Raw genomic sequence first — 57,671 nt, 5'->3', positions numbered from 1 at the left:
ATCGACTCACGAGCGAGCAATCGGTATGAAAATTATAATCTTAGGTGCAGGGCAGGTTGGCGGTACATTAGCTGAAAACTTAGTGGGCGAAAACAACGATATTACCGTTGTAGATAAAAGCTCAGAGCGATTACGTGAGCTGCAAGATAAGTATGACTTACGCGTTGTTCAAGGGTTTGCTAGCCATCCTGATACATTAAGAGAAGCGGGAGCGCAAGATGCGGATATGTTGGTTGCTGTAACCAACTCTGATGAAACCAATATGATTGCTTGTCAGATCGCATTTACCCTTTTCAACACCCCCAACCGTATTGCTCGTATTCGTTCACCTGAATACCTAAAAGAAAAAGAACGCTTATTTCAATCAGATGCCATTCCGGTTGACCACCTGATTGCTCCTGAAGAATTAGTTACTGGTTATATCGAGCGTTTAATCGAATATCCGGGCGCTCTCCAAGTAGCAAGCTTTGCTGAAAAGAAAGTCAGTCTTGTTGCTGTAAAAGCCTACTATGGTGGCCCATTGGTTGGGAATGCATTATCAGCGCTTCGCGACCACATGCCTCACATTGATACACGTGTTGCAGCTATTTTCCGTCAAGGTCGTCCTATTAGACCTCAAGGCACGACAGTTATTGAAGCCGATGATGAAGTTTTCTTTGTTGCGGCAAGCAATCACATTCGTTCTGTAATGAGTGAATTGCAGCGTCTAGAGCGCCCATACAAACGGATCATGATTGTTGGTGGCGGTAATATCGGTGCAGGACTTGCGAGACGTTTAGAGAAAAACTACAGCGTTAAACTAATTGAACGTAACATGAAACGCGCAGAGCAGTTATCAGAACTGCTCGAAGACAGCATTGTTTTCTGTGGTGATGCTGCCGATCAAGAATTACTCAGTGAAGAGCATATCGACCAAGTCGATGTCTTTATTGCAGTAACCAACGAAGATGAAGCAAACATCATGTCAGCCATGCTTGCAAAACGCATGGGCGCAAAGAAAGTAATGGTACTAATCCAACGTAGCGCTTATGTTGATTTAGTTCAAGGCGGCGTAATTGATGTAGCTATTTCTCCACAGCAAGCGACCATTTCGGCGCTATTAACCCATGTTCGTCGTGCTGATATCGTAAACGTCTCTTCTCTTCGTCGTGGTGCAGCAGAAGCCATTGAAGCGATTGCTCATGGTGATGAAACCACCTCTAAAGTGGTTGGTAAAGAAATACAAAATATCAAACTTCCACCAGGTACGACTATTGGTGCGATTGTTCGTGGTGAAGAAGTTCTCATCGCACACGATAAAACCGTGATCGAACAGGATGATCATGTTGTTATGTTCCTAGTGGATAAGAAATACGTTCAGGATGTCGAACGCTTATTCCAACCGAGCCCGTTCTTCTTGTAATTATGGTTAACTACAAACCGATCTTATTTGTTATAGGGCTTGTGCTGTCTAAGCTCGCCCTATTCATGTATATCCCAACTCTCGTCGCCTTATTTACTGGTACTGCTGGATTTATCGAATTTGCACAAGCGGTTGCTATTACTCACGTAGTGGCATTTGCTTGTTTAACTTTGGGCCGCAGTAAACAGTTTAAAATGAACGTGAGGGATATGTTCCTTATCACAACCCTTGTATGGACAATTGCCAGTGCTTTCGCGGCCCTGCCTTTTGTGTTCATTAACCACATTAGTTTTACCGATGCTTACTTTGAAACCATGTCAGGGATCACCACAACTGGCTCAACCGTTTTAAGCGGTCTTGACGAGATGGCTCCGAGCATTTTGTTATGGCGTTCAACATTACAGTGGCTTGGCGGTGTCGGCTTTATCGTAATGGCAGTGGCTATCCTACCGATGCTTAATGTCGGTGGTATGCGATTGTTCCAAACTGAATCTTCCGATTGGTCAGATAAAAGTGCTCCAAGAACCAAATACGTTGCCAAATACATCGTAAGTGTCTATTTAAGTTTAACGCTCTTATGTTTTTTAAGTTACTTGGTTACTGGGATGACACCTTTTGAGGCAATAAACCATGCCTTTACTACCTTATCTACTGGGGGGTACTCTACCTCTGATAGCTCAATGAATCGTTTCTCGAATAGCACTCACTGGGTTGCCTCTTTCTTTATGTTTGCTGGTGGGTTGCCTTTTTTACTATTCATTCAAGTACTTAAAAAGCGCGATCCTAAAGTACTATTTAAAGATGCCCAAGTGGTTGGCTATCTTAAATTAATCTTAATCACCAGTTTATTAATTGCAGCGTGGCTGGTGGTTCATAATGATTATGAAGTAATGGATGCGTTACGAGTTTCTGTATTTAACATCATTTCGGTAGTGACAACGACAGGCTTTGGTTTAGATGATTTCACCGCGTGGGGGGCCTTTCCTGCCATCATTTTTGCTTTTGTAATGTTAACAGGTGCGTGTTCTGGCTCAACTGCGGGCGGAATTAAAATTTTCCGTTTTCAAATTGCCTCAACCATGCTCAACAAACAAATGATGAAGCTCATCCATCCATCAGGGATCTTTGTTCAACGTTATAACGGACGTCCAGTGACAGATGACATTACACGTTCAGTGGTTGCTTTAGTCTTTACTTTCATTCTAACCATCATTGTTATCTCTGCACTATTAGGCAGTTTGGGACTTGATCCCGTCACCAGCATAACCAGTGCTGTTACCGCAGTAGCTAACGTTGGCCCCGGTATGGGACACATTGTTGGTCCGACAGGAAACTTTGCTACACTGCCTGATGCGGCAAAGTGGATATTAAGTATTGGTATGCTAATGGGAAGGTTGGAGATTTTAACAGTATTAGTTTTATTCTTCCCTGCGTTCTGGAAAGGATAATTAAGCTTTTCAATAGATACAATAATGGCGCTAGAGTTTCTTGAAAAAGTATCTCTAGCGCCATTTTTTATATGAAAAATACACTTACTTATACAGGTTTCACGTAATAATAAATCGATAAAAATTGAGTAATACAGCCACCTAATACAAATAGGTGCCAAATGGCATGATTATATGGGATTTTCTTCGCTACATAAAAAATAACCCCAAGAGAATAAATCACACCACCAAGGCCTAATAAAATAACGCCATTAATATCGATATGAATCACTAATTGGTAAACCGCAATAACAGACAACCAACCCATAACAAGGTAAGTAATGAGTGACAGTTTTTTAAATCGATAGACAAAAACGATCTTGCCTATAATTCCGAACAAAGCAATAGCCCAAATAACCGCCATTAGCCAATAGGCTAGGGGAGTACGTAAACTCACTAAAAGGTATGGGGTGTAACTACCTGCGATAAGCAAAAATATTGCGCAGTGATCAAGGGTTTTTAATAAGCGTTTTGCTTTAGGCGCAGCAATAGAATGGTATAGCGTTGAAGCCAAAAACAGCAAAATAATACTGAGGCCGTAAACAGACATACTCGCCATTGTTAGCCAATCAGCATCAACAGCATGTGCTTTTACAAGCAATAATATTAATGCAACAACACCAAAAATAAGTCCTAAACCATGGGTTAGGCTATTGGCTAATTCTTCTTTTTTTGAATAAGGAGCAGGAGTAGACATTAATTATCCCATAGAGTGATTACTCGATAAGATAAGTATGACACATTTAAGCGTACAGTTGTAAGCTTAAACATGTCAGTTTCTCATCAAAATAATAAATCATGTTGTTTGATTTAAAAAATCAATAACTTGTTGACCAGCATCTTCTGGAGATAGTTGTGTTGGAATCACTAACTTACGCTTTAAATCTCCATTGCTTAACACTGAAGATAATAAACCCAACACTCCTCCTTGATGCCTTCTATCGACCTCAAACCACAGTTCTAATTCGTCATTCTTCCTATGAGTAATTAATTCAAGCTCACGCCAGCGGCCATGATATGGACCATCAAAAGGAACAAATTCAAATTCTTGTACAAAAGGAAGATCAAAGCCTTTTACATATTCACACTCAACCTGACGAATTCGCAACCCTTCAGTTTCTAACGCGGTTAACACACCATCAAGCAGTGGTTCTGGGCGTACCGTAACTGGGTCTTTATCTGTTGGATCCAGTCCTAAAGAAATATCCAGCCCTGTTTGCACCCACACTTTTGCTTCACCAATTGTCACTGGGGTATTGAGTGGTAAATCTAATTCAATCTCAAATTTTCGCTCTTGTTTTGGCTCTATCATAAACGCATAAGGTAAGCTCCAATCTGCCAACACATGAGTTTGTTTTATAATTTGTGTTTGAGAACTATTATCACGATTACGTTTAACTTCTTTTTTATATTGGCAGCATAACTTCAAATCAATATTATCAATTTGTTGAGCTGTCGCTCCACCAGTCACTTCAATCGTTACCAACACTTTTTGCCCTGGGATCAAAACTTCTTGATGAATGATCGTGTCTACATTCGCAGAACCAATGCCTAACGACGCCAACGTTTTCTTAAAAAAAGACATTTTTATCTCCTAACTCATCCATGTTTTTATGCTGTTATTATCGCCTAGATCGTAAAATTACGTTGAGATGCACCTCGACTAATTGACAGTTTATGGTACCCTTAATGAGTGTTTTTTAAACACATAATCCTGACTATTTATTTGGATTGCGAAAGCTAGAAGAGAGTTTCATCTTGATGTAACTCATAAATAGTTAGGTCATTAATTTGGCCAAGGAAGTGCCTGGCTATAGAGATCAACAATGCGTCCTATGACTGTCAGGTTCTCACGCTCTGCTTCAACGCACAGTGTGGATCGTCGTCGCAGCCACTTTGTAAAAGTTGCGGTAACAAAAAAGAACGTCCCTGAAATGACTTTAATAGTTTCAGAAAAAACAGAAACACCTAAAGAAGTTTCATTCGCGGCATAAGTAAAAAGCGTGGCCTACTGGTTGCGCTTTTTTTTTCTTAAAACAACCGTTATATCGTACTTAACATCCTTTATAACTTAGATATACTAACCCTAATAATTATAGGGAGAATGCTCAATGAAATGTCACCGCGTTAATGAATTAATCGAATTAATCCACCCAGAATGGAAAAAAGAACCTGAACTTAATCTTATGCAGTTCATTGTAAAACTAGCAGAGGAAACTAAGTACGAAGGAAAACTAGAAGACTTAACCGATGACGTTCTTATTTATCATCTAAAAATGCGTAACAGCGAGAAAACAGAAATGATCCCAGGTCTTGCAAAAGATCAAGAAGATGATTTTAAAACCGCTATTTTAAGAGCTCGTGGGCTACTATAAGTAACCAACAACGCCAACCTCTACTCTATACCCAAGTAATTCTGAAACCGTTTCAATAACCTTTACTTGGGTAGTTCAATAAAAACGATCGTTTACTCCCCAAATAAAACACACTTTTTTAACTAAATTTGAACCTTCTTACGAACTCTACCTATTCATCAGGCTATAATTCAGCCGCAATGTCCTAATATCTCAAACAAATAAGTAGTTATGCTCAATAAATTACGTTGGGATACCCATAAAAAATAATAGGAAGAATAATGAGTCAGGATAAGATCGACATCAAAGATGTGACTCCAAAACAATTTAATCCAAAAACACATAAATCTAGCAGTGATCGCTTTAACCCCAATTCAGGTATTTATGTTCGACAAAGTAAGGGGACCTTTCAAAAGTTACGTCGCTATGGCGGTTGGTTTTTACTTGCTCTCTTTGTTTTAACGCCTTGGATTTCATTTGGTGATCGCCAAGCCATTTTATTAGATATTGGCAGCCAACAATTTAACTTTTTTGGTACGACTTTATTTCCTCAAGATCTCACATTACTCGCTCTTTTATTTGTTATAGCGGCTTTCGGTCTCTTCTTTATTACCACCTTTTTAGGCCGAGTGTGGTGTGGTTATCTCTGTCCTCAAACCGTTTGGACATTTATGTATATTTGGTTTGAAGAAAAATTAGAAGGGCCCGCCAATAAGCGACGTAAACAAGATCAGCTATCAATGACCTCTAATTTACTGATCAGAAAAACCTTAAAACACATCGCTTGGATTGCAATAGCTATTGCTACAGGATTAACTTTCGTTGGCTATTTCGTTCCAGTAAAAGAATTAGTGGTCGATTTCTTCACTTTTAATAGTGATTTCTTACCTGCGTTCTGGATATTATTTTTTGCCGCCTGTACTTATGGTAATGCTGGGTGGATGCGATCGATTGTTTGCTTACACATGTGTCCTTATGCTCGCTTCCAATCTGCAATGTTTGATAAAGATACTTATATTGTTGGTTATGATCCTAAACGAGGTGAAGCTAGAGGCCCAAGATCCCGCAAGAAAGATCATAAAGAATTAGGATTAGGCGACTGTATTGATTGTAATTTGTGTGTTCAAGTTTGCCCAACAGGTATTGATATTCGAGATGGCCTACAATATGAATGCATTAACTGTGGTGCTTGTATTGATGCATGTAACGAAACCATGGATAAAATGGGTTATGAAAAAGACCTAATCAGCTATACCACTGAGCATAAATTAGCAGGACACAAAACTCATATTATGCGACCAAAACTGATTGGTTATGGCATTGTCATGATTTTAATGATGGGTTTGTTCTTTGCTCAAATAGCGACGGTAGAGCCTATGGGGCTTGATGTATTACGCGATAGAAACCAACTATCACGGATCAATAGCACCGGTTTAGTAGAAAATACTTATACTTTAAAAATTATTAATAAGACGCAACAAAAACAAAACTACCATCTGTCTGTTATTGGTTTGAAAGGGGTGACTTGGTATGGTTCTGACAGTGTTAATGTCGACCCTGGTGAAGTATTTAGTTTACCTATCAGTTTAGGTATCAGTGCTGATAATTTAACAGCCCCTATTACTACCATTATTTTTGAAATTAAAAATGATGACCAACAAGTGATAAAAGCAGAAAGCCGTTTCTTTAAACCGCTATAATCACTCTATTATTGACTCAAAGGGCTCATAAAGAGCCCTTTTTATTTGAGAAAACACTATGTCTGAATACGCCTTTAACTTCAGTACGCTTACCCCTGACTTATTGTGGCACGCCCTTGCAGAAATAGGCGTAAGAGCAGAATCTGGTTTTCTAGCGCTAAACAGTTATGAAAACCGTGTTTATCAATTCAGCGATGAAGAAAAACGTCGTTATGTTGTAAAATTTTACCGCCCTCAACGTTGGTCAGAAGTTCAAATTTTAGAAGAGCACTTATTTTCTAAACAACTTGTACAACAAGATATCCCAGTAGCCGAACCAATAGAAATAAATGGCAAAACGCTTCACTTTGCTAAAGGCTATTGGTTTGCTCTATTTGATAGTTTAGGTGGTCGCACATTTGAAGTGGATAATTTTGATCAGCTTGAATCGGTAGGACGATACTTAGGCAGAATACATAAGGTTGGAGAGTCTGAACTATTTACTCATCGCCCAACTGTTGGATTAGATGAATACTTATATCAACCAAGAAAGTTATTGGAAAACAGTTCATTTATTCCTTCTTATTTAGAAAATAGCTTTTTCTCTGATTTAGACATGCTAATCGGCAAGATAGAGCAACATTGGCAACCAAGTAAAACCATTCGCTTACATGGTGATTGCCATCCAAGTAATATTTTATGGCGTGATGGCCCACTATTCGTCGATTTAGATGACGCAAGAAACGGTCCTGCTGCACAAGATATATGGATGCTGTTAAATGGAGATCGCCAAGATAAGTTAGTTCAGTTAGATATTCTCGTTGAAGCTTATTCTGAATATTGCGATTTTGACCACAGCCAACTGAAACTAATTGAGCCATTGCGTGGTCTACGAATGGTACACTACATGGCATGGCTAGCAAAACGCTGGCAAGATCCGGCGTTTCCCATTGCATTCCCATGGTTTGCCGATGCAAAATACTGGGAAAGCCAAGTACTCGGATTTAAAGAACAAATAGCGGCCTTAAATGAGGCCCCTTTAGAACTGATGCCACAGTGGTGATACAACCCTGAATAAGCAATTATGCAGATAAACATTAATAGGCATAACAAGCTAAAATAATAAAACAAACACAAATGGATTGGAGAAAATTACACATGATAAAGAAAATAATGGCACTGTTTGGTGCTTTAGCGCTAAGTTTTTCAGTTAATGCAGCAAACTTTACAGAAGGTGACTACTATAAAGTGTTAGACCTTCCTGAATCAAAAACACCAACAGTAAACGAGTTCTTCTCTTTCTATTGCCCACACTGTAGTAGCTTTGAACCACTAATTCAGGGTTTGAAAAAAACACTGCCAGAGAATGCTACCTTTAAGAAAACACACGTTTCATTCATGGGTGGAAACATGGGTCTATCAATGAGCAAAGCCTACGCCACTATGATTTCTCTTGGTGTTGACGATAAAATGGTTCCAGTTTTCTTCAATCGTATCCACACAATGAATAAGCCCCCACGTAATGAACAAGAAATTCGTCAAATCTTCCTAGATGAAGGTGTGAACGCTGACGAGTTTGATGGTACTTACAATAGCTTTGCAATTAACTCTATGGTTAATCGTTTTGATAAAGCATTCCAAGACAGCGGTCTAACAGGCGTTCCTGCTCTTATCGTTAACAACAAATACCTTGTCGAACCAGGTAAAATTCAAAGTGCTGAAGAATATTACGAGTTAGTAAACTGGTTACTTAAAAAGTAATACAACGGTATTATCTTAAAAACAATAAATACTAAAATGGAGCGATGATTCGCTCCCTTTTTTATATATCTGAATTCATTTATTTAACACACCTTGCAGGTACTCATCCTTTTCTTTCCATAAGTCATTTATCTACAAGATTATACCGCTTGAGCAGTTAGCTGCTTTAATAGCCGATCCATCGCCCGATAACCTACCGCTTCAGCCAAGTGAATTCGTTGAATATTATCTTCTCCCGCCAAATCAGCAATGGTTCTCGATACTTTAATGATTCGATGATAGGCACGAATAGAAAGTCCAAGCTGATGAAGTGTATTCTCTAAAAATGCCGCATCTTCCTTGGCTAATGGGCAATACTTCTCGACCTCTCGACTGCCTAATAAGGCGTTCACTTTATTACTACGTTCAAGCATTCTGGCGCGCGCAACACGTACTCTTTCTTTTATTTTTTGAGTTGATTCACCTCTATCGCCACCCTCTGTTAATGTCCCTTTAGGTAAGAGCGGGATCTCTAACGACATATCAAAACGATCAAGTAACGGCCCTGAAATTCGATTAAGATAACGAAGTATCAATTGAGGGTTAGTTCTTGTTTGATTCCCCTCGTAATAGCCGGTTGGGCTCGGGTTCAACGCTCCAACCAATTGAAAGCGGGCTGGAAACCTCGTTTTACTGGCAGCACGAGAAATAACAATTTCCCCAGACTCTAATGGCTCTCGCAATGAGTCGAGCACCTTCCTTTCAAACTCCGGCATTTCATCTAAAAACAGAATACCATTATGCGCCAATGAAATTTCTCCCGGCCTAGGAATAGAACCACCACCAACCAAAGCAGCCATAGAGCTCGAATGATGTGGCGAACGAAATGGGCGAACACGCCAATTAGACTCATTAATATGCTGATGAGTTAATGATGCCACCGCCGCTGTTTCAAGCGCTTCATCATTGGTCATTTCAGGTAACAAATCACTCATACGAGAAGCAAGCATGGTTTTTCCTGTGCCGGGAGGGCCGAGATACAATAGATTGTGTCCACCAGCCGCTGCAATTTCTAAAGCACGCTTTCCCTGTTGTTGGCCAATAATATCTTGTAGATCTCGCTCTAGAGAATCAACTTGCTCTTCTACTTTCGGGGATACAAATAAACCGAGTTGCTGTTGACCACATAGAAATCCACACACCGACAGTAAGTGAGAGGCTGATTTATGAATATCCCGACCAACCAATGCAGCTTGATCACCATTATCGTCAGGGACGACCAAACAACGATTCGCTTTTAATGACGCTAATGCAGCAGGTAGTACTCCTTTAACTTTACGTAACTCTCCCGAGAGAGCCAATTCTCCCACAAACTCATGGCCCTCTAATTTCACTTCAGGGATCTGATCCGACGCAGCCAAAATACCCAAAGCGATAGGGAGATCAAATCGACCACCCTCTTTAGGCAAATCAGCAGGCGCTAAATTGACCGTAATTCGTTTTGATGGAAACTCAAAGTTCGCATTAATTATCGCACTTCTCACTCTATCTTTTGCTTCTTTAACGGTGGTCTCCGGTAATCCCACCAAGCTAAATCCTGGCATTCCATTACTGATATGTACTTCAACGGTCACCTCTGGCGCTTCAACACCAACGCACGCTCTACTGTGTATAATTGCTAATCCCATTTCCCTGCCCAATGATTTATAAAGCGAGTATTTCTACGCTTTTTATTGAATTGTTATATATAAGCGCTAAATGAACAAGAATTGTGAATAAAATGAGAGTTTTTTCTTGTCATGAGAGCCATGTCTGTGTTACCACTAAGTTAATGTAACGAATTATCAAAAAAACACGCTTACGGACAGATTAAATGACCTTTTTTGCTCAACTGAATATTCTTATTATTAACATTCTCGTGGTGATTCAGGTCACCGCGCGGGGATAAGTGAGCAAAAAGTCGTAACAACACGCACACTTAAAACCCCCAAGCTCACAAGCGAGGGGGTTTTTTTATAGATTCAGGAAGAAATGGGGGCACATGATGTGCAAGAATGGAAAAACAATCACTCACGCAGGGAGCGACAGTGTATGAATGGCTCACAATTAGTAGTTAAAGCCTTAAGAGATGAAGGGATCACCACGGTTTTTGGTTATCCAGGTGGGGCAATCATGCCTATCTACGATGCCTTATATGACGGGGGAGTTGAACACATTCTCTGCCGCCACGAACAAGGTGCAGCTATGGCCGCTATTGGTATGGCTCGTTCGACTAAAGATGTGGCGGTTTGTCTAGCAACATCTGGCCCCGGTGCTACAAATTTAATTACTGGCCTTGCTGATGCGATGCTTGATTCTATCCCTCTTGTTGCAATCACAGGTCAAGTGGCAAGTCACTTAATCGGTACCGATGCATTTCAAGAAATGGATGTTATTGGCATGTCCCTCTCTTGCACCAAACACAGCTACCTTGTCACCGACATCAATGAACTCGCCCCTGTTATCGCAGAAGCGTTTGAAGTTGCTAAATCGGGACGTCCTGGCCCTGTATTAATCGATATTGCCAAGGATGTTCAGGTTGCAGAAGCCCCAGTTACTGTACTCCCTCATTTTGAACCACCTGCAATACCTGTTGTTTCACCAGAAAGTATTGAAGCGGCTAAATCGATTCTAAAAGCCAGTCATAAACCCGTTCTTTATGTTGGTGGTGGTGTTCAACTTGCTCATGCCACTGACTCTGTTCGTGAATTTTTACTTCAGAATCCAATGCCTTCTGTAAGCACATTAAAAGGGTTAGGATCAATTGAGCGTCACGATCCTCATTATCTCGGTATGATAGGGATGCATGGTACTAAAGCGGCAAACCTAACAGTCCAAGAGTCTGACTTGCTAGTGGTCGTTGGTGCTCGTTTTGATGACCGCGTGACTGGCAAACTAGAAAGTTTTGCTCCACACGCTAAGGTTATTCATATCGATATTGATGCTGCCGAATTCAACAAACTTCGTCATGCGCATTCAACATTACGTGGCGACATCAATGTCATCTTACCTCAACTAAGTACTCCTCAAGATTTAAGTCCTTGGTTAGCTCATATTTCCGCATTACGAACAGAGTTTAAGTGGTCTTATAACCATCCTGGTGATCTAATTTATGCACCACTGTTACTTAAACAACTATCAGATATGATGCCAGACAGTTCTATTGTTGCTACCGACGTAGGTCAACACCAAATGTGGTCAGCACAACATATTCAACCACGAGCACCAGAGAACTATTTAACGTCTGCGGGTCTTGGGACGATGGGTTTCGGTTTACCTGCTGCAATGGGCGCAAAAGTCGCTCGCCCTAATGATGAATCTATCCTAATCACCGGTGATGGCTCTTTCATGATGAACGTTCAGGAATTAGGTACGTTAAAGCGTAAACAAATCCCTGTAAAAATGGTGCTATTAAACAACCAACGTTTAGGCATGGTTCGCCAATGGCAATCTCTGTTCTTCAATGGTCGCCACAGTGAAACCATTCTCGATGACAACCCTGACTTTGTTGCACTAGCAGCCGCATTTAACATCCCAGGAAAGACAATTACACGCAAAGAAGAAGTTGAACCTGCGTTAAAAGAAATGCTAGAAAGCAAAACCGCTTACATGCTACATGTGCTGATCTCTGAAGAAGAAAATGTATGGCCGCTTGTACCACCAGGCGCCGCAAACCAAGACATGGTGGAGGGTGAATAATGCAACGTTATATTTTAGAAATTGAAGCCACAGATAAACCAGTATTATTAGAACGCGTATTGCGTGTTATCCGTCACCGTGGTTTTGCTATCAAACAAGTACTTGCTACTCAAAATCAATCAAGTGGTATTGCTGCTATAGAAATTATCGTAGAAAGCGATCGTCCAATCAGCCTTCTTACTAATCAGATTGAAAAACTTTGGGATATTACCGCTGTTCATGTTTCTACATTGAACCGTGCATAAGATAAAAAATTTAAAGGATTAATCATAATGTCTACGACTCCTAAAAACAGATACCGTTCAGCGACCACAACTCATGGCCGTAACATGGCTGGCGCACGTGCATTATGGCGTGCTACTGGTGTAAAAGAAGAAGATTTTGGTAAGCCAATCATTGCGGTTGTAAACTCATTTACTCAATTTGTACCTGGTCACGTTCATCTAAAAGACATGGGCCAATTGGTCGCTGGTGAAATTGAAAAAGCAGGCGGCATAGCCAAAGAATTCAATACCATCGCTGTCGATGATGGCATCGCAATGGGTCATGGCGGTATGTTGTATTCACTGCCGTCACGAGAGCTGATTGCCGATTCAGTTGAGTACATGGTGAATGCACACTGTGCCGATGCAATGGTGTGTATCTCAAACTGTGACAAAATCACTCCGGGAATGATGATGGCAGCAATGCGTCTTAACATTCCGGTGATCTTTGTGTCTGGTGGCCCAATGGAAGCAGGTAAGACTAAGCTTTCAGATCAAATCATCAAGCTGGATCTTGTCGACGCAATGATCCAAGGCGCCGATCCAACGGTTTCTGATGCACAAAGCGAGCAAATAGAACGCTCTGCATGTCCAACTTGTGGTTCATGTTCTGGTATGTTTACCGCCAACTCAATGAACTGTTTAACTGAAGCATTAGGGTTATCTCAACCGGGTAATGGGTCAATGCTTGCTACTCATGCCGATCGTGAAGAATTGTTTATCAATGCAGGTAAACGCATAGTTACTCTAACTAAGCGTTATTACGAGCAAGGCGATGATTCCGCTCTGCCACGTAATATTGCCAACAAAGCGGCGTTCGAAAATGCAATGGCGCTAGATATTGCGATGGGTGGTTCAAGTAATACAGTACTTCACCTAATAGCATCCGCTCAAGAAGGCGAAATCGATTTTGATATGGATGATATAGATGAGATGTCTCGTCGAGTACCTCATTTATGTAAAGTAGCACCTTCAACACCTAAATATCACATGGAAGACGTTCACCGTGCAGGTGGCGTTATGGCTATCCTTGGTGAGTTAGATCGTGCTGGCTTACTTAATAACGATACCAATACTGTGCTTGGTTTAACCATGAAAGAACAATTAGCACAATACGACATCATGCAAACAGACGATGAAGCAGTACTTAAATTCTTCCGTGCTGGCCCAGCAGGAATCCGTACTACAAAAGCATTCTCGCAAGATTGTCGTTGGGATCGCCTTGATGATGACCGTGAAAATGGCTGTATTCGTACTAAAGAAAATGCCTTTAGCCAAGAAGGCGGCCTAGCGGTTCTTTCTGGTAATATCGCGGTTGACGGCTGTATTGTAAAAACAGCCGGTGTTGATGAAGATAACCTTAAATTCCAAGGCCCAGCCATTGTTTTTGAAAGCCAAGATACCGCAGTAGAAAGTATTTTAGCTGGAAAAGTAAAAGCAGGGAATGTGGTTGTTATTCGCTACGAAGGCCCTAAAGGCGGCCCGGGTATGCAAGAAATGTTGTACCCAACCACTTACCTAAAATCAATGGGGCTAGGTAAAGCGTGTGCTCTTCTTACTGATGGTCGTTTCTCTGGTGGCACTTCTGGTCTTTCTATTGGTCACGCCTCTCCAGAAGCCGCAAGTGGTGGCACAATTGGTTTAGTAAAAACAGGAGATATCATCACCATTGATATTCCAAGCCGTTCTATCACACTTGATGTACCAGAAGCTGAATTAAGCGAGCGTCGTGCAGAACAAGATAAGCTAGGTTGGAAGCCTGTTAATCGTCAACGTGAAGTCTCTTTTGCACTAAAAGCCTACGCAATGATGGCGACGAGTGCAGATAAAGGCGCAGTACGTGATAGATCTAAGTTAGAAGGGTAAATTTATGACAACACCTTCTTATCAAACTGGCGCAGAATACCTGCGTCAGATCTTACGAGCACCTGTTTATGATGTGGCAACAGTAACGCCACTTCAAGACATGCCTCGTTTATCTGAGCGAATTAAAAACCGAGTTCAATTAAAGCGAGAAGATCGTCAACCCGTTCACTCGTTTAAGCTTCGCGGCGCTTACACTATGGTTTCAAGCCTGACTAAAGAGCAACAGAAAGCAGGCGTTATCGCAGCCTCTGCCGGAAATCACGCACAAGGAATGGCGTTATCAGGCACTAAACTCGGTATTCAAACCACAATAGTGATGCCACGAACCACACCTGATATCAAAGTAGAAGCGGTTAAAGGATTTGGCGGTCATGTCATACTTCATGGCAGTAACTTTGACGAAGCTAAAGCAGAAGCAGAACGATTAGCAGAACTTCACGATTATACATTTGTTCCCCCTTTTGATCATCCATTAGTGATTGCAGGTCAGGGGACGATTGGAATGGAAATGCTGCAACAAAATGGGCACTTAGATTATATTTTTGTTCCTGTTGGTGGTGGTGGCTTAGCCGCTGGTGTAGCGGTTCTAATTAAGCAACTGATGCCTGAAATAAAAATTATCGCCGTAGAGCCTGAAGACTCCGCCTGTTTAAAAGCCGCATTAGATGCAGGTAAGCCAGTCGTACTTAATCAGGTGAGTATGTTTGCTGATGGGGTTGCAGTAAAACGCATTGGTGATGAAACATTCCGTTTATGCCAACAATATATTGATGGTCATATTACCGTTTCTAGCGATGAGATTTGTGCCGCAGTCAAAGATATCTTTGAAGACACTCGTGCAATAGCTGAACCTTCAGGCGCATTAGCGTTAGCAGGACTGAAAAAATTCGCAGACCAAAACCAGCTACAAGATAAACAACTCGGTACGGTTCTTTCTGGTGCAAACACCAATTTCCATGGTTTACGTTATGTTTCTGAACGATGTGAACTCGGTGAGAAGAGGGAAGGGTTGCTAGCTGTCACTATCCCTGAGCGTCAAGGCGCCTTTTTCGAGTTCTGTAACTTAATTGGTGGTCGAGCAGTTACCGAATTCAACTATCGTTATAACGATGACAAGCTAGCGAATATCTTTGTGGGTGTGCGCCTACAAGAAGGTCAACAAGAGCTAGATAACATAATTAATGACCTACAACAGGGTGACTATCCTGTTGTCGATCTCTCCGATAACGAAATGGCAAAGCTTCATATTCGCTATATGATTGGAGGAAAACCCTCAAAGTCATTGAAGGAGCGATTATACAGTTTTGAATTCCCAGAATACCCAGGCGCATTAGTTAAGTTTTTAAGCACATTAGGTACTCACTGGAACATCAGCCTATTTAATTATCGCAATCACGGAGCTGATTATGGCCGGGTATTGTGTGGCTTTGAGCTAAGCGACAGTGATCTTATCGATTTCTCAAAACATCTCAAAGAGTTAGGTTATCAATGGAAAGATGAAACCGATAATAGGGCTTATCAGTTCTTTTTATCTTAATTAGGTATCGCATACGTAAGGTTAATGCTTTTTTAGCCTTATTTTCATTCATTTTTGAAATTATGCTATACAATCCGTTTAAAACTGCTATTATTTTTCTCGGCCTGTAAACAGACCTATTTATCTGTAATATTATGCTTTTGAAACCTTCGTTATACTGCTTTACCAGTTATGCTTGAAGCTTTTTATACATATGTTTTACCTCAATAAATAATTCTTTATGGCTACAACTTCGCATTATGCGAATTATTTAATTAAAAAAATTAGGATATTATTATGTCTAAAACAACTGGTATCGTTAAGTGGTTTAACGAAGAGAAAGGTTTCGGCTTCATTACTCAAGATAACGGCGGCGCTGACGTATTCGTTCACTTCCGTGCTATCGCTTCTGAAGGTTTCAAAACTTTGAAAGAAGGCCAAAAGGTTTCTTTCACAGTAGAACAAGGCCAAAAAGGCCCACAAGCAGCTGACGTTGTTGGTGAGTAATTCGAACTTTCGAATTAAATTTTAAAAAATGCTGACTTCGGTCAGCATTTTTTTTATCTATAATTTGAGTTGAACGATTAAAAACACAAACAATAGACATAAAAAAAGAAACCGGAATGGCTTCTTTTTATTATCAATACCATTATGTATTAATTATTTTTTAACTGGGCGTTGCCAATTAGCGATTCGACGTTCTTTAGCACGGCTAATGTATAGCTCATTTTCATTCACGTCTTTAGTCACCGTTGAACCCGCACCAACCGTAGCACCATTAGCAATAGTAATCGGCGCGATAAGTTGACTATCAGAACCAACAAATACATCATCGCCAATCACTGTTTTAAATTTGTTTGCACCATCGTAGTTACACGTGATCACACCAGCACCAATATTAACACGCTTACCAATCTCAGCATCACCTAGGTAAGTTAAGTGATTTGCCTTAGAGCCTTCACCTAAACGAACGTTTTTAACTTCAACAAAGTTGCCAACATGCGCATCATTACACAACTCTGCACCTGGGCGTAAACGAGTAAATGGACCTACAGTACAATCTTCACCAACCGTGGCACCTTCAATAACGCTGTATGGACGAATAACCGTATTATCATCAATCTCACAATCTTTCAAAACACAGCCAGCACCGATAATGACATTATCACCAAGAGTAACATTGCCTTCAATGATCACATTCACATCGATCTCAATATCCATACCACATTGTAATGATCCTCTAAGATCAAAGCGGCTAGGATCACGAAGCATAACACCTTGCTCTAGCAACTTGTGTGCTTGCGCGGCTTGATACGCTCTTTCTAATCGAGCTAATTGAGCGCGATCATTAACGCCTTCAACTTCAATAGGACTAATAGGGTGAACCGCTTCTACTGCACGACCTTCATCATGAGCAGCAGCAATAATATCTGTTAAATAATATTCACCTTGAGCATTTTCATTTTTAAGAGCAGCTAACCAGCGTTTTAAATCACCGCCTGTAGCAACCATTACGCCCGTATTTATCTCTTTAATGAGCTTCTGCTCTTCTGTCGCATCTTTCTGCTCTACAATCGCAATAACAGGACCATTACGGCGAATAATACGTCCATAGCCCATAGGGTTATCTAGAACCACAGTAAGTAGTGCAATGCCGCCTGTTGGTTGAGCATCCAATAGGTTTTCTACTGTTTCAGCGCTGATCAGAGGAACATCACCGTAAAGAACTAATACTTTCTCATCATCAGCAAATTCTGGTGACGCTTGATTAACCGCATGACCCGTTCCCAATTGATCAGCCTGAAGAACCCATTGAACACGTTCTTCACCTAATTCAGCTTGCATTTGATCGCCACCGTGACCATAAACAAGATGAATGTTTTTCGCTCCAAGGCCTTCACATGTATCGATAACATGCTTAACCATTGGTTTTCCCGCTAAAGTATGAAGTACTTTAGGTTTGTTTGAATACATGCGAGAGCCTTTACCCGCTGCCAGAATTACTGCACTAAATTTCATAAAAAGCCCATTCTATTTTTTATGCTGACTTAATTTGCCTAGCTTGTGAAAACCAAAAAATACCAAATTCATTACCTACTACATTAAAAAATAATGTGTAATAACTAATGGAATTAATACTCGGGTCAAATTATACGCGAAAATAAACTATATCGGGTGAGAGATAACTAAGAATTATAGAAAAAGAAAAGGCGACCATATAGGCCGCCTTCTTTCTAATGGTACTTGATTAACGCGAACGTTTTGTCAGCTCGATAACTCGAAGCTGTGCGATCGCTTTAGCCAAATCACCAGCCGCTTGAGCGAAGTTAATGTCGCCATGCTGATTACGGATATTCTCCTCAGCCTTGCGTTTAGCTTCTTCTGCCTTAGCTGCGTCTAGGTCAACACCACGGATAGCTGCATCTGCAAGAACAGTTGCTGAACCAGGTTGAACCTCAACAATGCCACCAGAGACATAAATGTACTCTTCATGACCGTGTTGTTTAACAATACGCACCATACCAGGCGTGATAGCGGTCAGCAGCGGTGCGTGACCATGGAAAATACCAAGCTCACCTTCGCTACCGGTCACCTGCATCGTTTCTACTAGCCCTGAAAATAATTTCTTTTCAGCGCTTACAACATCCAGGTGAAAGGTCATTGCTGCCATATCGCCTCCTAATCAGCCTTATAGCTTCTTCGCCTTCTCAAGCGCGTCTTCAATCTTACCGCAGTACATGAAGGCTTGCTCAGGAACGTCATCGTAATCACCAGCTAATAACCCTTTAAAGCCAGCTAATGTGTCTTTAAGTGCTACGTAAATACCAGGGTCGCCTGTGAATACTTCTGCTACGTGGTAAGGTTGAGTTAAGAACTTCTCAATCTTACGAGCGCGAGATACAACTTGCTTATCTTCTTCAGATAGCTCGTCCATACCTAGGATAGCGATGATGTCTTTCAGCTCTTTGTAGCGCTGTAATGTAGATTGTACATTACGTGCGATATCATAGTGCTCTTGACCAACAACAAGTGGATCAAGTTGACGAGATGTAGAATCTAACGGGTCAATCGCTGGGTATAAACCCATTGATGCAATATTACGGTTAAGTACAACTGTCGCATCTAAGTGAGCAAACGTTGTTGCTGGAGATGGATCCGTTAAGTCATCCGCAGGTACATATACCGCTTGAACTGAAGTGATAGAACCACTACGAGTTGAAGTGATACGTTCCTGAAGAACACCCATCTCTTCAGCTAGTGTAGGTTGGTAACCTACCGCTGATGGCATACGGCCTAGTAGAGCTGATACTTCAGTTCCCGCTAGCGTATAACGATAGATGTTATCAATGAATAGTAAAACATCACGACCTTCGTCACGGAAACGCTCTGCCATTGTTAGACCAGTCAAAGCAACACGTAAACGGTTACCTGGTGGCTCATTCATTTGACCGTAAACCATAGCTACTTTTGATTCTTCAGGTTTTTCGATGTTTACAACACCTGCTTCCTGCATTTCAAAGTAGAAATCATTACCTTCACGAGTACGCTCACCTACACCTGCAAACACAGATAGGCCAGAGTGTTGTAATGCGATGTTGTTGATAAGTTCCATCATGTTGACAGTCTTACCTACACCAGCACCACCGAATAGACCGATTTTACCACCCTTAGCGAATGGACAAATTAAGTCGATTACTTTAACACCGGTTTCTAGAAGTTCAGTCGAGTTAGACTGCTCTTCGTAGCTAGGCGCTTCACGGTGAATTGAATAATGCTCTTCAGCACCAATCTCGCCACACTCATCAATCGCGTCACCAAGAACGTTCATGATACGACCTAAGGTTTTAGTACCTACTGGAACAGTAATTGGCGCACCAGTATTTTCTACTGTTAAACCACGACGTAAACCATCTGAGCTACCCATAACGATTGCGCGTACAACGCCACCGCCGATTTGTTGTTGAACTTCAAGAACAAGACGTTCTTTTGCTTCAATAACATTCAAAGCATCGTATACGCGAGGTACACTACCTTGTGGGAACTCTACATCAACTACCGCACCGATGATCTGTACGATCTTACCTGTAGTCATCGTTAATCCTCTAAACTGTTTAAATACCTATGCTTAAACCGCTGATGCGCCTGAAACAATTTCAGAAAGCTCTTGTGTAATTGCCGTTTGACGGGCTTTGTTATACACAAGTTGCAGTTCATCAATAATGTCACCAGCGTTATCAGTTGCCGCTTTCATCGCAATCATTCGCGCTACGTGTTCGCAGGCTAAATTCTCAACCACACCTTGATATACTTGTGATTCAACGTATCGAACCAGTAGTGCATCTAGTAATGGTTTTGGCTCAGGCTCATATATATAGTCCCAAGAGTGAGTGCGTTTCATTGCTTCATCTTCAGATTTAGGCAAAGGAAGTAATTGGTCAATTGTTGGCTTTTGTATCATTGTATTAATAAACTTATTGTTCACTACATACAAACGATCCAGTTGGCCTTCATCGTATTTCTTCAGCATTACACCAACGCTACCAATCAGTTCTTCAACACTAGGGCTATCGCCTAGGCCTGAATTCTGAGCAATAACATTGCCGCCATAACTATTAAAGAATGCTGTTGCTTTAGAGCCGATAACGGCTAAATCTATTTCAACACCATCTTCAGACCATGTTTTCATTTCTGTCATGACTTTTTTAAACAAGTTAATGTTCAAGCCGCCACACAAACCACGATCACTAGAAATAACAATGTAACCAACACGCTTAGCTTCACGTTCGTCAAGATACGGATGACGATACTCAAGGCTACCAAGCGCTAAATGACCGATTACTTTACGTATTGTGTCAGCATATGGACGAGACGCTGCCATCGACTCTTGCGAGCGACGCATTTTAGAAGCCGCTACCATTTCCATTGCTTTCGTGATCTTTTGAGTGCTTTTTACACTCCCGATCTTGTTACGAATCTCTTTCGCACCGGCCATCGTTACTCTCCGTTTTCGGGTGACCCATAACAGGTCACCAACGAATTACCAGGTCTGGGTTGCTTTGAAATCTTCAACCAGTTTCACGAACTGAGCTTCAATTTCTGTATTCCAAGCACCCGATGAGTCGATCTCTGTTGCTAGATCGGCAAATTGACCGTGAGCATACGACAGCAACGCTTCTTCGAAATCAGCAAGCTTAGAAAGCTCAATATCATTCAAGTAGCCTTTCTCAGCTGTAAAGATAACTAACGCTTGATCAAAAACAGACATTGGAGCGTACTGCTTTTGTTTCATAAGCTCAGTTACTTTCTCACCGTGATCAAGTTGCTTTTTAGTCGCGTCATCAAGATCAGATGAGAACTGAGCAAACGCTGCAAGTTCACGATACTGTGCAAGAGCAGTACGAATACCACCAGACAGTTTCTTAATGATCTTAGTTTGCGCAGCACCACCTACACGAGATACAGATATGCCTGGATCTACCGCAGGACGAACACCAGCAGTGAACAATTCTGTTTGTAGGAAGATCTGGCCATCAGTAATCGAGATTACATTGGTTGGTACAAATGCAGATACGTCACCAGCTTGAGTTTCGATGATAGGTAGAGCAGTTAAAGAACCCGTTTTACCTTTCACTTCACCATTAGTGAATTTCTCAACATACGCTTCGCTTACACGAGCTGCACGCTCTAGTAGACGGGAGTGTAAATAGAATACATCGCCAGGGAACGCTTCACGGCCCGGTGGACGTTTCAATAGTAGAGAAATCTGACGATAAGCTACCGCTTGTTTAGATAGATCATCATAAACAATCAGAGCATCTTCACCGCGGTCACGGAAGTATTCACCCATCGCACAACCTGAGTACGGTGCAAGATATTGCAGCGCAGCAGATTCAGAAGCAGAAGCAACAACAACGATTGTATTCGCTAGTGCACCGTGCTCTTCTAATTTGCGTACTACGTTAGCAATTGTTGATGCCTTTTGGCCAATCGCAACATAGATAGAGTAAATACCAGAATTTTTCTGGTTAATGATCGCATCGATCGCCATTGCTGTTTTACCAGTCTGACGGTCACCGATGATTAGCTCACGCTGACCACGGCCGATTGGAATCATTGAATCAACTGATTTATAACCAGTCTGTAATGGTTGGTCTACTGATTTACGTTCGATTACACCAGGTGCAATCACTTCTACTGGAGAAGTTAATTTAGCATCAATAGGGCCTTTACCATCAATAGGCTCACCAAGTGTGTTTACAACACGACCTAGCATTTCTGGGCCTACTGGTACCTCAAGGATACGACCAGTACTTGTTACCTTCATGCCTTCCTGTAGGTTGACATATGGTCCCATTACAACTGCACCTACTGAGTCACGCTCAAGGTTAAGTGCTAGCGCATAAAGGCCACCTGGTAATTCAATCATTTCGCCTTGCATAACATCTGCTAGGCCGTGTATACGAATAATACCGTCGCTTACTGAAACGATAGTACCTTCATTACGAGCTTCACTTACAACGTTAAATTTTTCAATACGTTGCTTGATTAGATCGCTAATTTCCGTGGAATTAAGTTGCATGCTCCATTCCCCATCAAGACTGCAATGTTTCACTCAGACGGCTCAAACGGCTACGTACTGAGTTATCAATGACTAGGTCTCCGGCTCGAATTATGACCCCAGCTAACAGGGCCTCATCTACGCTACAATTCAGCTTCACTTTACGCTCTAGACGAGCTTCAAGTTTGGCACTAATGTCAGCTTTTTGCTGTTCTGTCAGTTCAATAGCTGAAGTAACTTCAGCATCAATCTCTTTTTCAAGCTCATGCTTTAAAAAGATAAATTGCTCTAACACACTAGGTAAAATCTTCAAACGACCATTTTCAGCCATTACATGAATTAGATTTTGTCCAAACTCGTTCAGTTGTTCACCACAAATTGAAATAAAAATTTCTGACAGTTTTTCTGATGCGATAGCACCATCTAATAACTGAGCAACATCTTCATTTTTTGTGACTTCTGAACAAAAAGTTAGCATTTGAACCCATTGGTTCAATTCGCCTTTTTCGACCGCAAAGTCAAAAGCTGCTTTCGCGTAGGGGCGTGCGATGGTTGTCATTGTTGACATATCTTTGCCCCTTTTACTTACAATTTCGCAGTGATGTTATCAAGAATATCTTTCTGAGCTTCTACATCAATAGAACGCTCTAAGATCTTCTCGGCACCAATCACAGCCAGAGTTGCAACTTGTTTACGCAGTTCATCGCGAGTACGTTTACGTTCAGATTCAAGTTCAGCTTTACCTTGTGTAAGAATATTCTGACGTTCAGTCAGAGCTTCTTCACGAGCTTCTTCTAAAATTTGACCCTTGCGTTTATTCGCTTGTTCGATGATCTCAGTTGCAGCGCGTTTTGCTTCTTTCAGTTGATCAGAAGCATTGGCTTGTGCCAAATCAAGGTCTTTAGCTGCGCGTTCAGCGGCAGATAAACCATCAGAAATTAACTTCTGACGTGCCTCGATCGCTTCCATGATTGGTGGCCATACATATTTCATGCAGAACCAAACAAACAGTGCGAAAGCAATTGCTTGACCAAGCAGAGTTGCGTTCATATTCACAACAGCTACCCCTCGTTAAGAATCAGCTACAAAAATTCAATTAGCAAAAGGCTAGATTAGCCTGCTAGTTGACCAACAAATGGGTTAGCAAATGTGAATAGTAGCGCGATAACGATACCGATCATTGGAACCGCATCCAATAGACCAGCGATGATGAACATCTTAACTTGTAGCATTGGAGCCATTTCAGGTTGACGAGCTGCGCCTTCCAAAAACTTACCACCAAGAATAGCAAAACCAATTGCTGTACCAACAGCACAAAGACCAACAATAATAGCTACTGCGATAGCTGAAAAACTAAGAACGGTTTCCATTTATATTCTCCAATTGAATAGATAGAGTTGTATTAAAAATTTAAAATTAATGATCGCCATCTTCATGAGCCATTGACATATAAACGATTGTCAACATCATGAAAACAAATGCTTGGATTAAGATAACCAAAATATGGAAAATAGCCCAAGGTAACGCACCGACCCATTGTAAATACCACGGTAACATTGCAGCAATTAGTATAAATACCACTTCACCAGCAAACATATTACCAAACAAACGCATACCTAAAGAAAGAGGTTTAGCTAGTAGCGAAACAACTTCAATAAGTAGGTTGAACGGGATCATGATCCAATGATTAAATGGATGTAATGCTAATTCTTTTGCAAAACCACCTAGGCCTTTTACTTTAATGCTGTAATAAATCATCAAAGCAAATACACCAAGAGCCATCGCCATAGTAATGTTTACATCAGCAGTAGGAACCACTTTAAGATAAGGGATACCTAGCAAATGTTCAGCAGAGTAAGGAATGAAATCAATAGGAACTAAATCCATGATATTCATTATAATTACCCAACAAAATATGGTTAAAGCTAATGGAGCAACCAAAGGATTTCTGCCGTGGAAAGTCTCTTTTACGTTATTATCAACGAATTCAACTACCATTTCGACGAAACACTGTAATTTACCAGGTACTCCAGTCGTTGATTTCTTAGCTACAGAACGAAATACCCAAAGGAATAACACACCCGTTAGCACAGAAAAAAACAAACTGTCTATATGCACATTCCAAAAACTTAATTCATCAACAATGCCTAACTTCCCTAAAGAGAGATTCTGCAGGTGATGATTAATATATTCAGTAGGCGTTGACGCAGACATAACTTTTCCTATTTCCTGTTGTTAATAAAGAAAACTGGTGCAAAGATATTACTACCCAGTACCAGCAAATAGGTTAGTTTGAGGGGAACAAGTTCCACCTCCGTATACACGTAAACAATAGAAAATAAGACAATTGTTATAAGAATTTTAAGCACTTCACCCAAATAGAAAAAAGCAGCAACCATTTTAGCAGCTCTTGCTCCACTGAACATAAATGCACACTTTGAAAACACTGTATTAGCAATAATAAAAATACTACCACCGATCAATGCTGACATTCCCCAACTAGCACTAACGGCTATGCTCATCCCTATTGCCATAACTGTAGTGACACTAAGCTGAATCAATAACAATCGCTTTGCAAGCAAACGCCCTGGCTTAGCTAGCGTAACTACCATGTATTCTTCCTTAAAGCATCTTTGCCTTGATATTAATCAATATTAGACAAAGATTTTGCAAAAATTATACGTTGCACCCATATGAATGCAATCAAATAGCATTAAAAAGTTACATTTATGAGAACAATGCAGTAACTTTTACGACGTAACATACGTTTTTACTTTGAAACACTGTTTTATATCACACTTAGCTTTCTAGCTTTGCGATAAGTTGTTCTAATTTGTGAGCCTCGTCAAAGGTAATCGTTATATTTCCTTTCCCCGATGCATTTCGGTTAATGACAACTTTAGACCCAAGAGTCGATGATAACTTATCCGAGATATTTATCATTTCAAGATCAACCGCTTTAGGTTGCTCTTCTTTTTCAGGCGCTAAAAGTGCTTTAACTTTTTGCTCAGTTTGACGAACAGTCAGCTTTTTCTTGATAATAAAATCAGCTAACTCTACTTGCTGTTGTTCGTTTAATGCCAATAACGCTCGAGCATGACCCATTTCTAACTGCTTACTTTCGACAAGTACTTTAACATCATCAGATAATGCATTTAATCGTAATAAGTTAGTTACCGTAGTTCGAGATTTACCGATAACATCAGAAATTTGTTGATGAGTTAACTCAAACTCGCGCTGTAAACGCTCTAACGCTTGTGCTTCTTCAATTACATTTAGGTCTTCACGTTGAATATTTTCAATAAGCGCCATTACAATAGCCGTTTTATCATCAACGGATTTAATCACGCATGGAACGTGTTTTAATCCTGCTTTTTTGGCAGCACGGAAGCGCCTTTCACCGGCAATAATTTCATATTGTTGATGCGATATTTGACGAACAACGATAGGTTGGATAATACCTTGAGAACGAATGGAAGCCGATAATTCGTCTAATGCTTCTTCTTCCATTACTTTGCGAGGTTGATATTTACCTGCATTTAATTGATGAATACCCAATTCAATTAATTGAGTATCTTTTGAAATAGATTCACTTTGCTCAGCGGCTGTTTGCTTATCACGAGCCATCGAGCTTGTTGCTAATAGGGCATCTAATCCTTTGCCTAAACCACGTTTGTTACCCATGAATTTCTGTTTCCCTTTCTTTTTCAATTTCGTCACGGCGAATTATCTCTCCGGCAAGGGCTAAATATGCCTTTGCACCATTTGAGTATTTATCATAATACATTGCAGGTTTACCATGACTTGGAGCTTCTGCTAAACGCACATTTCGAGGAATAACAGTGCGATACACTTTATCACCAAAATGTTTTTTTAATTGATCTGATACATCATTAGCTAAGCGATTGCGAGGATCGAACATGGTTCTTAATAACCCTTCGATCTTTAAATCAGCATTCACTACAGCCGCCAATTTACCGATAGTGTCAATCAAAGCGGTTAGTCCCTCGAGCGCATAATACTCGCACTGCATAGGAACTAATACAGAATCAGATGCTGCCATGGCATTGATTGTAAGAAGGTTTAGAGCGGGAGGGCAATCAATAAAGATGAAATCATAGTTACCACGAATCGATGAAATCATATTACGTAAGCGCACTTCGCGAGCGAAGACTTCCATTAATTTAATTTCAGCTGCCGTTAGATCACCATTAGCAGCAATAAGATCATAACCGCCAGATGTCTCCTCTATTACAACTTTTTCAAAGGGCACTTCATCAACCAACAACTCGTAAGCAGTCGCATCTACATCGTACTTATCAACGCCACTGGCCATAGTCGCATTACCTTGTGCGTCTAAATCAATGAGTAGAATTTTTCGATGCGTTGCTGCCATAGATGCAGCAAGATTTACCGCTGTTGTTGTTTTACCTACGCCACCTTTTTGGTTCGCAATAGAGATAACTTTTCCCACACTAACCTCTTATTCCATTATTTTTTTCCGATTAAGGTGATTAAATGTCTTTCACCTTCTAACTCAGGAACGATCAATGTTGTGACATCTTTGACTGAGCACCATTCAGGAAGATCATTTGCTTCATCTTCTGAATAGATCCCTTTTAATGCCAAAAATACACCATCTTCTTCTTTCGGTAGATGATGACACCAATTCACCATATCTGTCATTGATGCAAACGCACGACTTAGCACTGCATCAAACTTTTCTTCAGGTTGAAACTCTTCAACACGACTTTGGATTGGCGTGACATTACTAATTTTTAGTTCATGAATCACTTGTTTAATAAAACGAATTCGTTTGCCTAAGCTATCAAGTAGTGTAAATGACTTATCAGGATTCATGATAGCTAAAGGGATGCCAGGTAAACCAGGACCAGTACCAACATCAATAAAACGCTGACCAGATAGTTTTGGACTAACCACAATACTATCCAAGATATGTTTAATAACCATCTCACTTGGGTTTCTTACAGACGTTAAGTTATACGCTTTATTCCACTTATTAAGTAGGGCGACGTAACCAAGTAGCTGTTCTTTTTGTAATTCAGAGACTGTTAAATCGGTTTGAGCAATCAAACGATCGAATTGTTGCGATAAATCGGTCACGTTACTCACCTTTTTTTAATAAACCGTGTTTCTTTAAATGAACTAATAAAATTGAAATTGCAGCAGGTGTAATACCTGAAATACGAGAAGCAATACCAAGAGTTTCAGGTTTTGCATCACTCAATTTAGCAACCACTTCATTTGAAAGACCTTTTACTTTGCTGTAATCCAAATCTAATGGCAGTTTGGTATTTTCGTGGCGTAATGACTTTTCAATTTCATCTCGCTGACGTTGAATATAACCCGCATATTTAACTTGAATTTCAACTTGTTCTGCGGCTTGTCGATCTTCAATCGCTGGACCGAAGTTTTCAAGTGATACCAAAGATGAATAAGTCACTTCTGGACGACGAAGAAGATCCTCTCCATTCGCTTCACGAACGATCGGGGTTTTTAAGATCGAGTTTATTTGATCAATATTTTCAGATTTTGGATTAATCCAAATATCTTTCAAACGTTGATTTTCTTTCTCAATATTTTCTACTTTTTCACTGAAACGAGACCAACGAATATCATCGACTAAACCAAGAGATCGGCCATGTTCTGTTAAACGTAAATCGGCATTATCTTCACGTAAAGATAGGCGATATTCAGCACGAGATGTGAACATACGATAAGGTTCTTTCGTTCCAAGCGTTGATAAATCATCAATTAGAACTCCCATGTAAGCTTCATCGCGACGTGGGCTCCAACCTTCTTTGCCTTGAGCAAACAAACTTGCATTTAGACCAGCCATTAAACCTTGAGCTGCTGCTTCTTCATAGCCTGTTGTGCCGTTGATTTGGCCAGCAAAGAATAATCCTTCAATAAACTTAGTTTCATACGTTGATTTTAAATCACGAGGATCAAAGAAATCATACTCAATCGCGTAACCTGGACGCACGATGTGTGCATTTTCGAAGCCTTTCATTGAACGGACAATTTGTAATTGAACATCAAATGGTAGGCTTGTTGAAATACCATTTGGGTATAATTCGTGTGTTGTTAAGCCTTCTGGCTCAATAAAGATTTGGTGACTGTCTTTGTCTGCAAAGCGCATCACTTTATCTTCAATTGAAGGGCAGTAACGAGGACCAATACCTTCAATAACACCGGCATACATTGGACTACGGTCAAGGTTTTTACGGATCACATCATGAGTTTTTTCATTGGTATGAGTAATAAAACAATTTACCTGTTTAGGGTGTTGTTCTCGATTACCTAAGAATGAAAATACAGGGGTTGGGTTGTCGCCTGGTTGTGCTTCTAATATTGAAAAATCAACAGTACGAGCATCAATACGAGGTGGCGTTCCTGTTTTTAGACGTCCGATCCTAAATGGACGATCTCTTAGGCGTTGTGCCAAAGTGATCGAAGAAGGATCTCCTGCGCGTCCTCCTGCGAAGTTTTCCATACCGATATGTATCTGACCCCCTAAAAAGGTTCCAGCGGTTAATACAACCGATTTAGCACGGAATTTAAGGCCCATTTGAGTCACTGCACCGATCACTTTATCATTTTCAATGATCAAATCATCAACTGCTTGTTGAAATAATGTCAAATTTGGTTGGTTTTCTAATACTGAACGTACAAACGCTTTATATAATGCTCTATCTGCTTGAGCACGAGTTGCACGAACTGCAGGACCTTTTGAAGCATTAAGTGTTCTGAATTGGATACCACTGTGATCAATAGCTTGTGCCATTAATCCACCTAAGGCATCCACTTCTTTTACCAAATGGCCTTTGCCGATCCCACCAATCGCTGGGTTACACGACATTTGACCTAATGTGTCAATGTTATGAGTGAGTAGAAGTGTTTTTTGCCCTGTTCTTGCCGCAGCAAGGGCTGCTTCAGTACCAGCATGACCACCGCCAATAACAATGACATCAAAGTTTTCTTGGTAAAACATGATTCGACCTTAGGTGTAATGAAAGAAATGAGTAAATCTAAATTAAGAGATCCATTTTACCCTTTTTCTTGCTTGGAAAGAAATGAAAAAGTGACGAAGTTCAAAAAAGAAAGATCACTTAATATATATAAGATCTTTTTAAGAGATCTTTTATTAGATCTATTATATAGATCGCAGATCTCTGTGGATAAGTGATAAATGATCAATAGGATCATATACTTTTGTAGGATCTAAACTTGTTAATTTTCTTTGATCTTCGATCGGATTACTTGAGGACAAAATGGATACTTATCCACATGGGGGTAGGACCCTAGATCTTATTCAATGGATAACTATAACTTGATCACTGGATCTTACTATAGTTATCCACATAGTAGCTTTTTTCTATTTAATAACTTTTCGTGTAATCAATATACATATTGTTAACAAATATACTGTTTTACCCACAACTCCGCAGGTTCTTCTGGGATACTATTTTGAGTAACATCTATTTCTAATAGTGGGTATTTTTCTGTAGCACCTAATTTAATCAGTGTTTTTTGCAATGATTTGCCTGCAGCACAGAAGGTGTCATAGTTTGAATCACCAATAGCGACAACGGCAAATTGCACGTTTGATGTGTCTTTATTTTTGTCCTGTAATTGCTGAATAAAGGGTTTGATATTATCTGGATAATCTCCTGCACCATGAGTAGATACCACTAAAATCCAAAGGCTATTGTTGTCTATTTCGTCTAAATTTGGTTGGTTATGAATATCTGTCGTAAAGTCCATCTCTTCTAGAAGGTCGGCAATATGATCGCCAACGTATTCAGCTGCGCCAAGGGTACTACCTGTAATGATAGATACATTTTTCATGAATTTTTCCTATAAAAAATGGGCCTTAATGGCCCATTGTTGGTTTGTTTGTGTTGGAGGGATTTATTTACCAATACAGAAAGAAGTAAAAATCCGTCCTAATAAATCATCTGAAGTGAATTCACCAGTAATCTCGCTAAGGTGTTGCTGAGCAATTTTGAGTTCTTCTGCAAGGATTTCACCCGCCATGTAACCTTCAAGTTGCTGTTGACCTATATCAAGATGTTGCGAGGCTTTTTCTAGGGCCTCTAGATGGCGTCTACGTGCCATGAATCCGCCTTCTTGATTACCAGAGAAGCCCATACACTCTTTTAGATGATTACGTAACGCATCGACACCTTCGCCAGTTTTAGCTGATAAGCGAATTAGGGTAGGATCGTTAACATGGCAAATTCCAAGCTTTTCGCCTGTTTGATCGGCCTTATTACGGATGACTGTCATCCCCATATTTTTAGGTAGACGGTCTAGAAACTCAGGCCAAATAATTTTAGGGTCTGTGGCGTCTGTTGTCGTGCCATCAACCATAAATAAAACACGGTCAGCGTGTGCTATTTCTTCCCAAGCTCGTTCAATACCAATGCGTTCTACCTCATCTGATGCTTCACGAAGGCCTGCGGTATCAATAATATGCAAAGGCATGCCATCTATGTGAATGTGCTCTCTGAGTACATCACGGGTGGTTCCTGCAATATCGGTAACGATAGCGCTGTCTTTACCTGATAAGGCATTTAATAGACTAGATTTACCTGCGTTAGGTCGTCCTGCTATCACCACTTTCATACCTTCACGCATGATCGCACCTTGATTGGCTTCTTTACGAACTGCATTTAAGTTATCAATGATCGTTTGTAAATCACCACTCACTTTGCCATCAGCTAGAAAATCGATTTCTTCTTCTGGGAAATCAATGGCAGCTTCAACATAAATTCGCAGATAAATAAGTGACTCAACTAAGGTGTTTATCTTGTTTGAGAAAACGCCCTGAAGTGAATTTAGTGCTGATTTAGCGGCTTCTTCAGAGCTTGCATCGATTAAATCGGCAATTGCTTCTGCTTGGGCTAAATCCATTTTATCGTTTAAGAAGGCTCTTTCTGAGAACTCACCAGGGCGAGCGGTACGAATGCCATCGATTTTTAGAATGCGTTTGATTAGCATGTCCATCACGACAGGGCCGCCATGGCCTTGAAGTTCTAAAACATCTTCACCTGTGAACGAATGAGGGTTTGGAAAATAAAGCGCAATGCCTTGATCAAGCTGTACACCGCTTTCATCTTTAAATGGGGTGTATTCGGCATAACGTGGTTTCAGTGTCTTTCCTACGACTTCTAAGGCGACTTGTTGGGCTTTAGGACCTGATACTCGAATGATGCCTACGCCGCCTCGTCCAGGGGCTGTTGCTTGTGCAACGATAGTGTCTGTATGTAATGTCATGATTATTCTTAATGTCTATTGCTTGAGCATATTGTAAGCCGATAAAACAAAAAAGGCGACCAATGGCCGCCTTTTGTTTATCTCTTTAGAAATTGAACTTACTTAGTGTGTAAGCCTTTTTTCTCAAGTGCACGATAAATCAGAGTTTGCTGAATTAACGTTACGATGTTTGATACTAACCAGTAAAGAACTAGGCCAGCTGGGAACCATAAGAAGAACACCGTGAACATAACTGGCATGAATGTCATGATCTTCTGTTGCATTGGGTCCGTTACTGTCGTTGGGCTCATTTTCTGGATTAAGAACATACTCGCACCCATTAATAATGGCAGGATGTAGTATGGGTCTTGTGCTGATAAATCCGTGATCCAACCAAAGAATGGTGCATGACGAAGTTCAACAGATTCCATTAGTGCCCAATACAGCGAAATAAAGATTGGCATTTGAAGAACGATAGGTAAACAACCACCTAGTGGGTTTACTTTTTCTTTCTTATACAGCTCCATCATTTCTTGGCTCATGCGTTGACGGTCATCGCCAATGCGTTCACGCATTGCTGCCAACTTAGGTTGAAGCATGCGCATTTTAGCCATTGATGTGTATTGTGCTTTCGTTAGCGGGTACATTGCACCACGAACGATGAACGTTAGGATCATAATTGCTAGACCCCAGTTTCCAACGATGCTTTGAATGAAAGACAATAGTTTGTGAAGTGGAGAAGCGATGAACCATAACCAACCGTAATCAACACTTAAATCTAAGTATTTAGCAGTTGCTGCCATTTGTGGTTGAAGTTTTGGACCTGTCCAAAGCGTTGCTGTCAACGTATCTTCTTGACCAGCAGGAATCGTTACTGAAGGCATACGAACGCCAATGTAACCGTAATCACCGGCAACACGAGTCGTCAGTGTTGCGTCATTAACGTTACGAGGGATCCAAGCTGATGCAAAATAATGTTGCAACATACCAGCCCAACCTTGACCATTTGTCATGTCGATAGATAAGTTCTTATCTTCCATGTCGTCAAAGCTGTATTTTTTATAGCGAGTATCTTCAGTTGAATAAGCACCACCACGGTACGTCGGCATTGTTAAACTGCCACCGTCATCCAGTAAGTTTTGCTTTAAGTTTGCGTACATTTCTACTGTCGCTGGTGTTGAAGATTGGTTGTTCACCGTATATTCAACATCAACTGCGTAGCTGTCACGCTTAACGATTAGAGTTTTAGTATAAGTAATACCGTTTTTCTCTAATGTTAAAGGAATGCGTAATTCGTTTTGGCCATCAGCTAAAACGTAATCTGTTTTTTTAGCCGTAAATTGTGCACGACCAGTGTTTGAATCAATACCTTGAGGACCGATCAAACCACTTTGAGCAATATAGCTATGATCAGCATCATTCTTAAGAAGAACGAATTTTGCTTTAGAGTCTAATTCAGCATCGTATTTATTAAGAACAGATTCAATAATGTCACCGCCTAATGTATCTACTTTTAAAGTAAGCACATCAGTCGTAATTGTGATCAGTTTATCAGACTGTGCTGAATCTACTGGTGCATCACTATTTGCTGTTGATGAAGTTGGAACATCACCATCCGTCTGTGTTTGTTGAACGGTATTAACTGTAGCTGGTTGCTGCGGATTAGTTTCTACTTGCCATTGTTGGAAAAGTAAAAAAGAAACTAAAGCCAGTGCAAGCAACAGAATATTACGTTGGGTATCCATCGTTATTGTTCTCTGTCTTTATGCTGCTTGGGTGGGACGGGGTCATAGCCCCCATCATTCAAAGGATGACATTTTAATAGACGTTTGCCCGATAGCCAAAACCCTTTTACTAAACCGTGTGACTTTAGTGCGTCAATTGCATAATGTGAACACGTTGGAGTAAATCGACAGCGAGGTCCAATCATTGGACTGATGACGAGTTGATAAAAACGGATAAGACCGATTGCTATCCACGAGAAGGGCGAGACAGGCGATGCCATAATTTATCTAGTAGCTTGTTAAAGTCTTCGTTACTCAATTCTTGAGCACTCTTTTTAGCGATAACCACAAAGTCTTTCGCAGGTAAGGAATGTTGCTTATTGCGGAAACTTTCACGAGTTATACGTTTAAACTTATTGCGACCAACAGCAGTTTTAATTTGCTTTTTAGGAACAGCAAGACCTAAACGAGGGTGTGATAGTGAATTTTCTCTGGCAAGAATGGTGAAGTGAGGTGAGCCTGCTCGATGAGCTTGCTTGAAAACTGATTTGTAATCTTCGGGAGTTAACAAGCGTAACTCCCGAGAGAAGTCGTAATTCATCAAAATAATCTGGTGATTACTTAGATAGACGCTTACGGCCTTTAGCACGACGAGCGTTAATTGTATTACGACCGTTCTTAGTTGCCATGCGAGCACGGAAACCGTGAGAACGTTTACGTTTAAGAACTGAAGGTTGGAAAGTGCGTTTCATTGGTATTACCTTATTACTGATCAGTAGTTTTTAGGTTTAATTTAAACCCGGCGTGGGACGTACATTCCGACGCCTCTCAACAAGAGGCAGAATTGTAATCATTGGCAGAAAAATAGTCAATAAGAGGTTCCACGTATTTTCCGGACGATGAATTATACGTTTTGTGAGCCAGAGCGCAAGGATCTTTATGCGATCCCTACTTGATTTAAGAATTTTTGTAATTTTGGATCCTGTGGATAACCAAATATTTGCTCTGGTGTCCCTTGTTCCACTATCTTACCGTCGGCCATATAGATAACTCTATCGGCGACTTCTTTAGCAAATTGCATTTCATGAGTAACAACCAACATGGTTTGATGTTGAGTTGCGAGTTTTTTCATTAGTGCAAGTACTTCATTTACCCACTCAGGATCTAGCGCTGACGTGGGTTCATCAAACAATAATAGCTCAGATTCTAATGCCATTGCTCGACCAATACCGACCCGTTGCTGTTGGCCTCCAGAGAGAGCCGAAGGGTAACTATCTCCTTTATCACCAAGGCCTATATCGTCTAATATTTGTTGGGATTTTTTGAGGGCTTCAGCCTTATTCCACTTGTGGACAGTTATTAGGCCTTCGGCAATATTTTGTCTTGCTGTTAAATGGGAGAAAAGGGCATAGTTTTGAAAGATAAACCCGGTTTTTCGTCGTAAAGCTAATATTTCTGCCTTGGTATTTTTTTCACTATCTACGCTGACATCATCGATACGGATGGTGCCCTTGTCGGCAGTTTCAAGAAAATTCACACATCTTAGCAAAGTAGACTTACCCGTACCGCTAGAACCTATAATAGCAATTATCTCACCTTTATTAATGGTTAAGTCGATGCCAGAGAGTACTTCTGTGGTACCAAAACTTTTATGTAGGTTGGTAATTTTGATCATCGTATATAGGCCCTATTTAGTTTAGTTTCAGCCCAAGTTTGAACTTGAGTTAGTATTACTACTACACCCCAATAGATTAGCGCTACCGCTAAAAAAGCTTCGAAAAACTTAAAACTTGAAGACGCTTCCATTTGGGCTTTTGCCATGATCTCTGAAACACCAAGAGTGAAGGCTAAAGAAGTGGACTTGATCATATCGATGAAGTAATTCATTAATGAAGGCAAAGCGATGCGAGTTGCTTGAGGAAGAATGATTCGGCGCATTGCTTGAGAGGTAGTCATACCTATAGATAGGCTTGCTTCCATCTGGCTGCGATCGACACCAATGATAGCTGCACGAATACTTTCAGCCATATAAGCGGCAAAATGAAGAGTTAATCCAATAACAGCGGCACTGAATGCATCTAAGCCAATAAAAATAGGGAATACTTGTGGTAAGCCGTAATAAAGAAGGAATAATTGAACAAGCAGCGGCGTTCCGCGGAAGAAGCTAATATAAAGTTGACTGAGTTGATCCAACACAGGGACTTTAAATACTCTCAAGTTAGCCAATATTAAGGCTAACGCCAATGCAAATAACAGCCCCCAGATCGCCATTTCTAGTGTGGTACCTAAATACTTAAATAGTATAGGTAAGAGTTCGAGCATATACGCTAAATCAAATCCCATGATGTCTCTCTATGTATTCGTATTAAGAAAAGTGCGGTAGATAGTGGGTTTGAATTGTGCTACCGAAGTGAACGCTTACTTAGGCATATTTAAGTCGGTTATTTTGTTACGTCAGCATCAAACCATTTTTGAGATATTTTTGCTAAAGTGCCATCAGCACGCATATCTGATAAAGCCTGATTTACTTCTTGTTGAAGTTTTTGACCTTTTTCACTATTCACAAATGGCCATGCATTTTCGATGGTTTCAAAAGGTTCGCCTGCTAGCTGTAGAGGTAACCCTGATTTCTTAATCAATTGAGCAGCAGATAGACGGTCCATCACAAAGGCATCAGAGCGGCCTAAAGCGACATCATGCTCGATACCAGTATCGTAGGTTTTGATGTTAATTTGATTCGATTTGTCGTTATCTCGCAACAACTTCTCGAAATTAGAGCCTAAATTCACAGCAACGGTTTTACCTGCTAAGTCATCAATACTTTTAATGCTGTCATTACCTTTACGGACGGTAATTTGAGCGCCATCGACAACATAAGGGTCTGCAAAAAGATATTTTGCTTCACGCGATTCTGTTTTGGTTATTTGATTTGAAATCGTATCAATACGACCGGTTTCCAATAACCCAAACAGTCCAGAAAAACTTGCGGTAACATATTCTACGTTGTAATCATTGCGGCGAGCTATCTCATCCCACAAATCAACTTCAAAGCCTTGTAATTTATCTTGTTTAACAAAAGTGAATGGGAAATAACGACCAGACATACCTACTTTTACTTCAGTGGCGGCTTGTGCGAACTGTGTTGCTGCTAAAGTTAATGCTAATCCAGCAAGGATATTTTTTGTCCATTTCATTATTGATACTCCCATAATTTATCAGTAAGGGAATAATACGTTTTTTGCGATTGAGCTCTAAATACCCTGTGGTTATTTGTAATAACTAAATGATTAATAATGCTTGTTTTATCATCATTGTTGATGAATGTGGGTATAAGTATGGTAAAAAGTGTGTTGATCTAGGTAAAAAAGCGTGATCAGTGTGAATAACTTCGATCTTAATCACCGGATCATCGATCTAACACTGGTACTATAGTTATCCACAGTATAAAATCGATGACCTTTTTAAAATTAATTATGAGTGGGGTTGTCCGTGTCTTCATCGCTTTGGTTGCAGTGTTTACAGCGCCTTCAAGAAGAATTACCTTCCGCAGAATTCAGCATGTGGGTTAAACCATTACAAGCTGAATTAAATGACAATACCCTTACGCTATTTGCCCCAAATCGATTTGTTCTTGATTGGGTTCGTGATAAATACCTAAATAGCATTAACTCATTATTAAATGAGTTCTGCGGTAGTGATGTTCCTACCTTACGCTTTGAAGTAGGAAGCAAGCCTGTATCTGCTCCATCAGTACCGAAAAGAACGGCTGCCGATGTCGCTGCCTCTACTTCTGCTCCTGCACAGCTTCAAGCTCGACAATCAGTACATAAGCCGTGGGAATCTCAGGGAAATGAACCTGCGTCTGCTGATTTAAACCACCGCTCTAATGTCAACCCTAAGTATAAATTTACTAACTTCGTTGAAGGTAAATCAAACCAGCTTGGTTTAGCCGCAGCTCGTCAAGTTTCTGATAATCCAGGAACGGCATATAATCCACTTTTCTTATATGGTGGAACTGGCTTAGGTAAAACCCATTTATTACAAGCGGTAGGTAATGCGATTATTGAACGTAAACCAGATGCAAAAGTGGTATACATGCACTCTGAGCGTTTTGTGCAAGATATGGTTAAAGCGCTACAAAATAACGCGATTGAAGAATTCAAACGTTATTACCGCAGTGTTGATGCATTATTAATCGATGATATTCAATTTTTTGCGAACAAAGAGCGTTCGCAAGAAGAGTTCTTCCATACCTTTAATGCGTTATTGGAAGGCAATCAACAAATCATTCTGACATCAGATAAATACCCAAGAGAACTTCATGGAGTTGAAGACCGTCTTAAGTCTCGCTTTGGTTGGGGTCTTACGGTTGCGATTGAACCGCCAGAATTAGAAACACGAGTTGCTATCTTAATGAAGAAAGCAGAAGATCATCAGATTCATCTGGCCGATGAAGTTGCCTTCTTTATTGCAAAACGTTTACGTTCAAATGTGCGTGAATTAGAAGGGGCGCTGAACCGTGTAATTGCCAATGCAAACTTTACTGGTCGCGCAATTACGATTGATTTTGTACGTGAAGCCCTACGAGATTTATTAGCGTTGCAAGAAAAGCTAGTGACGATTGATAATATTCAAAAAACGGTTGCTGAGTACTACAAAATAAAAATGGCGGATTTATTATCTAAACGTCGTTCGCGATCAGTTGCTCGTCCACGTCAACTTGCAATGGCACTGTCTAAAGAATTAACTAACCACAGTTTACCTGAGATTGGTGATGCGTTTGGTGGTCGAGACCACACCACTGTGCTTCACGCTTGTCGTAAAATAGCTCAACTTCGTGAAGAGAGTCATGATATAAAAGAAGACTACTCTAACTTAATACGCACACTGTCATCGTAAGCAATTATCTACTTTTAAATAAACGAGTATTATGAAATTTTCTATTGAACGTAGTTTGCTATTAAAGCCGCTGCAACAAGTATCTGGTGCCTTAGGTGGCCGTCCATCATTGCCAATTTTAGGCAATATTTTACTTCAGGTAGAAAATGGTCAACTGTCAATGACCGCAACCGATTTAGAAGTAGAATTGATCAGTAAAATCATGCTAGAAGGGGATTTTGAAGCGGGCGCTGTAACCGTTCCTTCTCGTAAGTTCTTAGATATTTGTCGTGGTTTACCAGACAGTGCTGTCATTACTATCGTATTAGAAGGCGACCGTATTTTGGTTCGTTCTGGTCGTAGTCGATTCACATTGGCAACGCTGCCAGCGAATGATTTCCCAAATATTGAAGGTTGGCAGAGTGAAGTTGAGATCACGCTATCTCAGGCTCAGCTTCGTAAACTGATTGAAAGTACTCAGTTTTCTATGGCGAACCAAGATGTTCGTTATTACCTCAATGGTATGATGTTTGAAACGCAAGGTAATATCTTCCGTTCAGTTGCGACTGATGGTCATCGAATGGCTGTGTGTAATATGCCAATTGGGACTGAATTACCGGAACAGCAAGTGATCATGCCACGCAAAGGTATTCAAGAACTTGTTCGTCTTCTTGACTCGCCAGATCAGAGTGTTACCTTACAATTTGGTAATTCAAATGTGCGTGCCGAAGTGAATAACTTTGTCTTTACCTCTAAGCTTGTTGATGGGCGTTTCCCAGACTATCGACGTGTAATGCCACAAAGTAGTAATAAAACATTGGAAGCCGATTGTGATGAGCTACGCCAAGCATTTTCTCGTGCTGCTATCTTATCGAATGAAAAATTCCGTGGTGTTCGCGTTAATTTAGCGAATAACCAAATGCGAATTACAGCAAACAACCCAGAGCAAGAAGAAGCGGAAGAAATCTTAGATGTAGATTTCCAAGGCGACGATATTGAAATTGGGTTTAATGTTAGTTATGTATTAGATGTATTAAATACATTGAAGTGCGATCGTGTACGTATTTCAATGACAACAGCGAACGCGAGTGCGTTGGTGGAAGATTGTGCGAATGATGAAGCGCAATATGTTGTTATGCCAATTCGTCTATAAAAGACCATAATAAAACATGCCATTATCACGTTTAATCATTAATGATTTTCGCAACATTAGCACGTGTGATATTCAATTATCTGCGGGGTTTAATTTTGTTATCGGTCCTAATGGTAGTGGGAAAACCAGTGTCCTTGAAGCGATTTATTTGCTCGGACACGGGCGTTCTTTCAAAAGCTCGTTAACAGGTCGAATTATTCGAAATAGCTGTGACGAGCTTTTTATTCATGGTCGATTTACTACTCCTGAACAGTTTGAATTGCCAATCGGCATAAATAAACAGAGAGATGGCACAACTGAAGTAAAAATAGGCGGAGAAAGTGGGCAAAAACTGGCACAATTAGCTAAGGTTTTACCACTGCAATTGATTCACCCTGAGGGGTTTGAATTGGTTACCGATGGCCCTAAATTTCGCCGAGCGTTTATTGATTGGGGAGTGTTTCACGTGGAACCTGCATTTTATGATGCATGGAGCCGAGTGAAACGATTAACTAAACAACGAAATGCGTTATTAAAAACGGCACAAAGCTATCGAGAGTTGAGTTACTGGGATTTGGAACTTACCAATCTTGCTGAGAAAATAGATCAATGGCGAGTGGATTACATTAATCACATATCTGAAGCAACTCAACAAATATGTCAGGCATTCTTACCAGAATATGACATAAAGCTGTCATACTATCGCGGTTGGGAGAGAGAGACTCCTTATGCGGAATTGCTTAAACGAAATTTTGAGCGAGATAAACAGCTGGGGTATACCGTCGGCGGCCCAAATAAAGCCGACTTACGAATTAAAGTTGCAGGCACTCCTGTTGAAGATGTGCTGTCCAGAGGTCAACTTAAGTTGATGGTATGCGCATTACGATTAGCGCAAGGGCAGCATTTAACTGAAGCAACAGGAAAGCAGTGCATCTACTTAATAGATGATTTTGCTTCTGAACTGGATAGTCACCGCCGTCAATTGCTGGCTCAATATTTGAAACAGACAAAGGCACAGGTGTTTATTAGTTCAATAACTGCTGAACAGATTGCAGATATGCATGATGAAGAAAGCAAGATGTTTGAGATAGAACATGGCAAAATAGCCCAAGGATAAAAACGCGAGAGTAACTCATGTCAGAAAATTATGATTCATCGAGTATTAAAGTACTAAAAGGCCTGGATGCAGTACGTAAGCGTCCGGGTATGTATATCGGCGACACCGACGACGGTACTGGTCTTCACCACATGGTATTTGAGGTTGTCGATAACTCAATCGATGAAGCTCTTGCTGGTCACTGTAGCGACATTATTGTTACCATTCATGAAGATAACTCTGTTTCCGTTAGCGATGATGGCCGTGGTATCCCAACTGAAATCCATGAAGAAGAAGGCGTATCTGCCGCTGAAGTTATCATGACGGTACTTCACGCTGGTGGTAAGTTTGATGATAACTCATACAAAGTATCGGGTGGCCTTCACGGTGTTGGTGTTTCGGTTGTAAACGCATTATCAGAGAAAGTGGAGCTGACGATTCATCGTAGAGGCGAAATTTTCCAACAAATTTATTGTCATGGTGTTCCTCAGGCTCCACTAGCCGTCATTGGTACAACTGATACAACGGGTACTAAAATCCGTTTTTGGCCGAGTGACCAAACGTTTGCAAATATTGAATTTGTGTATGACATTCTAGCAAAACGCTTACGTGAGCTTTCTTTCTTAAACTCTGGCGTATCTATCCGTCTACAAGACATGCGTGAAGAAGATAAATCTGATCACTTCATGTTTGAAGGCGGCATCAAAGCGTTTGTTACTCACTTGAACCGTAATAAAACACCAGTACATCAGAAAATATTCTATTTTGATGCAGAGCGTAAAGAAGACGGTATTGTTGTGGAAGTAGCGATGCAGTGGAATGACTCTTACCAAGAGAATATCTTCTGTTATACCAATAACATCCCACAACGTGATGGTGGTGCTCATTTATCTGGCTTCCGTTCAGCGTTAACGCGTACTTTGAACTCATTCATGGACAAAGAAGGCTTTTCTAAGAAAGCTAAATCTTCAGCATCAGGTGATGATGCTCGTGAAGGTCTAACTGCCGTTGTTTCTGTTAAAGTGCCTGATCCTAAGTTTTCAAGCCAAACTAAAGATAAACTGGTTTCTTCAGAAGTTAAGTCTGCGGTTGAATCGGCAATGAATGAAAAACTAGCTGAATTCTTAGCGGAAAACCCAGGCGAAGCGAAAATGGTTTGTTCTAAAATCATTGATGCAGCACGTGCGCGTGAAGCCGCTCGTAAGGCTCGTGAAATGACTCGTCGTAAAGGCGCGTTAGATATTGCAGGTCTTCCTGGTAAGCTTGCTGATTGTCAGGAAAAAGATCCTGCACTATCTGAACTATACATAGTGGAAGGGGACTCTGCTGGCGGTTCAGCCAAGCAGGGACGTAACCGTAAAAACCAAGCGATCCTTCCGCTTAAAGGTAAAATTCTAAACGTAGAAAAAGCACGTTTTGATAAAATGATCTCTTCTCAAGAGGTTGGTACGCTAATTACTGCATTAGGTTGTGGTATTGGTCGTGACGAATACAATCCGGATAAACTGCGTTACCACAACATCATCATCATGACCGATGCCGATGTCGATGGTTCTCACATCCGAACTCTACTTTTGACTTTCTTCTACCGTCAAATGCCTGAGCTGATTGAACGTGGCTACATTTACATTGCTCAACCACCACTTTACAAAGTGAAGAAAGGTAAACAAGAGCAATATCTTAAAGATGAAGAAGCGAAGGGTGAATACCAAATTATGCAAGCGTTAGACAATGCTGTGTTATTTGTTAACCCAGATGAATCTATCTTCGGTCAAGAGCTTGAGAATTTAATTCGCTCATTTAATGGTGTGGTTAAATTAATTGAGCGCATGAGTCGTCGTTACCCATTACCGCTATTGAATCGTTTACTTTATACGCCTCGTCTAACTCAAGGTGAATGTGAAAATGAAGCGACAGTTCAAGCATGGACTGATGCATTAGTTATCGCACTTAATGAAAATGAACAAGGTGCAAGCCAGTACACATCAGCGCTGCAGTTTAATGAAGAGTTAAATATTCATCAGCCTAAACTTGTTGTTCGTACTCACGGTGTTCAACATGAGCACATATTAAGTGCAGATCTACTTAACTCGAAAGAGTACGGTCGTATCGCTGATTTATCAGAAACGCTTAATGGTCTGATTGAAGAAGGTGCTTACGCACAACGTGGTGAGCGTAAGCAACCAGTAGAAACATTGGATGAAGCGATTGCATGGTTAATTAAAGACTCTAGTCGTGGCGTTTATTTACAGCGTTACAAAGGTCTGGGTGAAATGAACCCTGAGCAGCTTTGGGAAACCACGATGGATCCTGATTCTCGCCGTATGATGCAAGTAACGATTAACGACGCAGTAAGTGCGGATGAGTTGTTTACTACGCTAATGGGTGATCATGTTGAGCCGCGTCGTAACTTCATTGAAGAGAACGCACTACGTGTAGCTAACCTAGACGTATAAATTTTATAATTCTATATTTTGCCAGTTAGTCCTACTTCTGCGTCGAAGGTGCTCACTTATGTTCATAAGCTCCGCGCCTTCTTCTTGAATTAGAACGAACTGACTTCATCTAGAATCATAAATGCTTAAGTTGAATATTAAGAAGCACTGCTAATTAGCGGTGCTTTTTATTTACTCTGAATACGCCTTCAGCACTTCTTCTGCAATGATATCGATGCCTTTTTGCATCATGACTTCATCTTGTACATAGTTCATACGTAAACATTGATGAGCATGATCCCAGCTGTCATCTTGGCCAATAAAGAAGTATTCCCCAGGGACAATTAAGACACCGCGAGCTTTCAAGCGTTTGTACAGTTCCATGGTTGTGATTGGCAGTTCATCAAACCATAGCCACAAGAAAATCGCGCCTTCAGGTTTATGAATACGAAAACGAGGATCGGTAATCGCCGTTTGTAGCATCTTAACGGCAGCTTGAGATTTATGACGGTAGAAGGGTTGAATTACGTCTTCACTTAAACGCAATAAATCACCCGACTCAATCATGTGCAAACCAATAGCTGGTCCCATACTTCCCGGCGCTAAACTGATAATGCCGTTTAAATTGGTCATCGCTTCCGTCATTTTTTCATTGGCAATCACAATGCCACAGCGTAAGCCCGGTAAACCTAATTTAGAAAGGCTCATACATAGAATGGTGTTTTCATTCCAAAATGGAGTGACTTCTTCAAAGATAATATTTGGGAAAGGGGTGCCATAAGCATTATCGAGAATTAATGGAATATTATTATCGCGTGCCAATTTATCCAGTTTAATCACTTCATCGTCGGTGATCACATTACCTGTTGGATTTGTTGGACGAGAAATACAGATAGCGCCAACCGAGTCATCAACTTTCAGTTGACTAAAATCAACATGGTATTTGAACAGACCATTATCGAGTAATTCAATTTCTGGACGGTAAGAAATAAAGCTATCAACTTCTAATTCAGAATCCGCATAACCAATGTATTCAGGTGTCAGAGGCAATAAAATTTTCTTTTTAGAACCATCAGAATAAGTACCCGCTAATAAATTGAATAAGCTAAAAAACGCACTTTGGGAGCCATTGGTTAAGCTGATGTTTTTGGAACTTATGTTCCAACCATAGGTCTCTTTAAGTAGCTTAGCTAAGGCTCTAACAAAGCTGTCTTTGCCCTGTGGACCGTCATAATTTGCCATGGCTGCGATCAGCTCACCCGAATCGAGCATTTTTTGTGAGGCATCTTTAAAGTAGTCGAGCATAGCTGGAATGCCCGCAGGATTACCGCCACCGAGCATGATTGCACCTGGGGTACGCAAGCCATCATTTAAATCATCCATTAACTGGGTGATCCCGCTGTAACGAGTAAATTTTTCGCCAAATTGAGTAAACTTCATTACGACTACCGTGATAATTAGAGAGTGGATGTATTGATTGTTTTAACAACATACCTCAACACCAAACAGAGATAAAGAGCCAAGATAAGCCCTTATTTTATTACTTAGACCATAAACTCAAAGTGAATTTTCATAAAGTGCTTATTTTTGCTACTCCCGGAGGGGTCAGCGAGGTATACTTCTTGGTTATATTTATCAACCATCGCGCGAATTAAATTATGCAAAAATACGATATCAAAACCTTCCAGGGAATGATCCTCGCGCTGCAGGATTATTGGGCACAACAGGGTTGTACGATTGTACAGCCATTAGATATGGAAGTGGGCGCAGGTACATCTCACCCAATGACATGTCTGCGAGCGCTTGGCCCAGAGCCAATGGCTACCGCTTATGTTCAACCATCTCGTCGTCCTACGGATGGCCGTTATGGTGAAAACCCTAACCGTCTGCAGCACTACTATCAATTTCAGGTAGCGTTAAAGCCTTCTCCAGATAATATTCAAGAGCTGTACTTAGGTTCTTTAGAAGTGCTTGGTATCGATCCACTTGTTCATGATATTCGTTTCGTAGAAGACAACTGGGAAAACCCAACATTGGGCGCTTGGGGCCTAGGCTGGGAAATCTGGCTAAACGGCATGGAAGTAACGCAATTTACTTACTTCCAACAAGTGGGTGGTCTTGAGTGTAAACCTGTTACTGGTGAAATCACTTACGGTATCGAACGTCTTGCTATGTACATTCAAGAAGTAGATTCTGTTTACGATCTTGTATGGAACCATGGCCCTCAAGGTGTGGTTACTTACGGTGATATCTTCCACCAAAACGAAGTTGAGCAATCGACTTACAACTTTGAACACGCAGACGTTGATTTCCTATTTGGTTTCTTCGATCAGTGTGAGAAAGAGTGTAAAGAATTGCTTGAGCTTGAAAAGCCGCTACCTCTTCCAGCGTACGAGCGCATTCTAAAAGCAGGTCATGCATTTAACCTGTTAGATGCTCGTAAAGCGATCTCAGTAACTGAGCGTCAGCGTTACATTCTTCGTATTCGTAACCTAACTAAATCGGTTGCAGAAGCATACTATGCATCACGTGAAGCGCTAGGCTTCCCTATGTGTCGTTCTAATAAACCGACAGCAACTGAGGAGAAGTAATCATGGCGAAGAATTTTCTAATCGAATTAGGTACTGAAGAGCTTCCACCAAAAGCACTTCGTTCATTAGCTGAAGCATTTGCTGCTAACTTTGAAGCAGGTCTTAAAGCGGCTGATTTAGCACACCAAGGCATTAAATGGTACGCAACTCCTCGTCGTTTAGCGCTTAAAATCGCTGAATTAGATGAAGGCCAAGCAGACAAAATCGTTGAAAAACGTGGTCCAGCTATCGCGTCTGCATTTGATGCTGACGGTAATCCGACTAAAGCAGCTCAAGGCTGGGCTCGTGGTAACGGTATTACGGTTGAGCAGGCTGAGCGCCTAAAAACAGACAAAGGCGAATGGCTACTTCATAAAGAAGCAGTTAAAGGCCAACCGGTACAAGAAATTGTTGTTGAATTAGCAGCAAAAGCACTCGCTGGCTTACCAATTCCTAAAGCAATGCGTTGGGGTAACTCTGACATTCAATTTATTCGTCCAGTGAAAACACTGACTATCCTATTAGGTGATGAATTAGTTGAAGGTACTATCCTAGGTGTTGCTTCTGCTCGTACTATCCGTGGTCACCGTTTCATGGGTGAAAGCGATTTTACGATTGATTCTGCTGACCAATACCCTGCGATCTTAGAAGAGCGCGGTAAAGTAATGGCTGACTACGATGCGCGTAAAGCGATCATCCTTGCTGGTGCTAAAAAAGCAGCAGAAGCGGTTGGCGGTATTGCGGATCTAGAAGACGAGTTAGTTGAAGAAGTAACGTCTCTAGTTGAATGGCCTGTGGTATTAACCGCTAAGTTCGAACAAGAGTTCTTAAACGTTCCGTCTGAAGCGCTAGTTTACACAATGAAGGGCGATCAAAAGTACTTCCCAGTATATGATCAAGAGAAGAACCTACTTCCTAACTTCATCTTTGTTACTAACATCGAATCTAAAGAGCCTCGTCACATTATCGAAGGTAATGAGAAAGTGGTTCGTCCGCGTCTTGCTGATGCTGAGTTCTTCTTCAATACAGACCGTAAGCGTCCGCTTATCGACCGTCTGCCTGAACTAGAGCAAGCTATCTTCCAAAAGCAATTGGGCACAATTAAAGACAAAACAGACCGTATTACTGAGCTTGCTGGCTACATCGCTGAGCAAATCGGTGCGGATGTTGAGAAATCTCAACGTGCTGGTCTTTTAGCTAAGTGTGACTTAATGACATCAATGGTATTTGAATTTACAGATACTCAAGGTGTTATGGGTATGCACTATGCAACTCACGATGGTGAAGATGCACAAGTTGCATTAGCGCTTTACGAGCAATACATGCCTCGTTTCGCTGGTGATGATCTACCAAGTACTGATGTATCTGCATCAGTAGCAATGGCAGATAAACTAGATACACTTGTGGGTATCTTCGGCATTGGTCAAGCACCAAAAGGCTCTGATCCATTTGCACTTCGTCGTGCTGCACTGGGTATCCTACGAATCATCGTTGAAAAAGATTACAACTTAGACCTAGTTGATTTAGTGGCTAAAGCGCAGTCTCTATTTGCTCTAGAAGATGGGTCAACTAAGCTAACGAATGCAAATGTAGACACTGACGTGATTGATTTCATGCTAGGTCGTTTCCGTGCATGGTACCAAGATGAAGGTTTCAGCGTAGACATCATCCAAGCGGTACTAGCTCGTCGTCCGACGAAGCCTGCTGATTTTGATAAGCGTGTGAAAGCGGTATCTCACTTCCGTGAACTAGACGCTGCTGAATCTCTAGCGGCTGCGAATAAGCGTGTAGGTAATATCCTTGCGAAATTCGATGGTGAACTGGCTCAAGAAATCGATCTAGCTCTTCTACAAGAAGATGCAGAGAAAGTATTGGCTAAGAAAGTTGAGATCCTAGCTGAAGCACTAGAACCTGTATTTATTGCTGGTAATTATCAAGAAGCATTAAGCCGCCTAGCTGAGCTACGTGAACCTGTTGATGCCTTCTTTGACGGTGTTATGGTTATGGCTGATGATGAAGCGCTTAAAATTAACCGTCTAACATTGCTTAACAAGCTACGTAACTTATTCTTAGATATTGCTGATATTTCTCTTCTTCAAAAATAAGAAATAGCCTTATTTAATAAAATACCTCGCCTTTGCGGGGTATTTTTTTGTCAAAATATCGTATTTTCGTAAATTAGAGGTTAATTATATTCATAACAGTGTCTACAATTGGCTCTCTTCTCTTTTATTAGGCTGCTGATTTCGATGAAATTATCTGTGTGTGCAACATTTATCTCTCTTTCTTTTTTGGTCGGGTGTCAAAGTACCTCGTTACCATCTACGGATAATTCAAACGCTTCTATCACCACTGAGCTTACTTCATCGAATCAATCTGTTAATAAAGAAGTGGTATGCCCTTCATTAGGAATACGACCTGTTACGGTAACTGTTTCTGATTTGTGGTCTGAAGGCGAGGTGGTTACTGATGCTTATTCTGGCAATATTGCTCAGGTAAAAGATGGGCAAATAACGTTAACACCAAGTCGTCATAGTGGTGGTTTGTTATTATTAGAATCAAGAGCGGTATCGGAATCAACAGAAGAGAAGATTGATTTCCAATGGCAGAACGCGACATTTTATCATATCGCCACCGATCGTTTTTATAACGGTAACAGTTGGAATGACCATAGTTATGGTCGTCAGGCATCAGCTCAAGGCTTTAAAGGTGGCGATATTGCAGGCTTAACCAAAAAACTAGATTATTTGGCTGAGTTAGGTGTTGATGTATTGTGGATTTCGACACCATTAGAGCAAGTACATGGTTGGCTTCCTGGTAAAGATGGTAATACACCAGAATATCCATATGCAGGCGGTGCAACCTTGGATTGGACTCAGCTTGATACTAATATGGGTAGCGAGCAAGAGATGAAAGCCCTCGTTGATTTAGCGCACCAACTAGGAATGAGAGTGGTGTGGAGTATCGATAGCACGCCATCCCAACCGAGTTTATCTGATCTACAACAGTTTGGCATTCAACCAAACTCCGATAAAAATCTTCCGAGTTATTGGAGTGACTGGCATCCTAAAGAAGGCCAAAACCTGACAAACTACCTTGATGACTTTAAAAATGAAAAAGGCGAGATCCCACAGTGGTGGTCTGAAGCTTGGTTTGATGGTTCTATTGATGTGACAACGCCAACGTTCTTTACTAATAAACCAATAACGGCGGTTACTCAGGTCAGTGATAATAAGAATGAATTATTAACCGGATGGATCACAACCTGGATCGCTAAATTTGGTATTGATGGGGTTGTTCTGTCTCAATCTACTCCACCGTTAATTGAACAATTAGAACAAACCGGTAGTAAAGTTTTTGAAGAATGGAAAAAAGACAATCAATACAAAGCGTTTGAAGATGCTTCATTTTTGGTGATTGATTTAGAGAATAATAATCACTTTATTCCTCAAGTTCGTCCAATTAATTTAACTGAAAAAAAGTGTTTAACGTCATTAAGTCACCAGTTTGATACATCGATAGAGAACCCTTTATCGGCACTAACCTGGTTTGGTAAAGAGAGAAAACCAGAGTTAAGTTCGGATAATTACGCTCAATATCGTGATGCGGCCTCAGCATTGTTATTATCTAAAGGAAGTATTTTTGTGTGGTATGGCGATGAAAGCGGCAAGGCTGGTGATCGGTATAGTGTGATGAATTGGGATGATATGACAGGGCAACATTGGTCACTATCAGCTCATTGGAAGACGCTGCTTACTTTTAGAGGGGATCACTCCTCTGTTTCTCAAGGTGAGATCCAAGTGATTAATCAGGAACCTTACTATGCTGTTATACATAAAAATGGAATTGATAAAGTAATGGTTGTTTATACCGGAGAATAGCGTTTTTAAGCTCTATTTCTTGTGTCATCAAAGTTTAATCACATCAGAATAAGAGTGTGATACTAGACACATAGGTTTTGGTGTAGAGGTGATAATCTAGAGCTAGAATTAGTTGTATTGGTAGATGTTTCTTTAAAGGATAGGAGCTTATCATGACTCGTTTTTTAGCTATCTCACCGCAAAGTCAATGTTATCTATTTACTGTGGCATTAGCGCTTAATTTATTGGGTATGGTACTAACAGATATGTGGGTACCTATGGTGGTTGGAGCCATTGTGACAACAGGACTGTCTGTTGATGCTTGGGTTCGAGTTCACTATGTATTACCAATGAAAAAAGAAATGCGTAATTTGCAGCACGAAATAGAAAGCATCCAGAAGCAAGTTCGAGATATCAGCACATAAACGCAGTAGCTGTTTGTTTATAATGAAAAATAGAATAAAGGCGACCACATTGGTCGCCTTTATTCTATTTTTAAGCTGGAAGCCCTTTGCGGATTAAAAATCGATAAGGGAGCGTATCTGTGTCTTCTGCAAGTAACTCATGATCCATAAAACGGCAAAAGCTTGGGATGTCACGAGTCGTTGATGGATCGTCTGCTTTAATTAGTAGAGTCTCACCATCTTGCATCTGTCGGATTGTTTTTCTAACCATCATGACAGGCTCAGGGCAGCGTAAGCCTTCCGCTTCTAGTGTTTGGGTTGCTGTATCAAAGTTGATGGTCATCATTGTATCTCTTTACAATTAAAGGCGACCAAGATCATACTGCTGTAAAAAAAATAATCAATACACATTGGCAAAGAACTGAAAAGAGAGTAATTTATTTATTAACAATGCATTAACATCGAATGGTTAACGTATTGTTTTAAATGTTCTTGGTCATAGAAAGAAAGTAATAGAAGGATCGCCATTATGCTTACTCAAATAGATCGCTTAACTATTTATTGTGTTCTTTGCTTTGTTACGATTTGCTCACTAGTTCTGCGTACACCAGAAAACATTAACCTTTTCCCTTTAATTAGCCTTGCCTCCGTTATGGTTGCACTTACTATCGAACTAAAAACATGGTCAGAAAGTGAAGCAGCAGAAGAGCAAGATTACTAACTCAAAATGAATACAATAACAGATAACACACACGCTCTAGCTTTCCCGTCTCTTTATCATTCTTAATCCCAAATTAAGAAGTGTATAAATTGCGGGATTTTTTTTATCTTAAAAACCGTTACACTAATAAAAACCGTTTAGGTTATTTCAGATATAGGTTTAGATAATGGAACTCGAAGAAGTTTATCGTCGTGATTTAAATTTACTCATTGCCTTAAAAGTATTACTAGAAGAAAACAGCGTAAGCCAAGCGGCGATCCGATTGAATTTGAGTCAATCGGCAATGAGTCGTGTATTAGGCCGATTACGTGACTTACTTGGTGATCCATTATTTACTCGTCAGGGCCAGCATTTAGTTCCCACACAAAAAGCATTGGAGATTAATGCTCAAATTAATCAACCTTTAGAGTCGCTTCGTCAATTGCTCACCCCAAGTGACTTTACTCCGATGCATTGCGATCAACACTTTTTGATTGCAACTACTGACTACGCAATGCAAACCATCTTACCTTACGCGTTACCTAAGATTTATGAGCAAGCACCGAATATTTCATTGGAATTCACTTCTCTAAATCATGAAAACTTGTTTAAACAATTAAGTACTGAAAAAGTGGATATGGCGATCTGTCGTCCTATTGGATCGGTGACGCCATTGAAGCAAGAGGTATTAGGGCAAGTAGGGGTATTGTGCCTGCTTTCTAAAAACCACCCACTTGCAGGTGTTCGTTTAACCTTAGATGATTATTTATTATTACCTCACGCCATGATTGCGATTAGCGATGGGGTAAAAGCGTTATTGGATAATGCGTTATTAGGGCAAAGAGAAAGAAGACAAGTATTGAGGGCGTACCATTTAGAAGCGGCATTAGCGATCGTTGATAAAATGCCATTAGTGATCACTGTTCCTGCGGATCTTGCTTATTTAATGGCTGATCGTTATGACTTAGTGATTAAACCCTTACCGTTTGAATTTACTCCGTTTGATTATTCTTTAATTTGGCATTCTCGTTGTGATTCTTCACCAGCACAAACCTGGCTTCGACGTGTCGTAAAAGAAGAGTGCGGTAAGTTAATAGAAAAACGCATTGAAGACATTGGGTTCGTTTAATTTATTGTTGTTTAGATAAGAAAAAGGCAGCGATTAGGCTGCCTTGGTTTACTGATGTTTTCACATTAACGCTAAGCTAGGTAGGGCTCAGTGTTAAATTATTTTTTAGTTGATAAGACTAAATTTTGATTACCACACGACCTGTGATTTTACCGTTTGTAATGTCTTCTGCTGCTTGAATCGCATCATCTAATGCTACTTCTTTTGTTGCTTGAGCATAGAATGAGTCAGGTAGAAGAGTTGACAGCTGTTCCCATGCTTTGATGCGTTTTTCACGAGGACACATCACTGAATCTACACCTTGTAGGCGAACATTACGTAAAATGAATGGCATTACTGTTGTTGGCAAATCAAAACCACCTGCCAGACCACACATTGCAACCGCACCGTTGTAATCAATTTGTGCTAATACTTTAGCCAGTACTTTGCTACCAACGGTATCAATTGCGCCAGCCCATAGTTGTTTTTCTAATGGTTTTGCTGGTTCTTCTAGGTCGCTACGCTCAACAATGCGTGATGCGCCTAATGATTTAAGCAGCTCACCATTTTCAGAAGCTCGGCCAGTTACCGCAGCAACTTTATAACCTAATTGGTTAAGAAGAGTGATAGATACACTACCGACACCGCCACTTGCTCCAGTTACTAGGATCTCTCCATCTTCTGGTTTGATCCCCGCATCAACAATCGCTTGAACACATAGCATGGCAGTAAAACCAGCGGTGCCGATTGCCATTACTTTTTTAGCGTCTAGGCCTTTTGGCATAGGAACTAACCAATCACCATTTAGGCTCGCTTTTTCAGCCATGCCGCCCCAGTGACCTTCACCTACGCCCCAACCAGTTAGAACCACTTCATCGCCGGCTTGGTAACGAGCATCATCCGAGTGAGATACTACACCCGCTAAATCAATACCTGGAACCATTGGGAAGTTACGAACAATGCGCCCTTTACCAGTAATTGCTAAGCCATCTTTGTAGTTAAGAGAAGAGTAGCTAACATCAACTTTTACATTACCTTCAGGAAGTTGAGATTCATCGATCTCAGTAATTGCTGCAATGGTATTTCTTTCTTCTTGATTCAGAACTAATGCTTTAAACATAACAAACTCCAATGACGAGAATAAGTGAATCAAACCAAGCGTTTGATTGATTTGGTAAGTGTAGGTGAGTTTTTATTAGAAAAAAAATGATACTTAAACATGAGTAATATGCATTTTTTGCATAGATCCTTTTATAAAAAAATTTTAAAAATAACAAATAAGATCTTTACTTTTTATAGGATCATGTTATTTTGCACATCTTGCTCTGATGTACAGAGTTATTAATACAAGCAATAAGTACAGTAAAACCCTCAGAAAAATATCTTCGCAAAAGCTATTATCTCCGTGTTTCATTTCACTTTTCCAATCATTAATAATTGAACATTTCAGCAGATCGTTAGCAACGAATAAGCCTAACTGGATCTATTTATAATGTAATACGACCGTGTGCTGTCGAAGTTGTGAAATACGTTGGCTTTATACCTAATATCGTTATTAGGCTACCTGCTTATTTTTTAAAGAACGATTTTAAAGAATAAATAGATGGATAAGGTAAAGAACGTACAACTTCTCTATGTATAAATTACATAAGATAAATATCTCTTCTCAGGCTAAACAAGCGCATCGTATTGATGCATGTTTATACTAAAGTTAAGAAGGATATATCATGTCTAAATCAACAGGCAGAAAGCGTTTTTGGTTCCACCAAGCGCGTGATACAAAAATCATCTCAAAAAAATAAGATGATAAAAGCGATACCAAATTAGGTATCAACTCGAAAAAAGTCGCCCAAGAAGGCGACTTTTTTAGTTTCTCGCGTATCGGTTTATTTTTAAGGACGTTCAAATACGGTAGCAATGCCCTGTCCAAGACCAATACACATGGTAGCGACACCCAGTTTAGCGCCGGTACGTTCCATGTTATTGATTAGCGTGGTGGCAATACGTGAGCCAGAACAACCAAGAGGGTGGCCTAACGCAATCGCGCCACCATTCAAGTTAACCTTCTCCTCCATTACGTCCATCAATCCTAAATCTTTAATGCAAGGCAGAGATTGGGCAGCAAACGCTTCGTTTAGCTCAAATAAATCAATATCATCAATCGATAACCCAGCTCGTTTTAGCGCTTTTTGAGTCGCAGGTACAGGACCATAACCCATGATTGACGGGTCACATCCAGATACCGCCATTGAACGTACTTTCGCACGAATGGTTAATCCTAATTCATTAGCTTTCTCTTCACTCATGATAAGCATCGCAGAAGCACCATCAGATAATGCTGATGAAGTACCTGCGGTAACCGTGCCATTGGCGGGATCAAATGCTGGGCGTAATGCGGCTAAACCCTCTAGTGTTGTTTCTGGACGAATAACTTCATCGTGTTTCACTAGCGTAAGTGCACCATTTTCATCATGACCTTCAATCGGTAGGATTTCAGAATCAAAGTGACCTTCAATGGTCGCGCGATGTGCTTTTTGATGTGACGCGAGAGCAAACGCATCTTGTTGTTCACGAGTTATTCCGTGCATCTTACCTAGCATTTCAGCGGTTAACCCCATCATGCCAGACGCTTTCGCAACACTCTTTGATAATCCAGGGTGGAAGTCGACACCGTGATTCATAGGTACATGACCCATGTGTTCAACACCGCCAATAATACAGATGTCAGCATCACCTACCATAATGGCACGAGAGGCATCATGCAGAGCTTGCATTGAAGAACCACATAAACGGTTTACGGTAGTTGCAGCGATAGATTTTGGTAAGCCTGCTAATAATGATGCATTACGAGCAATATTAAAGCCTTGCTCTAAGGTCTGTTGAACACAGCCCCAATAGATATCTTCGATTTGATTTGGTTCGACCTTTGGATTTCGTTCTATTAAACCTTTCATTAAATGTGCAGATAAGTCTTCGGCGCGAGTATGGCGGAATACCCCATTTTTAGAACGACCCATCGGAGTTCGGATGCAATCAACAATAACGACATTTTTCATGATAAATCCTTCCTTAGATTGAGGCTGATGATGGTGATTTAGGGGCAGGGTAATAACACTCTCCAGCCGCTGCTTTTTGTTTGATACTCTCTGGTACTTGGTAAACTGCACCGAGTTGCTCAAACTCCTTCGCCATCTCTAGATAGGTCGATAATCCAATTGCATCAAGATAGCGGAAAACGCCGCCTTTGAATGGAGGGAAACCTAGTCCATACACTAATGCCATGTCAGCTTCTGCCGGTGAAGCAATGATGCCTTCATCCAAACAGCGAATGACTTCATTAATCATTGGGATCATCATACGAGCGCTGATCTGCTCTGAGGTATAAGGTTGAGTTGTGTCTGTTACTGTTGCGATGATCGCGCTGGTGCCCTCATCAACATTTTTCTTTGGCTTGCCCTTTCTATCTACGGTATAAGCATAGAACCCGGTGCCATTTTTCTGACCGTAACGGTTCTCTTCAAACATTGCATCAACCACATCGCGTCCGTTTTTTGCCATACGTTCAGGGAAACCTTGGGCCATCACAGCTTGGGCGTGATGAGCGGTATCAATACCGACGACATCAAGTAAGTAAGCGGGGCCCATTGGCCAACCAAACTCTTTTTCCATCACTTTATCGATTTGTTGGTAATCCCCACCATCACGCAGCAATAAACTAAAGCCTGCAAAATATGGGAAAAGTACGCGGTTCACAAAGAAACCAGGGCAATCATTGACAACGATTGGGGTTTTACCCATTTGAGACGCGTAAGCAACGACGCGATCAATCGTTTGTTGTGAGGTTTTTTCGCCGCGAATAACTTCGACAAGCGGCATACGATGTACAGGGTTGAAAAAGTGCATACCACAGAAGTCTTCTGGGCGTTTTAATGATTTAGCTAGCAATGAGATAGGAATGGTTGAGGTGTTCGAGGCTAAAATAGTCCCCTTGTTAACTTCACCTTCTATTTCTACTAAAACTGCCGCTTTGATTTTTGGATTCTCAACGACTGCTTCCACAATGATGTCTTTAGTTTCGATCCCACCATAGTGTAAAGACGGAGTAATGGAAGAAAGCACTTGTGCCATTTTTAAACCAGACAAACGCCCGCGTTCTAATTGCTTATTAAGCAGTTTAGAGGCTTCGTTCATGCCTAAATCTAACGAAGGTTGAGCAATGTCTTTCATTAAAACAGGAACGCCTTTTGAGGCCGATTGATAAGCAATACCACCGCCCATGATCCCTGCGCCTAGTACTGCTGCGCTTGTTACTGGTTCACTGTTTTTAACCGCTTGCTTTGCTTTACTCTTAACAAATTGGTCGTTTAAGAAAATACCAACTAATGATTTTGCGACTTCGGTGCGAGTGAGAGCAACAAAGTGTTTGTTCTCAATGGCGAGTGCTTCATCTCGGCTCATGCCCGCACTTTGTTCAATGGACTTAACTGCGGTAATTGGTGCAGGGTAATGTTTCCCTGCTATTTTCATTATCATGCCTTTAGCAACATTGAATGACATCGCCGCTTCTAATGGCGATAGTTGCAATGGCGCTTTCTTTTGTTCGCGACGTTGTTGCCAATTTAATTGGCCATCAATCGCTTGTTTTAACATAGATATAGATGAATCGATTAAGGTTTCACGTGAAACAATGCCATCAATCATGCCTAGTTTTAAAGCGTCTTTTGCTCGTTTTGGTTTACCTGTAGTAATCACTTCCATAGCAGGGTCGGCACCAATTAAACGAGGCAGACGAACAGAACCGCCCCAACCAGGCATTATACCAAGTTGCGTTTCAGGTAAACCAATCGATGCGGTTTCATCTGCTAAACGAAAATCGGTAGCAAGCACACATTCACAACCGCCACCCAGAGCAAATCCAGTAATCGCAGTTAGTGTAGGAACAGGAAGGTCTTCTAGTTTATTAAAGATGACATTGGCTTGATGAAGCCATTCACTCAGTTCTTCTGGTGGTGTATCAAACAAACCAAGAAACTCAGTAATATCTGCCCCCACAATAAAGGCATTCTTACCTGATGAAAGTAAGAGCGCTTTTAACTCTTTTTGTTCGTAAAGCGCATCAATCGCTTCACCAAGTGACTGTATAGTGGCAAGGTTGAGCTTATTCACACTGCCTGTCGCATTAAACACTAGGTGAGCAATGCCTGATTCGATGTAGTCTACAGAGAGGTTTTCACCTTGATAAATCATTTTCTATCTCCATGAAATAAGAACCAGATCCGAGTATTCGTTATTATAATAATCTGGTTTGACCAGTTAATAGTGGTGCTAAAGTAAACAGATATCAAACTAAATTTAACATTTTATTTACGTTTATCTTGGTTGATCACAAATTTACTTTCTTCGGTTGGCGAATAAATATCAGCATAGAAAGCGTAAATGTAGTTATAAGTGATACACTTTAAGGTTCCGTTTCTAGTATCAGTGTAGTCTATGAATGATCAGCCATATCAAGTGCCAAAAGCGATGGCGGTATTTGAGGAAGAGATAAAAAAAAGCGTCTTTATTACCTATCTCGCCAGAACATCATCGATTGATGAAGCCAAAGCGTTTGTGGCAGAAATAAAAGCGAAACATTCTGATGCTAGGCATAACTGCTGGGGATTTGTTGTAGGAAGACCTGAAGATTCTATGAAGTGGGGTTTCAGTGATGATGGCGAACCTTCTGGTACCGCAGGTAAGCCAATACTTGCTCAATTGAGTGGTTGTGGAATTGGTGAAATTACTGCTGTGGTTACACGGTATTCTGGTGGTATCAAGCTTGGTACTGGTGGTCTAGTAAAAGCTTATGGCGGCGGGGTTCAGCAAGCATTAAAGCTAA

At 40.7% G+C, this 57,671-nt stretch carries 55 protein-coding genes (2 of these 55 only partly in view); 24 read left to right on the top strand and 31 right to left on the bottom strand.

All coding sequences use genetic code 11. The features are described 5' to 3' along the window. The 3 genes in view from rsmB to Q1K78_RS01060 are tightly spaced (at most 24 nt apart) and all read left to right on the top strand, a layout consistent with a single transcriptional unit that may run on beyond the window. Position 1 carries a 1-nt sliver of a 16S rRNA (cytosine(967)-C(5))-methyltransferase RsmB gene (gene rsmB / locus Q1K78_RS01070; RefSeq protein ID WP_300173474.1) on the top strand. It extends 1,280 nt beyond the left edge of the window, so a 1-nt sliver of its 1,281-nt coding sequence is all that appears in the window; the start codon falls outside the window, past its left edge; the stop codon is cut by the window's left edge — 1 of its three bases falls inside, at position 1. A gap of 24 nt (positions 2-25) precedes the next feature. Next, positions 26-1,402, top strand: coding sequence for a Trk system potassium transporter TrkA (trkA, locus tag Q1K78_RS01065; protein WP_300173472.1), 1,377 nt, complete (start codon positions 26-28; stop codon positions 1,400-1,402). Positions 1,403-1,404: 2 nt separating this feature from the next. Next, positions 1,405-2,850, top strand: coding sequence for a TrkH family potassium uptake protein (locus Q1K78_RS01060; RefSeq protein WP_300173470.1), 1,446 nt, complete (start codon positions 1,405-1,407; stop codon positions 2,848-2,850). 88 nt (positions 2,851-2,938) lie between these two features. On the opposite strand, the gene Q1K78_RS01055 is transcribed toward Q1K78_RS01060, so the two are convergent. Next, complete coding sequence (locus Q1K78_RS01055; RefSeq protein ID WP_300173468.1) at positions 2,939-3,586, bottom strand: hemolysin III family protein; 648 nt, start codon at positions 3,584-3,586, stop codon at positions 2,939-2,941. Positions 3,587-3,685: 99 nt separating this feature from the next. Then, positions 3,686-4,474, bottom strand: coding sequence for a sporulation protein (locus tag Q1K78_RS01050; RefSeq protein ID WP_300173466.1), 789 nt, complete (start codon positions 4,472-4,474; stop codon positions 3,686-3,688). 241 nt (positions 4,475-4,715) lie between these two features. On the opposite strand from Q1K78_RS01050, the gene Q1K78_RS01045 reads away from it, so the two are divergent. The 5 genes from Q1K78_RS01045 to Q1K78_RS01025 all read left to right on the top strand — a co-directional run bounded on the left by Q1K78_RS01045 (position 4,716) and on the right by Q1K78_RS01025 (position 8,683). Beyond that, entirely contained in the window at positions 4,716-4,883 is a 168-nt protein-coding gene (locus Q1K78_RS01045; RefSeq protein WP_300173464.1) for a hypothetical protein, read from the top strand. Positions 4,884-5,000: 117 nt separating this feature from the next. Then, positions 5,001-5,264 (top strand): YihD family protein, encoded by a 264-nt coding sequence (locus Q1K78_RS01040; RefSeq protein ID WP_300173462.1) that lies wholly within the window; start codon positions 5,001-5,003, stop codon positions 5,262-5,264. Between the two features lie 260 nt (positions 5,265-5,524). Beyond that, the gene (gene ccoG / locus Q1K78_RS01035; protein WP_300173460.1) at positions 5,525-6,943 is read left to right on the top strand and encodes a cytochrome c oxidase accessory protein CcoG; all 1,419 of its coding nucleotides are present in this window, start codon (positions 5,525-5,527) and stop codon (positions 6,941-6,943) included. A 58-nt stretch (positions 6,944-7,001) separates the two neighbouring features. Further along, positions 7,002-7,985, top strand: a complete 984-nt coding sequence (locus tag Q1K78_RS01030; protein WP_300173458.1) for a serine/threonine protein kinase — start codon at positions 7,002-7,004, stop codon at positions 7,983-7,985. Positions 7,986-8,083: 98 nt separating this feature from the next. Continuing rightward, positions 8,084-8,683: a thiol:disulfide interchange protein DsbA/DsbL gene (locus Q1K78_RS01025; protein WP_300173511.1), complete on the top strand. Its 600-nt coding sequence runs from the start codon at positions 8,084-8,086 to the stop codon at positions 8,681-8,683. 140 nt (positions 8,684-8,823) lie between these two features. Here the strand turns inward: Q1K78_RS01025 and Q1K78_RS01020 are convergent, their stop codons facing one another. After that, positions 8,824-10,350, bottom strand: coding sequence for a YifB family Mg chelatase-like AAA ATPase (locus Q1K78_RS01020; RefSeq protein ID WP_300173456.1), 1,527 nt, complete (start codon positions 10,348-10,350; stop codon positions 8,824-8,826). A gap of 403 nt (positions 10,351-10,753) precedes the next feature. Here Q1K78_RS01020 and ilvG point away from each other — a divergent pair, with 403 nt between their 5' ends. The 5 genes from ilvG (at position 10,754) to Q1K78_RS00995 (ending at position 16,552) form a co-directional block, all read left to right on the top strand. Continuing rightward, a complete protein-coding gene (gene ilvG, locus Q1K78_RS01015) occupies positions 10,754-12,400 on the top strand; it encodes an acetolactate synthase 2 catalytic subunit (protein ID WP_300173454.1) in 1,647 nt (548 codons plus the stop codon). Beyond that, the gene (ilvM, locus tag Q1K78_RS01010; RefSeq protein WP_065601401.1) at positions 12,400-12,645 is read left to right on the top strand and encodes an acetolactate synthase 2 small subunit; all 246 of its coding nucleotides are present in this window, start codon (positions 12,400-12,402) and stop codon (positions 12,643-12,645) included. The genes ilvG and ilvM overlap by 1 nt, the downstream gene beginning before the upstream one ends. A gap of 27 nt (positions 12,646-12,672) precedes the next feature. Then, positions 12,673-14,529 (top strand): dihydroxy-acid dehydratase, encoded by a 1,857-nt coding sequence (gene ilvD / locus Q1K78_RS01005; RefSeq protein ID WP_300173450.1) that lies wholly within the window; start codon positions 12,673-12,675, stop codon positions 14,527-14,529. A gap of 4 nt (positions 14,530-14,533) precedes the next feature. Continuing rightward, positions 14,534-16,066 (top strand): threonine ammonia-lyase, biosynthetic, encoded by a 1,533-nt coding sequence (gene ilvA / locus Q1K78_RS01000; protein ID WP_300173448.1) that lies wholly within the window; start codon positions 14,534-14,536, stop codon positions 16,064-16,066. 276 nt (positions 16,067-16,342) lie between these two features. Beyond that, positions 16,343-16,552 (top strand): cold-shock protein, encoded by a 210-nt coding sequence (locus Q1K78_RS00995; protein WP_300173446.1) that lies wholly within the window; start codon positions 16,343-16,345, stop codon positions 16,550-16,552. A 153-nt stretch (positions 16,553-16,705) separates the two neighbouring features. On the opposite strand, the gene glmU is transcribed toward Q1K78_RS00995, so the two are convergent. The 23 genes from glmU to Q1K78_RS00880 form a co-directional block, all read right to left on the bottom strand. Next, positions 16,706-18,064 (bottom strand): bifunctional UDP-N-acetylglucosamine diphosphorylase/glucosamine-1-phosphate N-acetyltransferase GlmU, encoded by a 1,359-nt coding sequence (gene glmU, locus Q1K78_RS00990; RefSeq protein ID WP_300173444.1) that lies wholly within the window; start codon positions 18,062-18,064, stop codon positions 16,706-16,708. Between the two features lie 229 nt (positions 18,065-18,293). After that, on the bottom strand, positions 18,294-18,716 hold the full coding sequence (locus tag Q1K78_RS00985; RefSeq protein ID WP_065594564.1) for a F0F1 ATP synthase subunit epsilon: 423 nt from the start codon (positions 18,714-18,716) through the stop codon (positions 18,294-18,296). An 18-nt stretch (positions 18,717-18,734) separates the two neighbouring features. After that, complete coding sequence (gene atpD, locus Q1K78_RS00980) at positions 18,735-20,138, bottom strand: F0F1 ATP synthase subunit beta (protein ID WP_300173441.1); 1,404 nt, start codon at positions 20,136-20,138, stop codon at positions 18,735-18,737. Positions 20,139-20,171: 33 nt separating this feature from the next. Continuing rightward, positions 20,172-21,038, bottom strand: coding sequence for a F0F1 ATP synthase subunit gamma (gene atpG / locus Q1K78_RS00975; protein WP_300173439.1), 867 nt, complete (start codon positions 21,036-21,038; stop codon positions 20,172-20,174). Positions 21,039-21,083: 45 nt separating this feature from the next. Then, positions 21,084-22,625: a F0F1 ATP synthase subunit alpha gene (gene atpA, locus Q1K78_RS00970; protein WP_300173437.1), complete on the bottom strand. Its 1,542-nt coding sequence runs from the start codon at positions 22,623-22,625 to the stop codon at positions 21,084-21,086. Between the two features lie 13 nt (positions 22,626-22,638). Continuing rightward, complete coding sequence (gene atpH, locus Q1K78_RS00965) at positions 22,639-23,172, bottom strand: F0F1 ATP synthase subunit delta (protein ID WP_300173435.1); 534 nt, start codon at positions 23,170-23,172, stop codon at positions 22,639-22,641. A 17-nt stretch (positions 23,173-23,189) separates the two neighbouring features. Continuing rightward, positions 23,190-23,660, bottom strand: coding sequence for a F0F1 ATP synthase subunit B (gene atpF, locus Q1K78_RS00960; RefSeq protein ID WP_300173433.1), 471 nt, complete (start codon positions 23,658-23,660; stop codon positions 23,190-23,192). 56 nt (positions 23,661-23,716) lie between these two features. After that, positions 23,717-23,974 (bottom strand): F0F1 ATP synthase subunit C, encoded by a 258-nt coding sequence (gene atpE / locus Q1K78_RS00955; protein ID WP_004411110.1) that lies wholly within the window; start codon positions 23,972-23,974, stop codon positions 23,717-23,719. A gap of 46 nt (positions 23,975-24,020) precedes the next feature. After that, positions 24,021-24,818, bottom strand: a complete 798-nt coding sequence (atpB, locus tag Q1K78_RS00950; protein ID WP_300173431.1) for a F0F1 ATP synthase subunit A — start codon at positions 24,816-24,818, stop codon at positions 24,021-24,023. 8 nt (positions 24,819-24,826) lie between these two features. Beyond that, positions 24,827-25,216 (bottom strand): F0F1 ATP synthase subunit I, encoded by a 390-nt coding sequence (locus tag Q1K78_RS00945; protein ID WP_300173429.1) that lies wholly within the window; start codon positions 25,214-25,216, stop codon positions 24,827-24,829. Between the two features lie 187 nt (positions 25,217-25,403). Further along, positions 25,404-26,288, bottom strand: coding sequence for a ParB/RepB/Spo0J family partition protein (locus Q1K78_RS00940; RefSeq protein WP_300173427.1), 885 nt, complete (start codon positions 26,286-26,288; stop codon positions 25,404-25,406). Further along, entirely contained in the window at positions 26,281-27,078 is a 798-nt protein-coding gene (locus tag Q1K78_RS00935; RefSeq protein WP_300173425.1) for a ParA family protein, read from the bottom strand. Before Q1K78_RS00935 ends, Q1K78_RS00940 begins: the two co-directional genes overlap by 8 nt. Positions 27,079-27,095: 17 nt before the next feature. Next, a complete protein-coding gene (gene rsmG / locus Q1K78_RS00930; RefSeq protein ID WP_300173423.1) occupies positions 27,096-27,728 on the bottom strand; it encodes a 16S rRNA (guanine(527)-N(7))-methyltransferase RsmG in 633 nt (210 codons plus the stop codon). A gap of 1 nt (position 27,729) precedes the next feature. Continuing rightward, the gene (gene mnmG, locus Q1K78_RS00925; RefSeq protein WP_300173421.1) at positions 27,730-29,619 is read right to left on the bottom strand and encodes a tRNA uridine-5-carboxymethylaminomethyl(34) synthesis enzyme MnmG; all 1,890 of its coding nucleotides are present in this window, start codon (positions 29,617-29,619) and stop codon (positions 27,730-27,732) included. A gap of 422 nt (positions 29,620-30,041) precedes the next feature. Then, positions 30,042-30,476: an FMN-binding protein MioC gene (gene mioC, locus Q1K78_RS00920; RefSeq protein ID WP_300173419.1), complete on the bottom strand. Its 435-nt coding sequence runs from the start codon at positions 30,474-30,476 to the stop codon at positions 30,042-30,044. A 63-nt stretch (positions 30,477-30,539) separates the two neighbouring features. After that, positions 30,540-31,907, bottom strand: coding sequence for a tRNA uridine-5-carboxymethylaminomethyl(34) synthesis GTPase MnmE (gene mnmE, locus Q1K78_RS00915; RefSeq protein ID WP_300173417.1), 1,368 nt, complete (start codon positions 31,905-31,907; stop codon positions 30,540-30,542). Positions 31,908-32,005: 98 nt separating this feature from the next. Next, a complete protein-coding gene (yidC, locus tag Q1K78_RS00910; protein WP_300173415.1) occupies positions 32,006-33,631 on the bottom strand; it encodes a membrane protein insertase YidC in 1,626 nt (541 codons plus the stop codon). 2 nt (positions 33,632-33,633) lie between these two features. Continuing rightward, positions 33,634-33,891 (bottom strand): membrane protein insertion efficiency factor YidD, encoded by a 258-nt coding sequence (gene yidD, locus Q1K78_RS00905; RefSeq protein WP_300173413.1) that lies wholly within the window; start codon positions 33,889-33,891, stop codon positions 33,634-33,636. Next, complete coding sequence (gene rnpA, locus Q1K78_RS00900; RefSeq protein WP_012548914.1) at positions 33,858-34,211, bottom strand: ribonuclease P protein component; 354 nt, start codon at positions 34,209-34,211, stop codon at positions 33,858-33,860. The genes yidD and rnpA overlap by 34 nt, the downstream gene beginning before the upstream one ends. Before the next feature lie 16 nt (positions 34,212-34,227). Continuing rightward, positions 34,228-34,362, bottom strand: a complete 135-nt coding sequence (gene rpmH, locus Q1K78_RS00895; protein ID WP_012548915.1) for a 50S ribosomal protein L34 — start codon at positions 34,360-34,362, stop codon at positions 34,228-34,230. Positions 34,363-34,547: 185 nt separating this feature from the next. Then, positions 34,548-35,285, bottom strand: coding sequence for an amino acid ABC transporter ATP-binding protein (locus Q1K78_RS00890; protein WP_300173409.1), 738 nt, complete (start codon positions 35,283-35,285; stop codon positions 34,548-34,550). Continuing rightward, positions 35,282-35,953 (bottom strand): amino acid ABC transporter permease, encoded by a 672-nt coding sequence (locus tag Q1K78_RS00885; RefSeq protein ID WP_300173407.1) that lies wholly within the window; start codon positions 35,951-35,953, stop codon positions 35,282-35,284. The genes Q1K78_RS00890 and Q1K78_RS00885 overlap by 4 nt, the downstream gene beginning before the upstream one ends. Positions 35,954-36,051: 98 nt before the next feature. Continuing rightward, a complete protein-coding gene (locus tag Q1K78_RS00880) occupies positions 36,052-36,804 on the bottom strand; it encodes an amino acid ABC transporter substrate-binding protein (RefSeq protein WP_300173405.1) in 753 nt (250 codons plus the stop codon). A gap of 295 nt (positions 36,805-37,099) precedes the next feature. Here Q1K78_RS00880 and dnaA point away from each other — a divergent pair, with 295 nt between their 5' ends. Genes dnaA through gyrB form a run of 4 tightly spaced genes read left to right on the top strand, consistent with a single transcriptional unit; the run spans position 37,100 to position 43,172 of the window. Further along, on the top strand, positions 37,100-38,509 hold the full coding sequence (gene dnaA / locus Q1K78_RS00875; protein WP_300173403.1) for a chromosomal replication initiator protein DnaA: 1,410 nt from the start codon (positions 37,100-37,102) through the stop codon (positions 38,507-38,509). A gap of 31 nt (positions 38,510-38,540) precedes the next feature. Next, entirely contained in the window at positions 38,541-39,641 is a 1,101-nt protein-coding gene (dnaN, locus tag Q1K78_RS00870; protein WP_300173401.1) for a DNA polymerase III subunit beta, read from the top strand. Between the two features lie 16 nt (positions 39,642-39,657). Further along, a complete protein-coding gene (gene recF, locus Q1K78_RS00865) occupies positions 39,658-40,737 on the top strand; it encodes a DNA replication/repair protein RecF (protein WP_300173399.1) in 1,080 nt (359 codons plus the stop codon). Between the two features lie 17 nt (positions 40,738-40,754). Then, positions 40,755-43,172: a DNA topoisomerase (ATP-hydrolyzing) subunit B gene (gyrB, locus tag Q1K78_RS00860; RefSeq protein WP_300173397.1), complete on the top strand. Its 2,418-nt coding sequence runs from the start codon at positions 40,755-40,757 to the stop codon at positions 43,170-43,172. Positions 43,173-43,343: 171 nt separating this feature from the next. Here gyrB and Q1K78_RS00855 read toward each other — a convergent pair whose 3' ends face one another. Next, complete coding sequence (locus tag Q1K78_RS00855) at positions 43,344-44,591, bottom strand: valine--pyruvate transaminase (protein WP_300173393.1); 1,248 nt, start codon at positions 44,589-44,591, stop codon at positions 43,344-43,346. Positions 44,592-44,809: 218 nt separating this feature from the next. Here Q1K78_RS00855 and glyQ point away from each other — a divergent pair, with 218 nt between their 5' ends. From glyQ to Q1K78_RS00835, 4 genes are all read left to right on the top strand, one after another. Further along, positions 44,810-45,742 (top strand): glycine--tRNA ligase subunit alpha, encoded by a 933-nt coding sequence (gene glyQ, locus Q1K78_RS00850; RefSeq protein WP_060993456.1) that lies wholly within the window; start codon positions 44,810-44,812, stop codon positions 45,740-45,742. A 2-nt stretch (positions 45,743-45,744) separates the two neighbouring features. Continuing rightward, positions 45,745-47,826: a glycine--tRNA ligase subunit beta gene (gene glyS / locus Q1K78_RS00845; RefSeq protein ID WP_300173389.1), complete on the top strand. Its 2,082-nt coding sequence runs from the start codon at positions 45,745-45,747 to the stop codon at positions 47,824-47,826. A 144-nt stretch (positions 47,827-47,970) separates the two neighbouring features. Next, the gene (locus Q1K78_RS00840) at positions 47,971-49,602 is read left to right on the top strand and encodes an alpha-amylase (protein WP_300173386.1); all 1,632 of its coding nucleotides are present in this window, start codon (positions 47,971-47,973) and stop codon (positions 49,600-49,602) included. A 152-nt stretch (positions 49,603-49,754) separates the two neighbouring features. Further along, positions 49,755-50,006 carry a hypothetical protein gene (locus Q1K78_RS00835; protein WP_300173383.1) on the top strand — a complete coding sequence of 84 codons (252 nt, stop codon included), beginning with the start codon at positions 49,755-49,757 and terminating at the stop codon, positions 50,004-50,006. Positions 50,007-50,076: 70 nt separating this feature from the next. On the opposite strand, the gene tusA is transcribed toward Q1K78_RS00835, so the two are convergent. Then, the gene (gene tusA / locus Q1K78_RS00830; protein WP_060993452.1) at positions 50,077-50,328 is read right to left on the bottom strand and encodes a sulfurtransferase TusA; all 252 of its coding nucleotides are present in this window, start codon (positions 50,326-50,328) and stop codon (positions 50,077-50,079) included. A 186-nt stretch (positions 50,329-50,514) separates the two neighbouring features. On the opposite strand from tusA, the gene Q1K78_RS00825 reads away from it, so the two are divergent. Then, positions 50,515-50,706, top strand: a complete 192-nt coding sequence (locus Q1K78_RS00825) for a hypothetical protein (protein ID WP_060993451.1) — start codon at positions 50,515-50,517, stop codon at positions 50,704-50,706. 166 nt (positions 50,707-50,872) lie between these two features. Further along, positions 50,873-51,814 (top strand): LysR family transcriptional regulator, encoded by a 942-nt coding sequence (locus tag Q1K78_RS00820; RefSeq protein ID WP_300173376.1) that lies wholly within the window; start codon positions 50,873-50,875, stop codon positions 51,812-51,814. A gap of 118 nt (positions 51,815-51,932) precedes the next feature. Here Q1K78_RS00820 and Q1K78_RS00815 read toward each other — a convergent pair whose 3' ends face one another. The 3 genes from Q1K78_RS00815 to fadB form a co-directional block, all read right to left on the bottom strand. Further along, positions 51,933-52,913, bottom strand: coding sequence for an MDR family oxidoreductase (locus Q1K78_RS00815; RefSeq protein WP_300173373.1), 981 nt, complete (start codon positions 52,911-52,913; stop codon positions 51,933-51,935). Between the two features lie 772 nt (positions 52,914-53,685). Next, the gene (gene fadA, locus Q1K78_RS00810) at positions 53,686-54,849 is read right to left on the bottom strand and encodes an acetyl-CoA C-acyltransferase FadA (RefSeq protein ID WP_300173371.1); all 1,164 of its coding nucleotides are present in this window, start codon (positions 54,847-54,849) and stop codon (positions 53,686-53,688) included. A gap of 13 nt (positions 54,850-54,862) precedes the next feature. Continuing rightward, positions 54,863-57,040, bottom strand: coding sequence for a fatty acid oxidation complex subunit alpha FadB (gene fadB / locus Q1K78_RS00805; RefSeq protein WP_300173368.1), 2,178 nt, complete (start codon positions 57,038-57,040; stop codon positions 54,863-54,865). A gap of 243 nt (positions 57,041-57,283) precedes the next feature. Between fadB and Q1K78_RS00800 the strand changes: the two genes are divergently transcribed. Next, a protein-coding gene (locus tag Q1K78_RS00800) for a YigZ family protein (protein WP_300173366.1) crosses the window boundary here: on the top strand, positions 57,284-57,671 show its 5' portion. Its footprint extends 227 nt past the window's final position; the window shows 388 of its 615 coding nt (coding positions 1-388); it begins with the start codon at positions 57,284-57,286; its stop codon lies beyond the right edge, outside the window.

It is taken from the genome of uncultured Aliivibrio sp., from assembly GCF_946479765.1.
GTDB lineage: Bacteria > Pseudomonadota > Gammaproteobacteria > Enterobacterales > Vibrionaceae > Aliivibrio.
Note: the sequence above shows the minus strand (reverse complement) of the source record. Positions and strands in the feature narration are given on the sequence as shown.

Excerpts from the sequence above, each read along its gene's own strand:
- trkA (WP_300173472.1), top strand. The coding sequence starts at position 26 with ATGAAAATTATAATCTTAGGTGCAGGGCAGGTTGGCGGTACATTAGCT.
- Q1K78_RS01060 (WP_300173470.1), top strand. The coding sequence starts at position 1,405 with ATGGTTAACTACAAACCGATCTTATTTGTTATAGGGCTTGTGCTGTCT.
- Q1K78_RS01055 (WP_300173468.1), bottom strand. The coding sequence starts at position 3,586 with ATGTCTACTCCTGCTCCTTATTCAAAAAAAGAAGAATTAGCCAATAGC.
- Q1K78_RS01050 (WP_300173466.1), bottom strand. The coding sequence starts at position 4,474 with ATGTCTTTTTTTAAGAAAACGTTGGCGTCGTTAGGCATTGGTTCTGCG.
- Q1K78_RS01045 (WP_300173464.1), top strand. The coding sequence starts at position 4,716 with ATGCGTCCTATGACTGTCAGGTTCTCACGCTCTGCTTCAACGCACAGT.
- Q1K78_RS01040 (WP_300173462.1), top strand. The coding sequence starts at position 5,001 with ATGAAATGTCACCGCGTTAATGAATTAATCGAATTAATCCACCCAGAA.
- ccoG (WP_300173460.1), top strand. The coding sequence starts at position 5,525 with ATGAGTCAGGATAAGATCGACATCAAAGATGTGACTCCAAAACAATTT.
- Q1K78_RS01030 (WP_300173458.1), top strand. The coding sequence starts at position 7,002 with ATGTCTGAATACGCCTTTAACTTCAGTACGCTTACCCCTGACTTATTG.
- Q1K78_RS01020 (WP_300173456.1), bottom strand. The coding sequence starts at position 10,350 with ATGGGATTAGCAATTATACACAGTAGAGCGTGCGTTGGTGTTGAAGCG.
- ilvG (WP_300173454.1), top strand. The coding sequence starts at position 10,754 with ATGAATGGCTCACAATTAGTAGTTAAAGCCTTAAGAGATGAAGGGATC.
- ilvM (WP_065601401.1), top strand. The coding sequence starts at position 12,400 with ATGCAACGTTATATTTTAGAAATTGAAGCCACAGATAAACCAGTATTA.
- ilvD (WP_300173450.1), top strand. The coding sequence starts at position 12,673 with ATGTCTACGACTCCTAAAAACAGATACCGTTCAGCGACCACAACTCAT.
- ilvA (WP_300173448.1), top strand. The coding sequence starts at position 14,534 with ATGACAACACCTTCTTATCAAACTGGCGCAGAATACCTGCGTCAGATC.
- Q1K78_RS00995 (WP_300173446.1), top strand. The coding sequence starts at position 16,343 with ATGTCTAAAACAACTGGTATCGTTAAGTGGTTTAACGAAGAGAAAGGT.
- glmU (WP_300173444.1), bottom strand. The coding sequence starts at position 18,064 with ATGAAATTTAGTGCAGTAATTCTGGCAGCGGGTAAAGGCTCTCGCATG.
- Q1K78_RS00985 (WP_065594564.1), bottom strand. The coding sequence starts at position 18,716 with ATGGCAGCAATGACCTTTCACCTGGATGTTGTAAGCGCTGAAAAGAAA.
- atpD (WP_300173441.1), bottom strand. The coding sequence starts at position 20,138 with ATGACTACAGGTAAGATCGTACAGATCATCGGTGCGGTAGTTGATGTA.
- atpG (WP_300173439.1), bottom strand. The coding sequence starts at position 21,038 with ATGGCCGGTGCGAAAGAGATTCGTAACAAGATCGGGAGTGTAAAAAGC.
- atpA (WP_300173437.1), bottom strand. The coding sequence starts at position 22,625 with ATGCAACTTAATTCCACGGAAATTAGCGATCTAATCAAGCAACGTATT.
- atpH (WP_300173435.1), bottom strand. The coding sequence starts at position 23,172 with ATGTCAACAATGACAACCATCGCACGCCCCTACGCGAAAGCAGCTTTT.
- atpE (WP_004411110.1), bottom strand. The coding sequence starts at position 23,974 with ATGGAAACCGTTCTTAGTTTTTCAGCTATCGCAGTAGCTATTATTGTT.
- atpB (WP_300173431.1), bottom strand. The coding sequence starts at position 24,818 with ATGTCTGCGTCAACGCCTACTGAATATATTAATCATCACCTGCAGAAT.
- Q1K78_RS00945 (WP_300173429.1), bottom strand. The coding sequence starts at position 25,216 with ATGGTAGTTACGCTAGCTAAGCCAGGGCGTTTGCTTGCAAAGCGATTG.
- Q1K78_RS00940 (WP_300173427.1), bottom strand. The coding sequence starts at position 26,288 with ATGGGTAACAAACGTGGTTTAGGCAAAGGATTAGATGCCCTATTAGCA.
- mnmG (WP_300173421.1), bottom strand. The coding sequence starts at position 29,619 with ATGTTTTACCAAGAAAACTTTGATGTCATTGTTATTGGCGGTGGTCAT.
- mioC (WP_300173419.1), bottom strand. The coding sequence starts at position 30,476 with ATGAAAAATGTATCTATCATTACAGGTAGTACCCTTGGCGCAGCTGAA.
- mnmE (WP_300173417.1), bottom strand. The coding sequence starts at position 31,907 with ATGACATTACATACAGACACTATCGTTGCACAAGCAACAGCCCCTGGA.
- yidC (WP_300173415.1), bottom strand. The coding sequence starts at position 33,631 with ATGGATACCCAACGTAATATTCTGTTGCTTGCACTGGCTTTAGTTTCT.
- yidD (WP_300173413.1), bottom strand. The coding sequence starts at position 33,891 with ATGGCATCGCCTGTCTCGCCCTTCTCGTGGATAGCAATCGGTCTTATC.
- rnpA (WP_012548914.1), bottom strand. The coding sequence starts at position 34,211 with ATGAATTACGACTTCTCTCGGGAGTTACGCTTGTTAACTCCCGAAGAT.
- rpmH (WP_012548915.1), bottom strand. The coding sequence starts at position 34,362 with ATGAAACGCACTTTCCAACCTTCAGTTCTTAAACGTAAACGTTCTCAC.
- Q1K78_RS00890 (WP_300173409.1), bottom strand. The coding sequence starts at position 35,285 with ATGATCAAAATTACCAACCTACATAAAAGTTTTGGTACCACAGAAGTA.
- Q1K78_RS00885 (WP_300173407.1), bottom strand. The coding sequence starts at position 35,953 with ATGGGATTTGATTTAGCGTATATGCTCGAACTCTTACCTATACTATTT.
- Q1K78_RS00880 (WP_300173405.1), bottom strand. The coding sequence starts at position 36,804 with ATGAAATGGACAAAAAATATCCTTGCTGGATTAGCATTAACTTTAGCA.
- dnaN (WP_300173401.1), top strand. The coding sequence starts at position 38,541 with ATGAAATTTTCTATTGAACGTAGTTTGCTATTAAAGCCGCTGCAACAA.
- recF (WP_300173399.1), top strand. The coding sequence starts at position 39,658 with ATGCCATTATCACGTTTAATCATTAATGATTTTCGCAACATTAGCACG.
- gyrB (WP_300173397.1), top strand. The coding sequence starts at position 40,755 with ATGTCAGAAAATTATGATTCATCGAGTATTAAAGTACTAAAAGGCCTG.
- Q1K78_RS00855 (WP_300173393.1), bottom strand. The coding sequence starts at position 44,591 with ATGAAGTTTACTCAATTTGGCGAAAAATTTACTCGTTACAGCGGGATC.
- glyQ (WP_060993456.1), top strand. The coding sequence starts at position 44,810 with ATGCAAAAATACGATATCAAAACCTTCCAGGGAATGATCCTCGCGCTG.
- glyS (WP_300173389.1), top strand. The coding sequence starts at position 45,745 with ATGGCGAAGAATTTTCTAATCGAATTAGGTACTGAAGAGCTTCCACCA.
- Q1K78_RS00840 (WP_300173386.1), top strand. The coding sequence starts at position 47,971 with ATGAAATTATCTGTGTGTGCAACATTTATCTCTCTTTCTTTTTTGGTC.
- Q1K78_RS00835 (WP_300173383.1), top strand. The coding sequence starts at position 49,755 with ATGACTCGTTTTTTAGCTATCTCACCGCAAAGTCAATGTTATCTATTT.
- tusA (WP_060993452.1), bottom strand. The coding sequence starts at position 50,328 with ATGACCATCAACTTTGATACAGCAACCCAAACACTAGAAGCGGAAGGC.
- Q1K78_RS00825 (WP_060993451.1), top strand. The coding sequence starts at position 50,515 with ATGCTTACTCAAATAGATCGCTTAACTATTTATTGTGTTCTTTGCTTT.
- Q1K78_RS00820 (WP_300173376.1), top strand. The coding sequence starts at position 50,873 with ATGGAACTCGAAGAAGTTTATCGTCGTGATTTAAATTTACTCATTGCC.
- Q1K78_RS00815 (WP_300173373.1), bottom strand. The coding sequence starts at position 52,913 with ATGTTTAAAGCATTAGTTCTGAATCAAGAAGAAAGAAATACCATTGCA.
- fadA (WP_300173371.1), bottom strand. The coding sequence starts at position 54,849 with ATGAAAAATGTCGTTATTGTTGATTGCATCCGAACTCCGATGGGTCGT.
- fadB (WP_300173368.1), bottom strand. The coding sequence starts at position 57,040 with ATGATTTATCAAGGTGAAAACCTCTCTGTAGACTACATCGAATCAGGC.